Source organism: Klebsiella sp. C360 (assembly GCF_048822415.1).
Lineage (GTDB): Bacteria > Pseudomonadota > Gammaproteobacteria > Enterobacterales > Enterobacteriaceae > Klebsiella > Klebsiella quasipneumoniae.
Genome location: NZ_JBMEZZ010000013.1, coordinates 1 through 57,671, shown reverse-complemented (window position 1 = coordinate 57,671; position 57,671 = coordinate 1). Strand labels below are relative to the sequence as shown.

General features: G+C 60.7%; 40 protein-coding genes and 2 pseudogenes (1 of these 42 running past the window's edge). 13 read left to right on the top strand and 29 right to left on the bottom strand.

All coding sequences use genetic code 11. The features are described from left to right. From rsmJ to ACOI7D_RS23645, 3 genes are all read right to left on the bottom strand, one after another. Positions 1-105, bottom strand: partial view of a 16S rRNA (guanine(1516)-N(2))-methyltransferase RsmJ gene (gene rsmJ, locus ACOI7D_RS23655; protein ID WP_032429010.1) — the 5' end (the start) only. It extends 648 nt beyond the left edge of the window; the window shows 105 of its 753 coding nt (coding positions 1-105); the start codon lies at positions 103-105; its stop codon lies beyond the left edge, outside the window. Between the two features lie 7 nt (positions 106-112). After that, positions 113-2,155, bottom strand: a complete 2,043-nt coding sequence (gene prlC, locus ACOI7D_RS23650) for an oligopeptidase A (RefSeq protein ID WP_044524999.1) — start codon at positions 2,153-2,155, stop codon at positions 113-115. 182 nt (positions 2,156-2,337) lie between these two features. After that, positions 2,338-3,609: an acid phosphatase gene (locus tag ACOI7D_RS23645; protein WP_109546836.1), complete on the bottom strand. Its 1,272-nt coding sequence runs from the start codon at positions 3,607-3,609 to the stop codon at positions 2,338-2,340. A gap of 193 nt (positions 3,610-3,802) precedes the next feature. On the opposite strand from ACOI7D_RS23645, the gene ACOI7D_RS23640 reads away from it, so the two are divergent. Together ACOI7D_RS23640 and gorA are read left to right on the top strand one after the other, a co-directional pair. Further along, the gene (locus ACOI7D_RS23640) at positions 3,803-4,645 is read left to right on the top strand and encodes a 23S rRNA (adenine(2030)-N(6))-methyltransferase RlmJ (protein ID WP_004204945.1); all 843 of its coding nucleotides are present in this window, start codon (positions 3,803-3,805) and stop codon (positions 4,643-4,645) included. A 72-nt stretch (positions 4,646-4,717) separates the two neighbouring features. After that, on the top strand, positions 4,718-6,070 hold the full coding sequence (gene gorA, locus ACOI7D_RS23635) for a glutathione-disulfide reductase (protein WP_032454297.1): 1,353 nt from the start codon (positions 4,718-4,720) through the stop codon (positions 6,068-6,070). Positions 6,071-6,102: 32 nt separating this feature from the next. Here the strand turns inward: gorA and ACOI7D_RS23630 are convergent, their stop codons facing one another. Next, entirely contained in the window at positions 6,103-7,194 is a 1,092-nt protein-coding gene (locus tag ACOI7D_RS23630) for a serine hydrolase domain-containing protein (RefSeq protein WP_064158034.1), read from the bottom strand. Positions 7,195-7,389: 195 nt separating this feature from the next. After that, positions 7,390-8,013 (bottom strand): glutathione S-transferase family protein, encoded by a 624-nt coding sequence (locus ACOI7D_RS23625; protein WP_023291280.1) that lies wholly within the window; start codon positions 8,011-8,013, stop codon positions 7,390-7,392. Between the two features lie 126 nt (positions 8,014-8,139). Between ACOI7D_RS23625 and ACOI7D_RS23620 the strand changes: the two genes are divergently transcribed. The 3 genes from ACOI7D_RS23620 to ACOI7D_RS23610 all read left to right on the top strand — a co-directional run bounded on the left by ACOI7D_RS23620 (position 8,140) and on the right by ACOI7D_RS23610 (position 11,780). After that, positions 8,140-9,288: an iron-containing alcohol dehydrogenase gene (locus tag ACOI7D_RS23620; RefSeq protein ID WP_044525004.1), complete on the top strand. Its 1,149-nt coding sequence runs from the start codon at positions 8,140-8,142 to the stop codon at positions 9,286-9,288. Between the two features lie 239 nt (positions 9,289-9,527). After that, positions 9,528-11,180: an alpha,alpha-trehalase gene (locus ACOI7D_RS23615; RefSeq protein ID WP_023291282.1), complete on the top strand. Its 1,653-nt coding sequence runs from the start codon at positions 9,528-9,530 to the stop codon at positions 11,178-11,180. A 66-nt stretch (positions 11,181-11,246) separates the two neighbouring features. After that, a complete protein-coding gene (locus ACOI7D_RS23610) occupies positions 11,247-11,780 on the top strand; it encodes a GNAT family N-acetyltransferase (RefSeq protein ID WP_023291283.1) in 534 nt (177 codons plus the stop codon). A gap of 34 nt (positions 11,781-11,814) precedes the next feature. On the opposite strand, the gene ACOI7D_RS23605 is transcribed toward ACOI7D_RS23610, so the two are convergent. Further along, positions 11,815-12,573 (bottom strand): SDR family NAD(P)-dependent oxidoreductase, encoded by a 759-nt coding sequence (locus ACOI7D_RS23605; RefSeq protein WP_109546835.1) that lies wholly within the window; start codon positions 12,571-12,573, stop codon positions 11,815-11,817. Between the two features lie 119 nt (positions 12,574-12,692). Here ACOI7D_RS23605 and ACOI7D_RS23600 point away from each other — a divergent pair, with 119 nt between their 5' ends. The 3 genes from ACOI7D_RS23600 to ACOI7D_RS23590 all read left to right on the top strand — a co-directional run bounded on the left by ACOI7D_RS23600 (position 12,693) and on the right by ACOI7D_RS23590 (position 16,324). Then, positions 12,693-13,592 carry a LysR family transcriptional regulator gene (locus ACOI7D_RS23600; RefSeq protein WP_109546834.1) on the top strand — a complete coding sequence of 300 codons (900 nt, stop codon included), beginning with the start codon at positions 12,693-12,695 and terminating at the stop codon, positions 13,590-13,592. Between the two features lie 106 nt (positions 13,593-13,698). Further along, the gene (gene yhjD, locus ACOI7D_RS23595; RefSeq protein ID WP_012967097.1) at positions 13,699-14,730 is read left to right on the top strand and encodes an inner membrane protein YhjD; all 1,032 of its coding nucleotides are present in this window, start codon (positions 13,699-13,701) and stop codon (positions 14,728-14,730) included. 271 nt (positions 14,731-15,001) lie between these two features. Next, on the top strand, positions 15,002-16,324 hold the full coding sequence (locus ACOI7D_RS23590) for an MFS transporter (RefSeq protein WP_017900001.1): 1,323 nt from the start codon (positions 15,002-15,004) through the stop codon (positions 16,322-16,324). 37 nt (positions 16,325-16,361) lie between these two features. Here ACOI7D_RS23590 and ACOI7D_RS23585 read toward each other — a convergent pair whose 3' ends face one another. Then, positions 16,362-18,413, bottom strand: a complete 2,052-nt coding sequence (locus ACOI7D_RS23585) for an AsmA family protein (RefSeq protein ID WP_050534345.1) — start codon at positions 18,411-18,413, stop codon at positions 16,362-16,364. A gap of 194 nt (positions 18,414-18,607) precedes the next feature. Between ACOI7D_RS23585 and ACOI7D_RS23580 the strand changes: the two genes are divergently transcribed. Continuing rightward, positions 18,608-19,537 carry a sugar kinase gene (locus ACOI7D_RS23580; protein WP_109546833.1) on the top strand — a complete coding sequence of 310 codons (930 nt, stop codon included), beginning with the start codon at positions 18,608-18,610 and terminating at the stop codon, positions 19,535-19,537. A 54-nt stretch (positions 19,538-19,591) separates the two neighbouring features. On the opposite strand, the gene ACOI7D_RS23575 is transcribed toward ACOI7D_RS23580, so the two are convergent. From ACOI7D_RS23575 to bcsR, 9 genes are all read right to left on the bottom strand, one after another. Continuing rightward, positions 19,592-21,094: a M16 family metallopeptidase gene (locus tag ACOI7D_RS23575; RefSeq protein ID WP_023291289.1), complete on the bottom strand. Its 1,503-nt coding sequence runs from the start codon at positions 21,092-21,094 to the stop codon at positions 19,592-19,594. A gap of 219 nt (positions 21,095-21,313) precedes the next feature. Next, the gene (locus tag ACOI7D_RS23570) at positions 21,314-22,600 is read right to left on the bottom strand and encodes a dicarboxylate/amino acid:cation symporter (protein WP_023291290.1); all 1,287 of its coding nucleotides are present in this window, start codon (positions 22,598-22,600) and stop codon (positions 21,314-21,316) included. Between the two features lie 156 nt (positions 22,601-22,756). After that, on the bottom strand, positions 22,757-24,763 hold the full coding sequence (hmsP, locus tag ACOI7D_RS23565) for a biofilm formation regulator HmsP (RefSeq protein ID WP_064154933.1): 2,007 nt from the start codon (positions 24,761-24,763) through the stop codon (positions 22,757-22,759). A gap of 243 nt (positions 24,764-25,006) precedes the next feature. Beyond that, entirely contained in the window at positions 25,007-28,486 is a 3,480-nt protein-coding gene (gene bcsC, locus ACOI7D_RS23560) for a cellulose synthase complex outer membrane protein BcsC (RefSeq protein ID WP_109546832.1), read from the bottom strand. Then, positions 28,468-29,577, bottom strand: a complete 1,110-nt coding sequence (gene bcsZ / locus ACOI7D_RS23555; protein WP_109546831.1) for a cellulose synthase complex periplasmic endoglucanase BcsZ — start codon at positions 29,575-29,577, stop codon at positions 28,468-28,470. The genes bcsC and bcsZ overlap by 19 nt, the downstream gene beginning before the upstream one ends. A 3-nt stretch (positions 29,578-29,580) precedes the next feature. Beyond that, the gene (bcsB, locus tag ACOI7D_RS23550) at positions 29,581-31,926 is read right to left on the bottom strand and encodes a cellulose biosynthesis cyclic di-GMP-binding regulatory protein BcsB (protein ID WP_032429225.1); all 2,346 of its coding nucleotides are present in this window, start codon (positions 31,924-31,926) and stop codon (positions 29,581-29,583) included. 10 nt (positions 31,927-31,936) lie between these two features. Continuing rightward, complete coding sequence (gene bcsA, locus ACOI7D_RS23545; protein WP_109546830.1) at positions 31,937-34,555, bottom strand: UDP-forming cellulose synthase catalytic subunit; 2,619 nt, start codon at positions 34,553-34,555, stop codon at positions 31,937-31,939. Further along, positions 34,552-35,283 (bottom strand): cellulose biosynthesis protein BcsQ, encoded by a 732-nt coding sequence (gene bcsQ / locus ACOI7D_RS23540; RefSeq protein WP_109546829.1) that lies wholly within the window; start codon positions 35,281-35,283, stop codon positions 34,552-34,554. Before bcsQ ends, bcsA (ACOI7D_RS23545) begins: the two co-directional genes overlap by 4 nt. A gap of 11 nt (positions 35,284-35,294) precedes the next feature. Continuing rightward, positions 35,295-35,483: a cellulose biosynthesis protein BcsR gene (bcsR, locus tag ACOI7D_RS23535; protein ID WP_023291297.1), complete on the bottom strand. Its 189-nt coding sequence runs from the start codon at positions 35,481-35,483 to the stop codon at positions 35,295-35,297. A gap of 169 nt (positions 35,484-35,652) precedes the next feature. On the opposite strand from bcsR, the gene bcsE reads away from it, so the two are divergent. The 3 genes from bcsE to bcsG are packed head-to-tail and all read left to right on the top strand — an operon-like array spanning position 35,653 to position 39,085. Beyond that, positions 35,653-37,206, top strand: a complete 1,554-nt coding sequence (gene bcsE / locus ACOI7D_RS23530) for a cellulose biosynthesis protein BcsE (RefSeq protein WP_023291298.1) — start codon at positions 35,653-35,655, stop codon at positions 37,204-37,206. Further along, positions 37,206-37,403 carry a cellulose biosynthesis protein BcsF gene (bcsF, locus tag ACOI7D_RS23525; RefSeq protein ID WP_004204976.1) on the top strand — a complete coding sequence of 66 codons (198 nt, stop codon included), beginning with the start codon at positions 37,206-37,208 and terminating at the stop codon, positions 37,401-37,403. Before bcsE ends, bcsF begins: the two co-directional genes overlap by 1 nt. After that, positions 37,400-39,085, top strand: coding sequence for a cellulose biosynthesis protein BcsG (gene bcsG, locus ACOI7D_RS23520; protein WP_048298548.1), 1,686 nt, complete (start codon positions 37,400-37,402; stop codon positions 39,083-39,085). Before bcsF ends, bcsG begins: the two co-directional genes overlap by 4 nt. Positions 39,086-39,191: 106 nt before the next feature. On the opposite strand, the gene ACOI7D_RS23515 is transcribed toward bcsG, so the two are convergent. The 13 genes and pseudogenes from ACOI7D_RS23515 to dppA form a co-directional block, all read right to left on the bottom strand. Next, positions 39,192-40,193: a glycosyl hydrolase family 8 gene (locus ACOI7D_RS23515; protein WP_023291300.1), complete on the bottom strand. Its 1,002-nt coding sequence runs from the start codon at positions 40,191-40,193 to the stop codon at positions 39,192-39,194. 11 nt (positions 40,194-40,204) lie between these two features. Continuing rightward, entirely contained in the window at positions 40,205-40,681 is a 477-nt protein-coding gene (bcsD, locus tag ACOI7D_RS23510; RefSeq protein ID WP_004204979.1) for a cellulose biosynthesis protein BcsD, read from the bottom strand. Next, positions 40,681-44,733, bottom strand: coding sequence for a cellulose biosynthesis protein BcsC (locus ACOI7D_RS23505; RefSeq protein ID WP_072422194.1), 4,053 nt, complete (start codon positions 44,731-44,733; stop codon positions 40,681-40,683). Before ACOI7D_RS23505 ends, bcsD begins: the two co-directional genes overlap by 1 nt. Next, a complete protein-coding gene (gene bcsB, locus ACOI7D_RS23500) occupies positions 44,730-47,159 on the bottom strand; it encodes a cellulose biosynthesis cyclic di-GMP-binding regulatory protein BcsB (protein ID WP_023291303.1) in 2,430 nt (809 codons plus the stop codon). Before bcsB (ACOI7D_RS23500) ends, ACOI7D_RS23505 begins: the two co-directional genes overlap by 4 nt. Continuing rightward, entirely contained in the window at positions 47,156-49,267 is a 2,112-nt protein-coding gene (bcsA, locus tag ACOI7D_RS23495) for a UDP-forming cellulose synthase catalytic subunit (protein ID WP_023291304.1), read from the bottom strand. The genes bcsB (ACOI7D_RS23500) and bcsA (ACOI7D_RS23495) overlap by 4 nt, the downstream gene beginning before the upstream one ends. A gap of 19 nt (positions 49,268-49,286) precedes the next feature. Next, positions 49,287-50,079: pseudogene (locus tag ACOI7D_RS23490) on the bottom strand (cellulose synthase operon protein YhjQ/BcsQ). A gap of 1 nt (position 50,080) precedes the next feature. Further along, positions 50,081-50,611 carry a cellulose biosynthesis protein BcsO gene (locus ACOI7D_RS23485; protein ID WP_048298551.1) on the bottom strand — a complete coding sequence of 177 codons (531 nt, stop codon included), beginning with the start codon at positions 50,609-50,611 and terminating at the stop codon, positions 50,081-50,083. A gap of 316 nt (positions 50,612-50,927) precedes the next feature. After that, a pseudogene (locus ACOI7D_RS23480) lies at positions 50,928-51,107 on the bottom strand (hypothetical protein). 18 nt (positions 51,108-51,125) lie between these two features. Then, positions 51,126-52,139 (bottom strand): dipeptide ABC transporter ATP-binding subunit DppF, encoded by a 1,014-nt coding sequence (gene dppF / locus ACOI7D_RS23475; RefSeq protein ID WP_023291307.1) that lies wholly within the window; start codon positions 52,137-52,139, stop codon positions 51,126-51,128. Continuing rightward, entirely contained in the window at positions 52,136-53,119 is a 984-nt protein-coding gene (gene dppD / locus ACOI7D_RS23470; RefSeq protein ID WP_023291308.1) for a dipeptide ABC transporter ATP-binding protein, read from the bottom strand. The genes dppF and dppD overlap by 4 nt, the downstream gene beginning before the upstream one ends. Before the next feature lie 10 nt (positions 53,120-53,129). After that, the gene (dppC, locus tag ACOI7D_RS23465) at positions 53,130-54,032 is read right to left on the bottom strand and encodes a dipeptide ABC transporter permease DppC (protein ID WP_044525015.1); all 903 of its coding nucleotides are present in this window, start codon (positions 54,030-54,032) and stop codon (positions 53,130-53,132) included. 9 nt (positions 54,033-54,041) lie between these two features. After that, positions 54,042-55,061, bottom strand: coding sequence for a dipeptide ABC transporter permease DppB (gene dppB, locus ACOI7D_RS23460; protein ID WP_002921786.1), 1,020 nt, complete (start codon positions 55,059-55,061; stop codon positions 54,042-54,044). Between the two features lie 134 nt (positions 55,062-55,195). Next, positions 55,196-56,803: a dipeptide ABC transporter periplasmic-binding protein DppA gene (gene dppA, locus ACOI7D_RS23455; protein WP_032454329.1), complete on the bottom strand. Its 1,608-nt coding sequence runs from the start codon at positions 56,801-56,803 to the stop codon at positions 55,196-55,198. Between the two features lie 555 nt (positions 56,804-57,358). On the opposite strand from dppA, the gene ACOI7D_RS23450 reads away from it, so the two are divergent. Beyond that, positions 57,359-57,637, top strand: a complete 279-nt coding sequence (locus tag ACOI7D_RS23450) for a hypothetical protein (protein ID WP_109546827.1) — start codon at positions 57,359-57,361, stop codon at positions 57,635-57,637. The last annotated feature ends 34 nt before the right edge of the window (positions 57,638-57,671 follow it).

Sequence of the window (57,671 nt, the reverse complement as noted above, 5' to 3'; positions counted from 1 at the left end):
CAGCGCCATCAGGTTATCGTCATCCTGCTCCAGCCCCCAGCGGGCGGCTAAAACAGATAAGGCGCCGTCTCCGGCGCCCGTTTCATCAATTAAGCAGATCTTCACCGCAGACTTAACCCTTGATCCCGTAATGCTCCAGCATCGCATCCAGCTGCGGCTCGCGCCCGCGGAAGCGTTTGAACAGCACCATCGGCTCTTCAGAACCGCCGCGACTCAGGATGTTATCGAGGAACGACTGACCGGTTTCACGGTTGAAGATCCCCTCTTCTTCGAAGCGTGAGAAGGCGTCTGCCGCCAGCACGTCAGCCCACAGGTAGCTGTAGTAACCCGCCGCGTAACCGCCGGCGAAGATATGGCTGAAGGCGTGCGGGAAGCGGCCCCAGGTTGGGCCCGGCACCACGGCGACCTGCTTTTTAATCTCCGCGAGGGTCTCAAGGATTTTCGCCCCCTGCTCCGGCTTATACTCCGCGTGCAGGCGGAAATCGAACAGGCCGAACTCCAGCTGGCGCAGAATAAACATCGCCGCCTGGTAGTTTTTCGCCGCCAGCATTTTCTCCAGCAGCGCCTGCGGCAGCGGTTCACCGGTTTCATAATGACCGGAGATAAAGGCCAGCGCTTCCGGCTCCCAGCACCAGTTTTCCATAAACTGGCTCGGCAGCTCGACCGCGTCCCACGGCACCCCGCTGATGCCGGAAACCCCGGCGGTATCGATGCGGGTCAGCATGTGGTGCAGACCGTGGCCGAACTCGTGGAACAGGGTGATCACTTCGTCGTGGGTGAACAGCGCCGGTTTGCCGTTGACCGGACGGTTGAAGTTACAGGTCAGGTAGGCGACCGGCTTCTGCAGGGAACCATCCAGCTTACGCATCTGGCCGACGCAGTCGTCCATCCACGCCCCGCCGCGTTTGTGCTCGCGGGCATACAGGTCGAGATAGAAGCTGCCGCGCAGCTCGTTGTGTTCGTCATACAGCTCGAAGAAGCGCACTTCCGGATGCCACACGTCGACATCGGTACGCTCTTTGGCGGTAATGCCGTAAATGCGCTTCACCACTTCGAACAGACCGTTAACGGCTCTGTTTTCCGGGAAATAGGGGCGCAGCTGCTCATCGCTGATGCTGTAGAGATGCTGTTTCTGTTTTTCGCTGTAGTAAGCGATGTCCCACGGCTGCAGCTCTTCGACGCCGAACTCGGCTTTAGCGAAAGCGCGCAGCTGGGCCAGCTCTTTTTCGCCCTGCGGACGGGCGCGTTTTGCCAGGTCGGTGAGGAAGTCGAGCACCTGCTGCGGATCCTCCGCCATTTTGGTGGCGAGGGATTTAAAGGCGTAGCTGTCAAAGCCCAGCAGCTGCGCCAGCTCGTGGCGCAGGGCGAGGATCTCCGCCATCACCGGGCTGTTATCCCATTTACCGGCGTTTGGCCCCTGGTCGGAGGCGCGCGTGGAGTAGGCGCGGTACATCTCTTCGCGCAGCGCCTGATTGTCGCAGTAGGTCATCACCGGCAGGTAGCTCGGGATATCCAGGGTCAGCAGATACCCTTCCTGCTCTTTGGCCTGGGCCTGCGCCTGAGCGGCGGCCAGCGCGCTTTCCGGCATACCGGCCAGATCGGCGACGTCGGTCACCAGCTTGTTCCAGCCCATGGTGGCGTCAAGGACGTTGTTGCTGTACTGGTTGCCCAGCTCAGAGAGGCGCGCGGCGATTTCACCGTAGCGTTTCTGCGCCTCCGGCGGCAGGCCAATACCGGATAATTCGAAATCGCGCAGCGCGTTATCCACCGCTTTTTTCTGCGCGGTATTCAGCGTGGCGTAGTTATCGCCATCGCGCAGATCGCGGTAGGCTTTATACAGGCCTTCATGCTGGCCGACCCAGGTGCTGTACTCGGAGAGCAGCGGCAGCGTCTGTTCGTAGGCCTCGCGCAGTTCCGGGCTGTTTTTTACCGAATTGAGATGGCTGACAGGCGAGAAGATGCGTCCCAGCACATCGTCCACTTCCGCCAGCGGCTGGCAAAGATTTTCCCAGCTATACGGCGCGCCATGCGCCACTGCGCTTTCCACCGCGGCCCGGCAATCCTCCAGCGCTTTGGTGACCGCTGGGACCACGTGCTCTGGTTTGATCGCAGAAAAAGGCGGCAGGGAAAAAGGCGTCAGTAATGGATTGGTCATATGCGCTGTCCTGTTGAAAAGGGTGAGTGAAGCGCGCGTCCGGCGCTTATGCATGAGATCTAGAATGGGGGATAGTTGGGGGAATTTCAATGACGGGCGGTGCGTCAGCCTGGGTATTGCTGCGATAAGTCCGCCCGTTGCCGGAAAAGCGCGACACGCGGCGCAGCGTGCCGGAAACCGCATTAATGCCTTTTTTGCGCCATCTCCCAGGCCGCCGACAGATTCAGCCGCTGCCAGAACTGCTGTTCGGGGGTGGCGCCGGACAGCGGGTAGCCCGCCGGCAGCGCGGTGTTGACCATCAGCGCCCGGCGCTGGGCCGCAGACAGCTGCGGCAGGGCAGCCTCCAGCAGCACTTCCGCCCCCTCCGGCGCCTGCAGGCGCGGCTGCGGCCCCTTCTGCCGCGGCAGGTCGTAGGTCATGGTGAAACGAGTGAAATCACGCATCGCCGGATCGCGCCAGGGATCGTCTTTCACGCTGCTCTTCGCGCACTCGGCAAGCGACGTACCGCAGGCTTTCGCCAGCGCGGCGCGCAGCTGATCGCGGGCTTCGTTAAATAATACCCGGTAGCGCGGATCGTTAAGATAATGGGCCACGTTGCGCTCGGCCACCATCCGCGAGCCGATCACGTCCAGCGGATAGTGGACGCCCAGCACAATGCGCGAGTAGCCATAGCGGGCGCCGCGCGCCACCAGCGCGTCGTAGCGCTCCGGGATCATCGCCGCCAGCAGCAGCGCATCGGTATAGCCAGTATTGGTGTGGCCGCTGGGGAACGAGCCGCCGTCGGCGGTATAGGGCTGGTTATCCTTCACCACCACGTCGTCCGGCACCAGGTGAATGGTGTTGCCCTGGACCAGGAACGGCCGCGGATTGTGGAAGTGCTTTTTCGCCTCGCCGGTGCTGACTTCCGAGGCTTTGATCAGCGCCGCCGCTTTCCCCAGCGCGCCCTGGTCATAGGCGGTCAGAAACGCGTTGCCCAGACGAGGCCCCAGCGCGTCGCTGAGGAAATAGAGGTAGCTAATCCCTTGCGCATCGGCCAGCGCCTGACGGCGGGTGGTCTGCACGGCGTCGCGGTTGATGGCGGTCACCGTCGCCAGATTCTGCTTCACGACGGTCTCCGGCAGACTGCTGAACGCCGACAATAGCGCAATATCCGCCTGCTGGTTTGCCCGGGTCTGGAAGTCGTAGCCGCTGGCCTTCAGCCAGGCGGTATCGGCCTGGGTTTTGTTTTGTTTCGTGTGCGCCAACCGATCGCGGGTCAGCGTCGCGGCATCCCCTTGCAGCGCGTGGCGCAACTGCGCCAGCGCCTGTTGCTCAAGATCGTCATACGCCTGGCTGGAGGCAGCCGGCGTCACGCTATTGGCGACGGCCGCCGCCCTGTTCAGCGGGATGTCTTTAGCCAGAACCGGTTGCGCCAGCAGCAGCGCGACGGCCAGCAGCGAGAGTTGCTTTTTCATTATTTTTCCTTTTATTCAAACAATTACCTTGCCTGTATCCGACGCTAGCGCGGCCGTTTGACGCTTTTATGACAGCGTTATGTTTTGCAACGCTTTTGGCAGAAATGAAACAGCGCGGCGGCGCAGCGGTAATCTCGGCCGATCTGCGGTAAACTATCGGTTAACTTGTTTATTTCCCGGAATCTCTGCATCCATGCTCAGTTATCGCCACAGCTTTCACGCAGGCAACCACGCCGACGTCCTCAAACACACCGTTCAGAGCCTGATCATTGAAGCGCTGAAAGAGAAAGAAAAACCGTTTCTCTACCTGGACACCCACGCCGGCGCGGGCCGCTATCAGCTGAGCGGCGAGCACGCCGAGCGTACCGGCGAGTATCTCGAAGGCATCGCCCGCATCTGGCAGCAGGACGACCTGCCGGCAGAGCTTGAGCCCTATATTTCGGTGGTCGAACACTTCAACCGTAACGGCCAACTGCGCTACTACCCGGGTTCTCCGCTGATCGCCCGCCAGCTGCTGCGCGAGCAGGACAGCCTGCAGATGACCGAGCTGCACCCGAGCGACTTCCCGCTGCTGCGCGCCGAGTTTCAGAAAGACAGCCGCGCGCGCGTCGATAAAGCCGATGGCTACCAGCAGCTGAAAGCCAAACTGCCGCCGGTCTCGCGCCGCGGTCTGATTCTGATCGACCCGCCGTACGAAATTAAAACCGACTATCAGGCGGTGGTGACCGGAATTAACGAAGGCTACAAACGCTTCGCCACCGGCACCTACGCGCTGTGGTACCCGGTGGTGCTGCGCGCGCAAATCAAACGCATGATCAAAGACTTAGAAGCCACTGGCATTCGCAAGATTCTGCAGATTGAGCTGGCGGTACGTCCTGACAGCGACCAGCGCGGCATGACCGCCTCCGGGATGATCGTCATCAACCCGCCGTGGAAGCTGGAGCAGCAGATGAACAATGTGCTGCCGTGGCTGCACAGCAAGCTGGTGCCGGCCGGTACCGGTCACACGACCGTCAGCTGGATCGTGCCGGAGTAATCGCAACCATCGGTGGAACCTTTTACGCCTCGCGTTACAATCGCGGCAATCAACGATTAAGGACATATGGGCATGAGCAAACATTATGATTACCTCGCCATCGGCGGCGGTAGCGGCGGTATCGCCTCGATTAACCGTGCGGCCATGTACGGCCAGAAGTGCGCGCTGATTGAAGCCAAAGCGCTGGGCGGCACCTGCGTCAACGTCGGCTGTGTGCCGAAAAAAGTGATGTGGCATGCGGCGCAGATCCGCGAAGCGATTCATCTTTACGGCCCGGACTACGGTTTCGATACCACCATCAACCATTTCGACTGGGAGAAGCTGGTCGCCAGCCGCAGCGCCTATATCGACCGCATTCATACCTCCTACGACAACGTGCTGGGTAAGAACAACGTCGACGTGATCAAAGGCTTTGCGCGCTTTGTCGATGCCCACACCGTGGAAGTGAACGGCGAGACCATTACGGCCGATCATATCCTGATCGCCACCGGCGGCCGTCCGAGCCACCCGACCATTCCGGGCGTGGAATACGGTATTGATTCCGACGGTTTCTTCGAACTGCCGGCGCTGCCGAAGCGCGTGGCGGTGGTCGGCGCGGGCTACATCGCCGTTGAGCTGGCGGGGGTGATTAACGGCCTCGGCGCTGAAACCCACCTGTTCGTGCGCAAGCATGCGCCGCTGCGCAGCTTCGATCCGCTGATCGTCGAAACACTGGTGGAAGTGATGAACGCCGAAGGCCCGCAGCTGCATACCAACGCCATCCCGAAAGCGGTGGTGAAGCATGCCGACGGCAGCCTGACCCTTGAGCTGGAAGATGGCCGCAGCCAGACCGTTGACTGCCTGATCTGGGCGATTGGCCGCGAACCGGCGACCGATAACTTCAACCTGGCGGCTACCGGCGTGAAAACTGACGATAAAGGCTACATCGTCGTCGATAAGTTCCAGAACACCAGCGTGCCGGGCATCTACGCCGTGGGCGATAACACCGGCGCCGTTGAGCTGACCCCGGTGGCCGTGGCCGCAGGCCGTCGTCTCTCCGAACGCCTGTTTAACAACAAACCGGAAGAGCATCTGGACTACAACAACATTCCGACCGTGGTCTTCAGCCACCCGCCTATCGGCACCGTCGGCTTAACCGAGCCGCAGGCGCGCGAGCAGTATGGCGACGACGCCGTGAAGGTCTACAAATCCTCCTTCACCGCGATGTACACCGCCGTCACCTCGCACCGCCAGCCGTGCCGCATGAAGCTGGTGTGCGTCGGCCCGGAAGAGAAGATTGTCGGTATCCATGGCATCGGCTTCGGGATGGATGAGATGCTGCAGGGCTTTGCGGTGGCGTTGAAGATGGGCGCCACCAAAAAAGACTTCGACAACACCGTCGCTATTCACCCAACGGCGGCAGAAGAGTTTGTCACCATGCGCTAAGGCGCGCAGCCCCGTCTCCGGACGGGGCTTTTTTATTGCGCCGCCAGGTGACGCAGGATCTGGTGGCCGATATAGTTGCTCCAGTTAAAGCTGTTTTGCAGCACCACCACCGCATTCTGATTCGCTTTATCAAAACCGATATAGCTCGAATAGCCGCCGATGTACCCCACCTGATAGGTTAATTGCTGCTCGCCGAACGTGTCTGTTACCCAGGCGATATTCGCCGCTTCAATCCGTCGCGGATAATAGTCGACGCTAACGTCGCGGAACGCCTGGTCCAGCGCCGCCTGACCGGTGGGCGCGAAGTGGGCGCGGGCATAGTGAATCAGATCCCCGGCGTCGCTGTACAAACTCGCCGCGCCGACCATGTTATGACGGAACTGCCAGTCCGGCGTCAGCGCGCCGCGGGGTTTAAACTTCGGCTGATCGCCAGCATGGCCCAGCGCCCGCCACGGATAATCACGCAGCGTTTGCGGCAGGAAGCTGGTGTTCCCCATCGCCAGCGGGCGGAAGATCATCCGCGAGGCCAGCGTCTCAATCGATTCGCCAGTCTGGTACTGGAGAAGATAGCCGAGGATCGCGTAGCCGAGGTTGGAGTAACTCGGCGCCGGTTCCGCCGGGGCCTGGAAATTCTGCAGATAACTCAGTACGCCATCGGCATCGAGCTCATGGTAGAAGTTCTCGCCATCGTTGAGATAGGCCAGCAGGTGCTCAAGCGACAGCATATTCATCGGTTGCCGCGGCAGCCCTGAGGTATGCGTCACCAGCTGCAGCAAGGTTATCTTACGGGCATCCTCACTCAGCGCGGTACCCGGCGGCAGCAGGGTCTGCAGCGTGTCGTGCCAGTGGAAACGGCCTTCGTTCACCAGCATCGTGACCACTTCGGCGGTAACCCCTTTGCTCAGCGAGCCGAGGGCAAACAGCGTATGCGGGGTTATCGGGTAGCGATGTTGGTCATCGGTCACGCCGAAGCAGTGAAACTCCGCCGGGCCGTTATGATGAATAATTGCCACCACCATGCCGCTGACCTGCTTCTCGCGCATGTAATGCCTGACATAATCATCGACGGAAAGCCGCTGACCGTTGCGCCCTGTCAGACTGGTTTCATTGCTGGGCGGGCTCATTTGCGACAGCGTGCCGGAACAGCCTGAAATCAACAGTAATGCCAGTAGCACAAGGCCTAACCGTTTTTTCAAACTGCACCTGCCTGCCACACGTTATTTGGGATGGGATAAAAAACAGACGCGGGATCGTAGCGGCATTACCCCGCCAGTGCAAAGCGAATACGCTGAAAAATCGATAAGGCCCTGGCCCGTTCGCTACGCCACGCCGTTATTTCCATGGCGCATAAACGCCGGGCGCTGATTGAGCGCCATATACCAGCGCTCCACGGCCGGCATTTCCGGATGGGCAAAGGGCGTCATCTTCCAGCGATGCACCGACAGGCCCAGCACAATATCAGCCAGGGTGAAGCGCTCGCCGGCGACCCACGCCCCGGTCCGCTGCAGCTGCGCTTCGACAATGCGCACGCAGTGGGTCCAGGCGGCAATGCTCTCTTTAATCGCCGCCGGATCCTGAAAGCGGGGATCTTTACGCACCAGCCCCATAAAAGCATGGCGCCAGGCATTATTGAACTCGGTCGCCTGCCAGTCCATCCAGTGCTCCACCTCGGCGGCGGGCTGCGGCCCGGCGGGCAGCAGATCCCAGCGCTCCGCTTTTCGCGCCAGATAGCGGCAGATACTGTTCGACTCCCAGAGCACAAAGTCATCGTCCAGCAGCACCGGCACCAGGCTGTTAGGATTCAGGCGCTGAAATTCGGGGGTGTCCAGGGGCTTAAACCCGCTGCCGTAATCCTCCTGCTGGTACGCCAGCCCGATCTCCTCGCAGGTCCACAGCACTTTCCGTACATTGATTGAAGAGCGTTTGCCCAGAATTGTTAGCATCGTCAGCGATTCCTCAGCCATAAAAGAGAGTTCATTCACTCTACTCTATTGCCAGCCAGCAACAAGGCAGAGCGCTGGATAATGTGTATAGTTGATTCCAGCCTGTTTGCCGAAAAGGAACCCGACATGTTGACCCCTTTTACCGTTTTGATGCCTGAAAATATTCGTTTTGGCCGCGGTCAGGCCCAGAGCGCCGCCCCCTGGCTGGCGCAGCAGGGCGGTCCTGTTCTGCTGGTGCATGGCGCCAGCCCGCAGCGGGCGGCGTTTCTCCGCCATCAGCTGGAGGCGCTGCAGCTGGCGGTCACGACGCTGGCGATAAGCCGCGAACCCTGGCTTATCGATATTGAGCAGGGCGTCCAGCTGGCGCGCGAGAAAGGGATCAGGGCGGTGGTCAGCCTCGGCGGCGGCGCGGTGATTGACGCCGGTAAAGCGATTGCGGCGCTGGCGCCCGCCACCGGCCCGCTGGTCGACTATCTGGAAGTCGTGGGAACCGGCCGTCAGCTGGAAGCCAGCCCGCTGCCGTTCGTGGCGATCCCCACCACCGCGGGCACAGGCGCGGAAGTCACTAAAAACGCGGTGATCAACGTCGTGGAACAGCAGCGGAAAGTGAGCCTGCGCGACGACCGGATGCTGCCTGACCTGGCCATTGTCGACCCGGCGCTAACCGACAACGCGCCGCGCAGCATCACCCTGAGTTCCGGCCTCGACGCCCTGACCCAGGTGATCGAGCCCTGGCTCTGCAGCCGGGCCACCCCTTTCACCGACGCCCTCTGTCAGCAGGCGATCCCGCGCGGCATCCGCGCGCTGAAGGTTCTGATGGAAAAAGAGTGCCCGGCCAGCCGCGACGAGATGGCCTGGGTCAGCCTGTGCGGCGGAGTGGCGCTGGCGAACGCCGGGCTGGGGGTGATCCACGGCCTCGCCGGCCCGCTGGGCGGCCTGAGCCGCGCCTCGCACGGCGCCTTATGCGGCAGCCTGCTGCCGTTTGGGCTGGCGCTGAATGAGTCGCAGATAAACGACCCCGCCCTGCGCCAGCGCTTCAACGACGTTCGCCGCTGGCTGGCCGAGGGGCTGGAGGTCCCGGCGGATCGGGTCTGGGACAGCCTGCGGGAATGGAGCCATCGCGCCGGTCTCGGCACCCTGCGCGACCTCGGCGTGGCGCGCGACGCCCTGGAGCCGGCGGCGCTGGCCGCCAGCACCTCCTCGTCGATGAAGGCCAATCCGGTCAGCCTGAGCAGCGAACAGCTGCTGGAGATGCTGGAGGCAGCGTGGGAGTGAGCGCGCCGGGATAAAATTTTGTTGCATAATGAATGCTCCGAATTTTATCTTCACCTAATCGCGGACTTATTTATTATTTATCAACGTGTTAATTAGAAATCACGGCGTCCCCTGCCGGCGGAAAAGCGTGATCTAACGCACAGTTTACTTCACACTCACCGAAGCGACTGTCTACGCTTAAAAGACAAGGCCGGGTACGCCCGGCCGCGAACTCACGCTATCCGGAGGTCCGTATCGCTATGTTCAGCCAGAAATTACGCCACGTTGAAGACGACGAGTTAAGGATCGACATCGATCCCTGCTACGAAGCCGATCCGTACGAATTAAAGCTGGATGAGATGATTGACGCTGAACCGGAGCCTGAGGTGATCGAGGGGCTTCCGGCCTCCGATGCCCTCACCCCGGCGGATCGCTATCTTGAGCTGTTTACCAACGTGCAAAAATCACGCATTTTTGCCGACAGCAAAACTTTTCCCGACTGCGCGCCGAAACACGACCCGCTGGACATCCTGCGGAACTACCGGAAGGTCAAACGCCAGCCCGATTTCGACCTGCGGCAGTTCGTTGAGGATAATTTCTGGCTGCCGGAGAGCCATACCGACGTCTACACCTCCGACCCCAGCCTGACGCTGAAAGAGCATATCGATAAACTATGGCCGGTGTTGACCCGCGAGCCTCAGGATCATATCCCCTGGTCATCGCTGCTGGCGCTGCCGCAGGCCTATATCGTGCCCGGCGGTCGCTTTAGCGAAACCTATTACTGGGACTCTTATTTCACCATGCTGGGGCTGGCGGAGAGCGGCCGGGAAGATCTGCTGAAATGCATGGCCGATAACTTCGCCTGGCTGATTGAAACCTACGGTCACATTCCGAACGGCAACCGCACCTACTACCTCAGCCGCTCGCAGCCCCCGGTGTTCGCCCTGATGGTCGAACTCTTTGAAGAGGACGGCGTGCGCGGCGCGAAGCGCTATCTGGATCATCTGAAGATGGAGCATGCCTTCTGGATGGACGGCGCCGAGTCGCTGATCCCGCATCAGGCGTATCGGCACGTGGTGCGCATGCCGGATGGCTCCCTGCTCAATCGCTACTGGGACGACCGGGACACGCCGCGGGATGAATCGTGGCGCGAGGACGTGGAGACCGCCCGACACTCCGGACGGCCGGCCAATGAAGTCTACCGCGACCTGCGGGCGGGCGCCGCGTCCGGCTGGGACTACTCCAGCCGCTGGCTGCGGGATATCACGCGACTGGCCAGTATCCGCACCACGCAGTTTATCCCCATCGACCTGAACGCCTTCCTGTTCAAGCTGGAGACGACCATCGCCAACCTCTCCGGCCTGAAGGGCGATCGCGAGACGGAAGCGGCCTTTCGCCAGAAGGCTCAGGATCGGCGGGCGGCGGTTAACCGCTATCTGTGGGACGATGAGAACGGCTGTTTTCGCGATTATGACTGGCGCCGCGAACAGCTGGCGCTGTTTTCCGCCGCCAGCATTGTCACCCTTTACGTCGGCCTGGCGACCCACGAACAGGCGGAACGCCTTGCCGATGCGGTGCGGGCCCGCCTGCTCACCCCCGGCGGGATCATGGCCACCGAATACGAGAGCGGCGAGCAGTGGGATAAACCCAACGGCTGGGCGCCGCTGCAGTGGATGGCGGTGCAGGGATTTAAACGCTACGGCCAGGATCCGCTGGGCGATGAGATCGCCTGGAGCTGGCTGCAGACGGTCAACCACTTCTACAAGCAGCACCACAAGCTGATTGAGAAATACCACATCGCCACCGGCGTTCCGCATGAGGGCGGCGGCGGGGAGTATCCCCTGCAGGATGGCTTCGGCTGGACCAACGGCGTCGTGCGCCGGCTGATTGGCCTCTACGGCGAGCCAACCTAGTCGGGCTGTTCCCGGCGGCCTTCTCCTGCTATGTTCAGAGGATTCGCCCTGCCCGGAATGACGCTTATGCCTGAACTTCTGACGCCGCGCCTGCGCTGCTCACCGCTGCAGCTGGACGACTGGTCGTTTTTTCTTTCCCTGCAGCAGGATCCGCAGGTCATGCTTTACGTGGCCGACCCCAGGCCGCAGGCGGCCATCCGCGAGGCGTTCGATTCGCGGCTGCCGCCGTGGACGCCCGGGGATGAACACTGGCTGTGCCTGGTGGTGCGCGACAGGCTGACCCATACCCCGCTCGGCCTCACCGGTTACCAACATCATCAGCGCGACATTGCCGAGGTCGGCTTTCTCTTCGCCCCGGCGGCGCAGGGTCGTGGCTACGGCTACGAATCGCTGCGCGCGCTGTGCGACTACGCCTTCACCACCGGCGGCGTCCGCCGCCTGACCGCCAGCGTCACCGCCGGCAACGAGGCGTCCAAGCAGTTACTGCTCAAAGCCGGGTTCCGGCTGGAGGGGGAGCTGCGGGAGAACTACTGGCTCAACGGGCGCTGGCACAACGACTGGCTGTTCGGTCGGCTGCGCGCGGAGGGCGATGCGCCCTAGCGCACCGCCGCTCACGGTCTGACGACAGCGGGGTTCAGAGGAACATCCCTCCCGAGACTTCCACGCGCTGCGCGTTCATCCACGCCAGCTCATCGCTGAGCAGGGCGGCGATGGCGTCGCCGATATCATCCGGTAGCCCGACGCGCCCCAGCGCGGTCTGGGCGGCGATATGCCGATTCACCTCGGCGTTATCGCGCACCACCCCGCCGCCAAAGTCGGTCTCAATGGCCCCCGGCGCGATGATGTTCACCGATATCCCCCGTCCGCCCAGCTCTTTCGCCTGATAGCGGGTCAGAACCTCCATCGCCCCCTTCATCGCGGCGTAGGCCGCATAGCCCGGCAGGGCAAAGCGCGCCAGGCCGCTGGAAACGTTGAGGATGCGCCCCCCGTCCTGCAGGAGGGGCAGCAGCCGCTGGGTCAGGAAAAACGGGCCTTTGAACTGGATGTTCATCAGCTCGTCAAACTGCGCTTCGCTGGTCTCGGCGAAGGGGACGTTGAGGCCGATCCCGGCGTTGTTCAGTAAATAATCAAAGGTGGTGCGTCCCCACTTCTGCGCCAGCACCTGCGTCACCTCGCTGGCGAAAGCGTCGAATGTTGAAGGATCGCCGACGTTCAGCGCCAATGCTGCCGCCTTCACCCCTTTTTGCTCAATCTCCGCCACCACCTCGAGCGCAGCCTGGCGGTTGCTGTGATAGGTCAGAAGAATGTCGGTTCCCTTCGCCGCCAGCTTCAACGCGGCGTTTTTACCCAGACCGCGGCTGCCGCCGGTCACTAAAGCGATACGTTGTGTCATCAGAAGACCCCTTTCAGGTTGCGTTGTGATTGTGTTCCAGCTTATTAACTGCCAGTGAAACAATAAATACGCTACATTACGTTTTACTGTTTCATTCACAACAACAATAGGCCATCGGCATGGATAAAATTCATGCAATGCAGCTATTCATTCGCGTAGCGGATCTGGAGAGTTTCTCCCGCGCCGCCGAGACCCTGGCGCTGCCGAAAGGCAGCGTCTCGCGGCAGATTCAGGCTCTGGAAAGCCATCTTGGCGTGCGCCTCCTGCACCGCACCACCCGCCGGGTTCAGCTCACCCAGGATGGAATGGTCTACTACGAGCGGGCGAAGGATCTGCTGAGCAACCTCGACGAACTGGACGGTATGTTCCAGCACGATCCGGCGAGCATCAGCGGCCGGCTGCGGGTGGATATGCCGGTCGGTTTTGCCAAAAAGCTGGTGATCCCGCACCTGCCGGCTTTTTTGCAGCAGTATCCGGGCATCGAACTGGAGCTGAGCAGCAGCGACCGGCTGGTGGACGTAATCCGCGAGGGGTTTGACTGCGTGGTGCGCGTCGGCGCGCTCAAAGACTCCGGGCTTATCGCCCGCCCGCTGGGCAAGCTGACGCAAATTAACTGCGCCAGCCCGGACTACCTGACCCGTTTTGGCTACCCGCAATCCCTGGAGGATCTGGCGGATCATGCCCTGATCCACTACGCCAGCACCCTCGGGGTCCGTCCTTCCGGCTTCGAGGTGGTGATCGACGGCGCCGTGCGCTGGGTAAAAAGCGGCGGCATATTGACGGTCAACAGCACGGAAACCTATCAGGCGGCCTGTATCGCCGGGCTGGGAATTATTCAGGTGCCACGCACCGGCGTGCGCGAGGCGTTACGCGCCGGCGAACTGATTGAGATCCTGCCCCAGTACCGCGCTGAGCCGCTGCCGGTCTCGCTTATCTACCCGCACCGGCGCAATCTCTCCCGCCGCGTGCATCTGTTTATGGAGTGGCTGGGCGGGCTGATGAAAGGTTACGTCGATTGATCCGCGCGGAGGGTGAACGGGGGGCGGGCAGATGCGTTCCTGCAGGATACGGCATTTAAGGTATACTTTTTGCTGAATCTCGCGGTAAAAAAGGAAGAAATCACGTATGACGCCGGAAAACGACGATCGACGCCCCCCACAGGAACCGGACACGCAGCCGGAGAAAAACAAAAGCCCCCTCGACGCTCTCAATGACACGGCCGTCGGGCAAAAAGCCAGCCAGGCGCTGAAGACCGTCACCGGAACGGCGGCCAAAGTGCAGCGCAACCCGGTGATCGCCCACCTGATACGCGCCGCAGAGCGCTTCAACGACCGGCTGGGCAATCAGTTCGGCGCGGCCATCACCTACTTCTCGTTCCTGTCGATGATCCCGATCCTGATGGTCTCGTTTGCCGCCGCCGGCTTCGTGCTGGCCTGGCATCCGACCCTGCTGCAGGACATTTTCGACAAAATTCTGCAAAACGTCAGCGACCCGACGCTGGCGGCGACGCTGAAAAACACCATCAACACCGCGGTGCAGCAGCGCACCGCCGTCGGCCTCGTCGGCCTGCTGGTGGCGCTCTATTCCGGTATTAACTGGATGGGCAACCTGCGCGAAGCGATCCGCGCTCAGTCGCGCGACGTCTGGGAGCGCCGGCCGCAGGACGAGGAGAAAATCTGGATAAAATACTTCCGCGATCTTATCTCGCTGATCGGTCTGCTGGTGGCGCTGATTATTACGCTGTCGATCACCTCTGTCGCCGGTTCCGCCCAGCAGTTGATTATCTCCGCGCTGTATCTGGACAATATTGAATGGCTGAAACCCGCCTGGCGGCTGATCGGTCTCGCCATCTCGATTTTTGCCAACTATCTGCTCTTTTTCTGGATCTTCTGGCGGCTGCCGCGCCACCGTCCGCGGCGCAAAGCCCTGTTTCGCGGCACGCTTATCGCGGCGATTGGCTTTGAAATCATCAAAATCGTCATGACCTGGACGCTGCCGGCGCTGGTGAAATCCCCTTCCGGGGCGGCGTTCGGATCGGTGCTGGGGCTGATGGCCTTTTTCTATTTCTTTGCCCGCCTGACGCTGTTCTGCGCCGCGTGGATCGCCACCGCGGAGTATAAAGACGACCGGCGGATGCCGGGCAAAACCCACCGCTGAGGTATTGCGAGGATGAATAAAAGAGGCAAAATTCATCCTCGCGCTTGATTTCAGCAGATAAATCCAGGACGTAACTTTTATTTAACGAAAAACTGGTTTTATTCTCTATCTTTTTAATTGTGTGAAGCATTTCATAGAACTATTTTTTCTGGCGTAAAAATTATCCGCTTTTTGCCTCTTTTTTGCTCATTTTCCGCGTTTGTTACAGATTGAAATGTCCCGATGGCTGTGGCTATATGGCTTTTCGTTCGCGCAAAAATAAGAAAGATCTATGCAAGCCACAGCCACCACACTCGAAAACACGCAGGAAACCGCCCCGGTCAACTCACGCAATAAAGTCGTTGTCGCCTCGCTCATTGGCACCGCCATTGAGTTTTTCGACTTCTACATCTATGCCACTGCCGCGGTCATCGTCTTCCCGCATATCTTCTTCCCGCAGGGCGATGCCGCCGCGGCCACCCTGCAGTCGCTGGCCACCTTCGCCATCGCCTTCGTCGCCCGGCCAATCGGCTCCGCGCTGTTTGGCCACTTCGGCGATCGCGTCGGCCGGAAGGTCACCCTGGTGGCCTCGCTGTTAACCATGGGGATCTCCACTGTGGTGATCGGCCTGCTGCCCGGCTATGAAAGCATTGGCATTGTCGCGCCGATGCTGCTGGCGCTGGCGCGCTTCGGTCAGGGACTTGGCCTCGGAGGGGAGTGGGGCGGCGCAGCGCTGCTGGCAACGGAAAACGCCCCGGCGCGCAAGCGCGCCCTGTATGGCTCCTTCCCGCAGCTGGGCGCGCCGATCGGCTTCTTCTTCGCCAACGGCACCTTCCTGCTGCTCTCCTGGCTGTTAACCGATCAGCAGTTTATGGAGTGGGGCTGGCGCGTGCCGTTTATCTTCTCCGCGGTGCTGGTGATCATCGGTCTGTATGTTCGCGTTTCGCTGCATGAGACCCCGGTCTTCGCCAAAGTGGCGGCGGCGAAAAAACAGGTCAAAATCCCGCTGGGTACCCTGTTGACCAAACACGTCCGCGTGACGGTGCTGGGCACCTTCATCATGCTGGCAACCTATACCCTGTTCTACATCATGACCGTCTACTCGATGACCTTCAGCACCGGCGCGGCGCCGAATGGCCTGGGCCTGCCGCGTAACGAAGTGCTGTGGATGCTGATGATGGCGGTGATTGGCTTTGGCGTGATGGTGCCGATCGCCGGCCTGCTGGCGGACGCCTTTGGTCGTCGTAAGAGCATGATTATCATCACCACGATGATTATTTTGTTCGCCCTGTTCGCCTTTAAACCGCTGCTGGGTTCCGGTAACCCGCTGCTGGTCTTTGCCTTCCTGCTGCTGGGCTTAAGCCTGATGGGACTGACCTTTGGCCCGATGGGCGCGCTGCTGCCGGAGCTGTTCCCGACGGAAGTGCGCTACACCGGGGCGTCGTTCTCCTATAACGTGTCGTCGATCCTCGGCGCCTCGGTCGCGCCGTACATTGCCGCCTGGCTGCAGGGCAACTATGGCCTCGCGGCGGTCGGCACCTATCTGGCGGCGATGGCGGCGCTGACGCTGATCGCCCTGCTGCTGACCCACGAGACCCGCCACCAGTCGTTGTGATCCTTCGCCCTGACGCCGCTGGCGTCAGGGCTCTCCCCTACTTTTTCATCTGCGACAATATGGTCCGGCACTGGTTGCTATCGCCCTCCGCCGGGGAGATCAGCGCCAGCAGCGCGGCAGCCGGCGTCACCAGAGTAGCCAGCGCCGCCGCTACCGCGCCGCGGACAATCAGCGGCCCGGCCTTCACCCCCGCCTGCGGCGATTTAAAGGTGCCGCGAACATACAGCGGGGAACGCAGAGTGATCACCCGAAAGCCTTTGCTTTCCGGATCGATGGTCAGGTCCAGCTGCTCGGAGGCGAAGCTGGCGGTCCCGGTCACATTGATCAGCGCGTTTTCCGTATCGAAGGCAAAAATCTGCGGCCGGGCGACGCCGTTGGTCACGTCGATATTGGCCGCCGCGCAGTTCACCCGAACCTCCTCATCGCCAAAAATCTGACCGATCAGGTAGTTGCCAACGTTAAGGCCGAGAATTTCCATCAGGTTGCGACTGATCAGGCCGTCATTCATCAGCAGCTTCAGGTTGCCGTTGCTGTTGCCGAGCAGGGCCGCCACCGAGTTGCCGCTGCCGCGCAGCTGAACGTCGCCATTCATCTCGCCGAGGGTTTTCTGCATCATCTCGACGTTCGGCATCAGCGCCTTCAGCTTCAGGCGCCGCGCCTGCAGATTGGCCTCACCCTGCAGCGGCTTTTTATCGCCCTGCAGGTGCACGCTGCCGGCAATCGACCCGTTGGCCAGGCCAAAGCGCACCGGCTGCAGGCGCAGGTCGCCATCCTCCAGGATCACGTGGGTCGCCAGATCGCTGATCGGCAGCGTACCGCCGTGCTCAATTCTCCGGCCCTTAAAGCGTACATCGGCATCCATCACCTGCCATTTATCGGTTTCAAAGCGGTCCGCCGGCAGCACTTTACCCGCCGGCTGCGGCCGATCGCCCGCCTGGCGCGCAGCGCTTTTCTTCGTCCCTTTGCCGGAGTCGACGCCGATTAACGGCCCGAGATCCGCCAGCCGCAGCTGCTTCGACTCCATGTCGCCGCTGAGCTTCGGCCGCGGTTTGCCAGTGGTATAGGTCAGGGAACCATGAATGTCGCTATCGCCGATCCGGCCGTTAAAATTCTGATAGTCAAAGCGCATGCTGTTTTTCTGCTTAAAGTCGGCGCGCAGACGGCCGTCGGTGGAGAACGACGGCGTCTCCGGCAGCAGCACGCCGGTCAGGTCGTAGAGATCGCGCAGCGAATCGCCGGCGAATTTCAGCCGCAGGTCAATGCCGCCGACGTTGAGCGGATCGCTGACCGTGCCGCTGAACGCCACCCGCGTATTGCCGGAGCGGAAGTCGCCCTGCAGCGGGAAAGGCGTGCTTGCGCTGCGCAGAGCCAGCATGCCGCCGATTTTACCGTTGCCGGTGACCGGCTGGTCCTTATAGCGGCCCTTCAGCGACAGGCCAAAGACGTAGTCGCCTGGTTTCGCCGCGCTATGCCGATCCTTCGTGCCAGTGACTTCGCTGAACGGCAGCGGTTTGCCGAGGGGATCGACGAGGATGGTGATATCGCTGCGGGTGATCTTGTCATCAATGGCGATAGTCCCGCGATCGAAGAGAATGTTATCGAGGCGGAAAGACCAGCTGGAGGGGGCGCTGTCCCCCGCGGCACGCTGATCGCCAGCCAGCTGAAAGGTCCAGTTATTGTTGTCTTCCGCCAGGCGGATCAGCCGCACGTCGGGCTGTTCCAGCTTGATCCACGGCAGATACACCGTTTTGCTCAGCAGCGCCAGCGGGGCGAGGGTCGCCTCCACCCGCGGCAGGTGGATCATGGTCACCTGGGGAATGGCCGGCGGGTTGCCCAGCACGATATTTTCCGCGTGCACATGGGGCCACGGGATCCAGCTGCGCCAGCCGCGCTCCTCCGGCTGCCGCTCCCAGACCACGCCGAGATCGCCGCGGATGGCGAACGGGCGGTTCAGCTCGGCAGACACTTTCTGATTAATCGTCGGCTTCAGCCGGTTCCAGTCGAAGGTGGCCAACACGATAAAAAAGAGAACGATCAGCAACAGTATCGTTCCTGTGATGATAACCAACGTTTTACGGGTTCTGCTCATCCCTACTCCGCTCCTTTTGCATCACGTCAGTCCTGAATATAGTCAAAAAGCGGCGTTTCTCCTGGAAATGCGCTTTTCGTCACATTACGCGCGTCAGGTCAAAAAAATAATGGAACGATGTTTTAATATGATTGACCAGCAAAACAGCGCAGCGCACACTAGCGCTTATATCGATTCCATTGCAGGTTCTGGCTATGTCTAAAAAAATTGCCGTCATTGGCGAATGCATGATTGAGCTGTCAGAGAATAACGGGGCCGTTAACCGCGGCTTTGGCGGCGATACCTTAAACACCTCGGTCTACATCGCGCGGCAGACGGATGCCAGCGCGCTGAGCGTCCACTACGTCACCGCGCTGGGAACCGATGCGTTCAGCCAGCAGATGCTCGACAGTTGGCAGCAGGAAAACGTCAACACCAGCCTGATCCAGCGGATGGCCGACCGCCTGCCGGGGCTGTATTACATTGAAACCGATGACGCCGGCGAGCGCACCTTCTACTACTGGCGCAACGAGGCGGCGGCAAAATTCTGGCTGGAGAGCGATCGCGCGGCGGCGATTTGCGAAGAGCTGGCCACGTTCGACTATCTCTACCTGAGCGGCATCAGCCTCGCCATTCTCAGCCCGGCCAGTCGTGCCAGGCTGTTCACGCTGCTGCGTGAGTGCCGCGGCAACGGCGGCAAGGTGATCTTCGACAACAACTATCGCCCGCGCCTGTGGGCCAGCCAGGCGGAGACGCAGCAGGTCTATCAGGAGATGCTCGCCTGCACCGATATCGCGTTTCTGACCCTCGATGATGAAGACGCGCTGTGGGGGGAAAAACCGGTCGCCGAGGTGATCGCCCGCACCCACGCCGCCGGCGTGGAAGAGGTGGTGGTGAAGCGCGGAGCGGATGCCTGCCTGGTCTCGGTGAGCGGGCAACCGCTGCGGGAAGTGCCGGCCGTCAAACTGGCCAAAGAGAAAGTGGTGGATACCACCGCCGCCGGCGACTCCTTCAGCGCCGGCTATCTGGCCGTGCGCCTGACCGGCGGCGATGCTGAATCCGCCGCCAGACGCGGACATCTGACCGCCAGCACGGTGATCCAGTATCGCGGGGCGATTATCCCCCGGGAAGCAATGCCGCAATAATCCTCACCTGTAAGCGCTCTCCGGCCGCCGCTGGCGCGCCGGAGAGGCGTCAGGTTACTGCCCCGACGGGATGTCGCTGGCCTCGCTGTGGGCGTCAACCGTATCGGCGCTGCCGCTGGTCGCTGCGGTCGCCGGACTCGGCGCCATCAGTTTTTCCCACGTGGCCTGCAGCTCCTTCATGTTGTATTCCGGTTCGCCTTTCGGCTGCTGCAACACCAGCGCCATATCCTGAGACAGTTGCTGACGCAGGTACTGGTTCAGCATGTCCACCGTCAGGGAGTTGAGGAACTCCTGACGCAGCTTCTGGTACTGCTCCGGCGCGATATCCACCACCTGATTTTGCAGGGAGCGCATGCGCTGGCTCATCAGAATGTCGGTATCGGTGCGCGCATAGGTGGCAAACAGCTTCTGCAGCTCGAGGCTTTTCTGAGCGATAAGCGCGTCAAACTCCTCCTGCGGCAGGCCGTTGTCGCGCACTTTCGCCAGCTCGCGCGAGACCACGCTCAGGTTGTTATTCAGGCGCTCGCCCGGCGATTCGATGTTGATGGCGCACTGCGCGCGCTGATAGAGCACCCGGCAGTCAAAACCAAGACCAATATCCTTGACGTTATTTTTACTCAGGCTCTGCTGCACGTGCCAGAACAGCGCTTCGCGGGCGAGGTCGTCACGCCAGTAGCGCTGCAGCGCCGCGGAGTCGCGGATCGGCTGCCAGGGGGCGTCCCACATGATGGACAGTTTGTCCTGGCGCACGGCGCTGGTCATGATGCTGACCGGCACGGTGGGCAGCGGCGATAAGGTCGGCACCGCCGCGGGCGTTTCCCGCTTGCCCTTCAGATCGCCAAAGGTTTTGCTGATTTGCTCAGCGACGCTGCGGCTGTCGACGTTACCCACCACGATCAGCGTCATGGCGTCGGGGGTGTACCATTTTTGATAAAAGTCTTTCAGATGCGCCACGTCGATCGGCTGCTTCAGCGGCGCGGCGGGATCGTGGCCCAGCATGGTGGAGCCCTTAAGGCGATAGCGCCACCAGCCCTCTTTGGTATCCAGCGGCCAGGTCGCCACCATGTCGTTGCCCTGCAGCGCGTGATTGATCGATTCAGGCGTAATGGTCAGTTTACCGCTGGCGTCCGCCAGCCAGCTCAGCGCCTCTTTCAGCAGATCGTTGCGGTTATTCGGCAGGCTGAGATTAAACATCGTGTAATCGTAGGAGACGATGGCCGGCGGCAGAGGACGCTTCGGGTCAATACTCTGCTGCCACAGCGAGCGCGCCTGCATCGTCGGCAGGCTGCCGCTTTGCGTCAACGCCAGACGGGGAATAAAACGGCTGAAACCGCTCTGCTGAGTGCTTTCGCTCAGCGAGCCAATATTCACGGACAGACGGACTTCGATACGGTCGCTGGGACGCTGCGGCGTGGCCAGCACCTGCCACGACAACCCATTCGCTAAGGTCCCTTGTTGCCAGGCCGGATCAGGCTGGAGCGCTTCTGCCTGCACATAACCGGCCGCCGCTACCATCAGCAAACCGCCCGTTAAGAGTTTAATTGTTGTGCCCTGCATGTGAACCCCTGATGAACATTCCTGGTTACAACAGCATCCCACTGACGGGCTGCCGAAAAAAGTGAGAGTGAAATACGTCGGTTAGACCACACGGAGACGAAAATGTCGCATGACAACGTAAAATAATCATTTCGTGTCATTCCCGCCGGGCGGAAATGACCTCTAATTATGCGCAGGAGCCCGTACTCCAGCAAGGGAGTACGGGCCTAAGAGGAGGATTTAAGAGGATAATTCGTGCGTTTTGTTCGCGGGAACACGGTTATTCAGCACATCATCCATCTGTTTGGCATCGAGTTCTTTAACCCATTTCGCGACCACCACCGTGGCGACGCCGTTACCCACCAGGTTAGTCAGCGCACGGGCTTCGGACATAAAGCGGTCAATACCGAGGATCAGCGCCAGGCCAGCCACCGGCAAATGCCCGACGGCCGAGATGGTCGCCGCCAGCACGATGAAGCCGCTGCCGGTCACTCCCGCCGCCCCTTTCGAGGAGAGCAGCAGCACCACCAGCAGGGTGATTTGATGGAAAATATCCATATGGCTGTTGGTCGCCTGGGCGATAAAGACCGCCGCCATCGTCAGATAGATAGAGGTGCCGTCGAGGTTGAACGAATAGCCGGTCGGGATCACCAGGCCCACCACCGATTTACGACAGCCGAGCTTCTCCATCTTGTCGAGCATGCGCGGCAGCGCCGATTCGGATGAAGAGGTCCCCAGCACGATCAGCAGCTCTTCGCGGATATAGCGGATAAATTTAAAGATGCTGAAGCCGGTGGCTTTGGCGATTGACCCCAGCACCACCACCACGAACAGGATACAAGTGATATAGAAGCAGATGATCAGCTGGCCCAGCTGCACCAGGGTGCCGACGCCATATTTACCGATGGTGAAGGCCATGGCCCCGAAGGCGCCGATCGGCGCCAGGCGCATGATCATATTGATGATGCCGAAGATGACCTGCGAGAAACTTTCAATGACGTTGAAAATCAGCTGGCCCTTGCTGCCCAGACGATGCAGGGCAAAGCCAAACAGAACGGCGAACAGCAGAACCTGAAGGATGTTGCCGCTGGCGAAGGCGCCAATGACGCTGCCCGGGATCACATCCAGTAAAAAGGCCACTACCCCCTGGTCTTTCGCCTGCTCAGCGTACACCGCCACCGCTTTCGCATCGAGCGTCGACGGGTCGACGTTCATCCCGGCCCCCGGCTGCACCACGTTGACAATAACCAGACCGATAATCAGCGCGATGGTGCTGACCACTTCGAAATAGAGCAACGCCACCGCCCCGGTACGGCCAACGGCTTTCATGCTCTCCATTCCGGCGATCCCCGTCACGACGGTACAGAAGATAACCGGAGCAATCACCATTTTAATCAGCTTAACGAAGGCGTCGCCGAAGGGTTTCATTTGCGCGCCCAGTTCCGGGTAAAAATGGCCCAGCAGAATACCGATCGCTATGGCCGTCAGAACCTGGACATAGAGGCTTTTAAAGATAGAGGTTTTCATAGGGTGTCCTTTGGGAATAACCACAGAGCAAGAAGGGATATTTGACGTCTGTGGCTTAAAAATAACACCCTGGAAACATTTCAGAAATAACTAACGCCGAAAGTGCAACGCGATTGTTAAAATCTTTGAGCTGACTCGCACAAGTCAACAAAACATTTACAAATTTGCATCTTCCCGGACCGGGGATAAATAGCGGGCGCTGAACGCCTCCTGCGGTAAAGCGCAACCGAACAGGTGGCCCTGGAGCACCTCGACGCCGGCGGCTTGCAACCAGCGAGACTGGTCTTCCGTTTCCACCCCTTCCGCCACAATGCGCAGCGACAGGCCGCGCGCGAGCTGGATGATCGCCGGCACCATGCTGACATCCTCCGGCAGCATATCGATGAATACCTTATCAATTTTCAGAATATCCACCGGCAGAGCCTTCATCTGCTGCAGCTGGTGCAACCCGGCATAACCCATGCCAAAATCATCCAGCGCAATCCGCACGCCGGCCTCGCGCAGAGGCCGCAACCGCGCCATCACATCCTGCGGATCGTCCATCCGGCAGCTCTCCGTCACCTCAAGGATGAGGGTGCCCGGCGCAATGCGGTAGCGGGCGATCAGCTTCAGCATCTCCTCGCCACGGTCGTGCTCCAGCAGCTGGAGCAGAGAAACATTGACCGACAGCGGCAGCATAATGCCCTGGCTTTGCCAGGCGGCCAGCTGGCGGCAGGCCTCTTCCATCACCCAGTAGCCGACCGGGATAATCAGCCCGCAGGACTCAATGCGCTCAATCAGCGCCGGCGGTAGCGACCAGCTGCCATCCGCCTGCCGCTGGCGCAGCAGCACCTCGGCGCCGCAGAGCTCGCCGCTGGCGCAGGCCACCTGCGGCTGCAGCCAGATCGCGAACTGCTGGTTGTCGAGGGCGGTCATAATTTCGTGCTCTTCCATCAGGCGGCGCTGAGCCTTTTCCATCTGCTCGGGATCGAAGAACTCAATCTGATTTTTACCTTTGCGTCTTGCGGTGACCGCGGCCGAGACCGCGCGCCGGTAAAACTGTTCGGCGCTGAGACCGGGGTGGAACATGGCGATCCCGACGCTGGCGTAGGGCCGCAGCTGCAGACCATGCAGCGGTAAACGTTCATTAATAATAGTGAGCACTTGCTTACTTATCGTCACCGCCTGCCAGGATTCGGCGAGGCCATCGGCGAGAATGGCGAAGTCATAGCCGCTTACCTGGGCCAGCACCATCTGCGGCGGGATCGCGGCGCGCAGCTTCTCCACCAGCGTCAGGAGCAGCATTTCGCGCTGGCTCTCCTTGAGCACGCCGGCGGCGTCCTGCAGGGTTTCACAGGCGACGACGATCAGCGCGGCGCTCTGCGGGCGGGCCACCGTCTGCTCCAGCATCGCCAGCAAAAAGGCTTTATTCGGCAGCTCGGAGACCGGGAAGCGGGTCGACTGGATGGACAGCTCATCATGCTGGCGCACCAGGCTCTGCTGGTTGCGGTTATAGCTGCGCACCAGCATGCCGATCTCGTCGTCATGGTGCAGGCGCGGGAGGGTCAGCTGATGGCCAAGACGCTCCTGCTGGGAGAGATCGTTCAGCTCGCGGGCGATACGCCGCAGGGGGCGAACCATCAGCCGGTTGATGCACCAGGTGAGCGCCACCGTTAGCATCAGCACCAGAAGTAAGTAAGCAGTCACTAACGTAGCAAGGGCGCTCATGACGAATTTATACATGCGATAGGAGTCAGCCTGCAGCACCAGATAGGCCAGCGGCTGCGGGTTGGCCGGCCGCTCCAGCGAATAAATGGGCAGCGAAATCTGCACCGGCAGCTCAAACAGCCGGGTGATGGTCACCGGCACCGACCGCTCAGGGATAAACCGCATCCGCAGCGCCTGGAACTGGTTGGGCAAGACGACATCCGCCCGGCTGACGATGCCAGCAGGCTGGATACGGCTTAAAATGGCTTCCGCTTCCGGAATATCGGCTTTCAGAATAGCCGCAGACAGCGGTTCGCGAACGGATCGCGCGATACTTTCTAACTGCGTGGCCGTGGTAAAGCGACTCTGTTGCACAAAGTGAAACAGCAAAATAGTGCAAAAAACCAATACAAAGGCCATGGACACGCTCGCGACCATCGCCATCTGTTTGATTGTAAGTGAACGGCTGACGCGCAACGGTGTTCTCCACTGATACTGAATGCATACCCGGCATTAATCCTTCAATCCCGGTCGTTTCAGGCTGATTATATACTTAAATCCTTCGCCCACGCCCGCGAGGGATGAAGTGACGGGATAGCTCCGCGCGGTGGCGCAGACGCCGGAGAGACCTCCCCGGCGGCCGACGGTGGGCAACGCCACACGAGTATACGCGAAGCGCGCCGTGGAGTGGTGCTCTGTGACGTAATTCAGCCTATTCTGCTACCAGTCGGCGTAAGGCACCAGCGGCTGGGGCGGCATATCCAGATCCCCCTGCCAGCCGGCCGCCGAATAGCGCACGTAAAGCAGCGCATGGCTCGGGGTGTAGTCCTTCGCCTGCTGAATATCGACCGCGGCGCCAACGAACCAGTTGCTGGTCACCCGCCGCTCCACCAGCGCTCTGGCGGTGTAACCGAATCCCTGGCTGCTGCCGCCCTCCTCCGTCAGTTCGCTGGCGCGCTGCCGGTAGTCGGACGGGATCAGGTTCAGCAGCGGATAGCGGGCTTGCGTCTGGGTACGCGAATGGGACCATGAGACCGATCCGCCGAGTTCCCAGGACCAGTTCTCCGTGCGCTGACGCCAGGTCACCGGCACAGCGAACGAGAGATACTCCTGCGGGCTGTAATAGCCACCCTGGCCGAGGGTGTAGCCGCTGAGATCTTTGTCGTAGTGCCAGATCATATTGTTGAGGCCGACGGTGACGCGACGATTATTCTCGTTAATCACCTTATAGTAGTAGCCGGTCATCCAGCGCACGCGCCAGTTATCCGCCACGTTTTTACCGGTCAGCGAGTCGGCCCCCAGCGAGGACCAGATACCGTGCGCTTCGCCCCGGTCATAGCTGAGGCTCACACCGCCGCCGTCGGCGCGAACGCCGCCCCAGGTGGTGCCGGTATGGCTGTTGCTGTCTTTCTGCCCGCTAAAGGAGAGCAGCGAGCTGGAGATGGGCCGCCGGTGCACGTTGACCGTGTATCCCACCGGCCCGACGTCGCTGCTGTAGCTCAGGCCGCCGACCACATCGACGACATTGAAGCCCATCGGCGTGGTGCCGATATCGCCGCTCCAGGTGTCATTCTTCCAGCCGACCGCCACGCTGGCCCCGCTGTCGGTCTGATTTTTACTGCCGCTGGTACAGGCGATCTCCCCGCAGGTGCCCCAGCTGGGCGAGTAGCTCCCGTCGCTGTGGGTGGAAAAGCTGCCGGCATCCATATTGACCAGGTCGGTGCGGAAGAACATCCGGCCATCCGCCAGCGGGGCATCCACCTGCAGCATGGTGGTATGCGCCTTGAGGTCGGAATAGCCGCCGGTGCCGCTGGATCCCCAAAAGTCGTGTTCCAGGGTGACGTTCAGATCCTGCTGGCGATAAAGGTCGGCGGCATCGCTGCGGATCCCGCGCTTCAGCCAGTCATCCCGGCTGTCGTTGCGCGTCAGCCGGGTAAAGGTATCGTTATCCTGCGGCGGCGCGGGGGTGATGCCGGAGGCCACCATCGCCTCCCGGTAGTGGGTCAGCGCCTGCTGCGGCTCCCCGTTCCGGGTGGCAAAACGCGCGGCATCGCGCAGCACCAGCGCGCTCTCCATCGAGGGCGGCTGCGCCTTCGCCTGCGGCACAATCTGGTTAAAAATCTGTTGGGCGTCAGCGGTATCGCCAAGGCCGGCTCGCGCCAGGGCGACCCGCCGCTGCATATTCATGGATTCGGCCTCTGCGCCTTTCAGCTGCATGACCTGCGCCCGGGCGGCCTGTTTATCGCCCTCGGCCAGATAGACTTCCGCAAGGCCGAGGCGCGCATCGCCGTTGTCGGCTTCCTGACGCAGCACCCGCTGATAGTCGGCAATCGCCGTCTGGTTGTCCCCGCGCTGCTGGGCCCAGTCGGCCAGCGTCAGGTCATAGCGCACCGAGGCCGGCTGCTGTTTGATGAGGGCGATCGCCTGCGCTTCCTCGCCGCTGTCGCGCAGCTGGTTCGCCTGGCGCAGCACCCGGTCGCTTTGCAAACGCGCCTCAAGTTCACGAATGTTATCCGTCCACGCGCTGCGCGGCAGAGCGGCGATTTGCGCCAGCGCCAGATCGTCCTGGTCGTTCCCCGACAGGTAGAGCCCCGAGGCGTAGACCCGTTCGGCATCCTGCGGCTGGCGGTTGACCATCGTCCGCATCAGTGCGTCGGCCTCCTGGCGCTCACCGGCGCTGACCAGATCCCGCGCCAGACGGTAGGTTATCCACACGCTGTCCGGCTCGAGCGCCAGGCGCCGACGCTGAACTTCCGCCGCCTGCGCCCAGTTGCCCTGGCTCTCCAGGGCCTGCGCTTGTTTCTCCAGCCGGTCGTTGGTCAGGCTGCGCTCAATATCATCGATGCTGCGCCGCTGGGCGGGAGGAAGACCAGCGATCCAGGCGCTGGCTTTCTCGGGCGATTCAGCGCGATAGAGGTTGGCCAGGCCGCGCACCGCCAGATTATTCCCGCGATCCAGGCGCAACGCCTGCTGGTAATAGCGCTCCGCCGCCGCCGCCTCTTTGCGCGCCGCCGCGACGTCGCCCAGCCCCAGCACGGCATAGCTGTCGGTCCGATCGACCCGCTGCGCCTGGGCATAATAATTCTGCGCCTGTGAAAGCTGACCGGCCTTCAGGGCGTTATCCCCCTGCTTGATCAGCAGCCAGTAGCGGTTGGTTTGCAGCAGGCTGTCCCATTTGCCGCGATTTGGGCTGTCGGGATCCATGGCAATCGCTTTATTGAGCTGGGCCACCGCGCGCGCGCGGTCGCCGCGCTGGGAATAGGCCTGGCCGAGGGCGCCCACCGCATCGCTGTCGCGGCTGTCGGCCTGAACGGCTTTCTGCAGATCCGCCACCGCCTGCGAGGTATTTCCGGATTTGACCGCCGCCAGCCCTTCCGAGCGGGCGCGGAACGTCGGATCCTGCAGCTGCGCCTGCTGCTGGTCAAGCAGGACGCGGGCGTTCGCCGCCACCGAGCCGGTAGGAAACTGCAGCAGGAATTGCTGCAACGCCTGCACGCTGCCCTTGCTCACCGGCATGCTTTTCACCTCGCTGAACCACATATCGGCGGCGATACCGCGTCCTGAGGCTGAGCGGGCCATTTCCGCCAGATAGGCGAACCCTTCCTGCGGTTTGTTATCGGCAAACATCTGCTTCGCCAGCGCCGTCAGCAGGCTGACGTTGCCCGGCGCGCTGGCGTTCAGTTTTTTCAGCTGGCTGAGGCCTTCGCTATGACGGGCCGGCAGGCGCGCCACCAGCGTCCAGTATTCAATAGCGGCATCAACATCATCCGGCACGCCGCCGAACAGTTTTTCATAGGCGGCGATGGCTTCATCGACCTTCCCGGCCACGCCCAGCAGGCGCGCCTGCTGCAGCGCCTGACGGCCCTCGCCGGTGTTGCTTTTCATCTCATTGCGCGACGCCTTCAGCTCAGGGGAATCCGGCGCCAGCTTCGTCAGTCGCTCCAGCTCTTTTTGCGCCCCGGCGGTATCCCCCTGGCGCAGCAGGTAGCGCATCCGCGCGGCAATCAGGTCCGGGTTGTTGGGGTCGATCAGCTCCAGACGGTATAGCGACTGACGCACCAGGTCTTCACGATTGCTGGCCTCGCCGAGGCGCACCTGCTCCAGCAGATGTTCCTGGGCGGGCGTCGTCGCCGCCTGCGCTAACGGCAGCAGCGCAACGCCGAGGGACAGCGTGAGTAAACTTAGTGAGAGCTTGCGCATTCCTGGTTCCAGTCAGGTTGTAATTCGCCACCCGCAGTGAAACGAAAACGGTGTTGATCCCAACCCTGACCGAACAGCGTCAGGACCGCGCTGTAGTAGGCATCCGCGCCGGGATAGTTATCGGCGACGCGCTGTCGTTGCACCGACCGGGCCTCGTCGTTCTGTAAAAACGGCAGCATCACCGCGGAGAAGCCCACCGGCCCCTGGCCGCTGGTTTTACCGGTGGCGATATTCACTTTCTCCGGCGGTACCCCCTGCTCCGTGGTCTGCGCCGCCATCGGCGCAAAGCGGGCCAGCAGACGCGCTTTTTGCTTATCGCCATCATGAAGCATGCCCACCCACAGGTAGACGCGAATCGCGTCATAGCTGCCGATCAGCGGCTTCTCCGTTTTCAGCTGCCAGCCTTTCCCTTTCTCATAGCGCACCCAGTCCGGGGTAAAGCCTTTCGGCGCGGTCTCCAGCAGCAGACGCAGGTTCGTGTCGCGCAGGGTGGGCCACGGCGCGCCAAAACGCACAAAATAGGTGGCCAGCTGCGGCGGAAGATAGCTGGGGTTAAACCGCCAGCCGCTGTCGTCGGCAAAACCGACTTTTCCCGGCAGCAGCATCGTACCAAGGCCCGGCACCGCCACCGTCTCTTCGTCAACAATCCGCGCCAGCAGCGCTTTCCCGGTCTCGATGTACTGCGGCTGCTGCCACAGGCGCCCCGCCTCCAGCAGCGCCCAGGCTATCCACAGATCCGAGTCGGATGCCGAATTGCTGTCCAGCAGCGTCCACTGTTCGTCGTCCTTTTTCCCCCACAGCCAGCCCGGCAGATGCTGCCGCAGGTCGCCCTCCGCCAGGTTGTTCTGCGTCCAGGTCAGCAGCTTGTCGAACCCCGCGCGATCGTTGGCCGCCAGGGCAAAGAACAGGCCATAGCTCTGTCCTTCGGAAGTGGAAATTTTGCGCGCATCGCTGGGGTCGATCACCCGCCCCTCGGGGCTGACGTACGCTTTCTTAAACTGCTCCCAGGCGGGCCACTGGCAAGCGGCGCTCGCCTGGCCCGCCGCCAGTACCAGCGCGGAGAGCACCGCGCTGCAAAGTACTTTCATCATCGTTTATTCATCATCCAGGCTAAGGCGGCGGCGGCTGATAATGCGCAGCATGCGCCACAGCACCCACGCCAGCAGCACGATACTGACCGCGGCGAAGATCGCCAGCAGTATCGGGTGGTTAGAGAGCGCGAACCAGATGCGCTCGAACCAGGGCAGATGGCCGACATAGTAAACATCGCCCACCCGCAGGCTGTTGACGCCGGATTCGCGGATCACCGCCACCGAGCCAAACATCGCCGCCCGCTTACCGCTGTCGTTGAGGGCGTTGGTCAGCAATTCATTACCGCGCGGGCTGTCGGCCAGCAGGGCCACCACGCTACGCTGATCGTTGTAGGGCGACTGGAAGCCAATCACCGCCGCCATCGGTCCGGAAGAGGTGATGTCGGTGCGGGTGTTGGGCGTGCGGGCCTCGTCATCGGGATAAATGCTCGCCAGGTCATAGTGGCGCATCGGCATTTTCACCCAGCTTTTGGTCGCCTCGACCAGCAGGTTGATTTTGGTATCGTCCTTGAGAGACGAGGGGATCGCGCCGATCAGCAGCAGATCCGCATCTTTATTCTTGATCTGGTTGCCATCGTCGGTCATTTGCAGATTAATCGCCGCCAGGCCGGTCTGCGAACCGATGCCGCCCAGCGCCTGCAGCAGCGTCGCCACCTGGCCCTGGGTCGGCGCCTTCGGCACCACCACCAGGGTGTCGGCGAGGTCAGCCATTCGGCTGTAAGGGAAGCCCGCATTGGCGAAGACGCGCAGGTCCGGCAGCGCAATAAAGTGATAATACTTCGAGAAGTCGATGGTCGAATCGTCGCCGATCACCACATGGTTCTGCACCGGCTGGAAGGTAATACAGTTGTCGATGGAGCCGCCGGGCATCGGGTTCATGTACTGGAAGTCAAAGCGCAGCTGGTTCACCGCCCCAAGACGCAGCGCGGGGATGGTGACCTCCGATTTGCCGTCCAGCAGCCCCTGCAGCACCGGCAGGCGCAGGATCAGTTTGTTCACGTCCTGGGAGCTGTTAAGGCTGAACGACTGCAGGAACTGGTCGTTGAGGCTGATATCCATCCGCGAGCTGTCCTTCACCGGCGGCATGGTGTAGCGATATTTCAGATCCATATCGATGCCGTTGGCCCGCAGCAGATAGAGATCCGGCGGCAGGTTAAGCGCCACGGTGATGGCATCCGGCACCAGCCCGCTGGACTGCAGCTGTTGCTCATAGGTTTTCAGCTCAGCAAAGGTGACCGAGCGGTCGGTGCGCACCCAGTTTGGCGCATCGTATGGCTGCCGCGGCTGCAGGGTTTTGATGCCGTCCACGGTGACGCTGCTGCCGCGGAACAGAATATTGCCCTGGGCAATCCCCTTCGCCGCCAGCAGCAGGTCTTTATCATCGCGGCCGAAAATCACCAGCAGCTTGACGTAAGGATCGTTCGGGTTGTCGATCATTTCGATGGTCGGCGCGTTGACCGGCGGATGATCGCGCAGGAAATCCGGACGCTTGTCGTTGGTGGCGAAGACGATGGCGTTACGATCCGGCAGTTCGTTGAAATAGACCGGGAACTGCTGGCCGCGCCAGCCGGCCTTGCTGCCGAACCATGAGGCGATAATCGCCGCCGCCTGCTGCTGGGCCACCGCCGGCGAACCCGGGAAAATCATCGGCAGCGTCAGCGGGCGGTTGTCGCGCGGATCGTAGAACGGCACCGGGAAGTGCGACAGATCGTTATGCACCTTCAGCGACTGGTAGGTGAGATCCAGATAGCTTTCGCGCCCGACGTCCAGCCACAGCGTGCTGCTGGCCGGGTTTTCGCAGACATCGCGATAGTGGCCGACAAACTCCAGCCGTATGCGGTTGAAGTCGGTGATATACAGCGGGTCAATCGGCAGCTGCGCGCGGATCTTTTTCCCCAGCTGCTCTTTGGTGACGGGCAGAACGCCCATCAGCTCATCGTTGAGATAGACTTTCAGCTGCGACTGCACGGGCAACAGCGAGGGCGACGGGGTATATTCCAGATTGAGCAGCGCGTTGGCGACCAGCTCATCGCTGCGCATGCCGAATTCGACCGAGGCGTCAGGCCGAGAGCCGCGCAGCACAATGCTGCCCGGAGGCGGCGCGATGGTGGCAAAGGTCAGCTTCACCTCCCGCTGCGGGATATTCTCGGCGACCACCGCCGGAGCGGTCGGTTCGGCGAGGGTCGCCGTCGGCTCGCCAATCGTCACCGGCGCGGGCGGGGTGGCCGCCTGCGGCTGAACGCCAGGAGCCGGGTTCACCACGGCGGCCGGCGCCGCGTAAGAGGCCAGCGGATACCAGCTGCACATGCCCACCGCTACTGCACACATCCAGGAAAGTTTTCTTTTCATCGCATTATCATCATTGTTGAGCCATTGCCGGGTCTGCGGAGAGCGTCGGCGCGGCGCGTTCAGGGCGTCGGGGTACAAACGACACTATCCATGCCACCAGCGAGGTGAGCGCGCGGAAAATGACCTTCACCGACGGCGGCGAAAACTCCGCCAGGTGACGGTAACCACGGAATCCCAGCTTGAGGATATCCAGCAGGCTTTCCATCGGCTTATCTTCCGGGAAGCTATCCTGCCAAAGCGCCCACGTATCGGCGCGGGCAAACGTACACTGCACAAAATCGATATGCTGCTGGTTGGTCAACGGCAGCAGCTGCAATCCCACTTCGTTGCCGTTTACCCGCGCGACCCGCACCGGGAAGACATACTCCTGCTGTCCCCGTTTGAGCAGCAGCCTGGCGTTCTGCCCCTCCAGCACCTGCGCGTCGCTGTGAATTTTGATCCCCAGACCGCCGTCGGAATAGTCGTGAACGGTGCAGGAGAACAGATGGCCATCATCGCGGGCGATGGCCGCCGGCATGCTCATTTCGACACGATGCGACCGGCGGACCTGCTTGCTTTCGACCGAGACCGCCACCGCGCCGCCAAGAATAATCAGGTTGTAGAACACCCAGACAATACTCACCCAGACGGTGAGAATTTCGTTTTCCGGGCCGTACATAAAGCGCCAGATCCCCACCGCGACGCCGACCAGGTTGAGCAGCACGAGGTAGATATAGGGCCGGGAGATCACCCAGTCGACATACTCCTCTTCCACCAGCCCACCCTTCGCGGTGACGTTGAATTTGCCTTTATGCGGGTTAATCAACGCCACAAAGGTGGGCGGCGCGATATACCAGGCGAGCACCGTCTCGTAGATTTCACTCCAGAACGAATGGCGGTATTTGCCCTGAATCTTCGAGTTGGTCAGGCTGGCGTGGATCATATGCGGCAGCACGAACAGCGCGATCATCAGCGCCGGCGCATAAATGATATAGGCATGGAGCAGCAAAAAGGCCAGCGGCGCCGTGAGGAAGATGAGGCGCGGAATACCGGAGAGGAAGTGGAGCATGGCGTTGGCGTAGCAGACGCGCTGCGCCAGCTTCAGCCCCTTGCCAAACAGCGGGTTATCGAGACGGAAAATCTGCACCATGCCGCGCGCCCAGCGGATGCGCTGGCCAATGTGCGCCGACAAACTCTCCGTCGCCAGCCCCGCCGCCTGCGGAATACGCATATAGGCGGAGGTGTAGCCGCGCCGGTGCAGGCGCAGCGAGGTGTGAGCATCTTCGGTCACCGTTTCGACGGCAATGCCGCCAATCTCGTCCAGCGGGCCGCGGCGGATCACGGCGCAGGAGCCGCAGAAGAAGGTGGCGTCCCACATATCGTTCCCGTCCTGCACCAGGCCGTAGAACAGGGTGCCTTCGTTCGGCGTTTTGCGAAAGCGGCCAAGGTTGCGCTCAAAGGGGTCAGGCGAGAAGAAATGGTGCGGGGTCTGCATCATCGCCAGCTCTTTCTCTTTCAGGAACCAGCCCATGGTCATCTGCAGAAACGAGCGCGTCGGCACGTGGTCGCAGTCAAAGATCGAGACAAACTCCCCTTTGGCGTATTTCAGCGCATTGTTGATGTTACCGGCCTTGGCGTGCTCATGGCTGGTACGGGCGATGTAGTGCACCCCGACATCTTTGGCAAACTGGCGAAACGCTTCCCGTCCGCCGTCGTCGAGGATCCAGATGTTGAGCTTGTCCTTCGGCCAGTCGATGCCCTGCGAGGCATAGATGGTGTTTTTCACCACGTTGAGATCTTCGTTGTAGGTGGGGACGAAGATATCCACCGTCGGCCACAGATCCATGTCCTCCGGCAGCGGCACCGGTTGGCGGTTCAACGGCCAGACCACCTGGAAGTAGCCCAGCACCAGCACCACCCAGGCGTAGGTTTCGGCGAACAGCAAAATAATCCCGCACACCAGGCTTACCGGGTCGTTCCAGTTCAGCGTCGAGGTGTAGCGCCACCAGATATAGCGGCACGAGACCGTCAGCGACAGCACGATCAGCATCAGCGCCGAGAAGCGGCCGGGGATGCGCCGCACCAGCAGCGCCACGCCCCACAGCAGCATCAGGAAGATAAATTGCGACAGCGGGTTAAAGGGCTGCGTAATACACATCAGCGCCAGCACCAGCGAGCAGCAGGTCACCACTCCGAGGATTGCCCGGCGCAGTTTAGGATTGAGGTGCGCCAGCTCTTTCTGTTTATCCAGATGGCGGGTGCGGGAGTTAACCTGCTCAGGCAGTTTCTCCATCCATTGCGCGTAGCGACCATGCACCCCTTCCAGCGCCGCCAGCGAACGCCAGTTGACCTTTTTCTCCGGCTCCGGCACGCGGGTCGCCAGCAGCCACAGGGATTGCAACAGATAGCGCAGCGGATCCAGGAGCCGTGGCCGGTGCGGATTAATATGGGGGAAATAGGTGTCATGGTGCGCCAGAATCGCCTGCCAGCGCGGCGTCTCCAGCGGCATGAGCGCCCAGACCAGCGATGCCCACAGGCAGCCAAGCGACGCCGACAGCCAGGAGGCGCCATGCTGCCGGTAGTCGTCATAGCGCGCGCGCAGCCGTTCCCCCACCGGCGGGGCCAACAGCAGCGTGCTGAGGCGGATCATACCGGCCTCCCGCCGGTATAGTGGATCAGGCACCAGTTCGCCAGCGTCAGCACCTCTTCCGCCGCCAGAGAGTCCTGGCGATACTCCCCAAGGGGCTGTTTCGCCGCCAGGCACTCGGCCATCGCCTCGTCGCGGTGAATGGTCACCGGCAGGATCCGCGGCTGGCTCTCGAGCCACAGCTGGTAGAGATCTTCCTGCAGCTGGCTGCCGACCCGCAGATCGTTAATCAGAATATCGCTGTTGGCCGGAAAGGGCTGCTGGTGCAAACGGATATGGCTGTTGGCGTCGGGATGGACCACCACCAGCGAGCGGTCGCAGAGCGTCAGCAGCTCGCGGGTCAACGGCGAATAGCCCGCCGGCAGATCCAGCAGCAGCCAGCGGTACTGGCCCTGCAGCTGCTGTACCGCTTCCGTCATCGCGCCCAGGGTGGGCAGCAGCTGGTCGACGTTTTCTCTTTCGCCCGCGCTGAGCTGGCCAAACGGCAGCAGATCGATATGTTGCGTATAGCGCAGACCCGCGTCGCGCCAGTCACGGCCGTCAAGCAGCGACCGGGCCCAGCCGTCCTGATGATGGATATCGGTGTTGAAAAAAAAGCGCAGCATATTATCCGGGCTGGCGTCGATCGCCAGCACGCTTTCACCGAGCAATTGCAGCGCCCAGGCGAGTGCAGCCGTAATGGACGTGACGCCAGTTCCCCCGCGCACGCCCTGTAACCCCAGAATAGCCATCTCCGGCTTCCTTATTTTTTCTCTGCAAACTCTGCCAGCAGCGGCCAGCGCTTCAGCGCTGCGTTCAGCTGTTCACGCCTCGAAATATCATGATAATCAATATCCGGCAGGGAAAATGCCCGGCTTAGCGCCAAAAAATCATTTTGAAAGGTGTACCCCAGCGTGGCGTCCGTGGGTACGACAGGATCTTTTGCTGGCATATCTCTGTCCGTTCGAAATTTATTATTAAACCAGAGGACGTATACAGCGCTTCCTTAAAAAGCAGGTGTACATGCTAAAACTGATGACCTTTAATTTCAATGTTAGGTTTACTCTGTCAGTTTCGCTAGTAAACTTATCCAGTGTGAATCAGGGCGCACGAGGGATGCCGTGGATAGTGTATTTACTTTGGGTATTTCATCATTATGGGATGAAGTGTGCCATATGCCGGTCGGCGGGGTATGGTGGCTCAACGTTGACCGTTATGCCGATGCCGTCAGTCTGGTTAATCAGACGCTGGCCGCGCAGGCGAAAAACAGCAAAGTTGCCGCGCTGGTCATGGGTGATAAACCTGATGATATCATTTCATTAGATAGCATTCATGGCCCGAATAATATCGCGCTGTTTACCCTGCCGAATCGCCCGGAGGCGCTGGAAGAAATACATCGTGATTTAGTCTGCTCCCTCGAGCCTGGCAATTATTTGTTTATTCTGCTATGCGCTGAAAATGCCTGGCAAAATATAAATAATGAAAAGTTATGCGCCTGGGTGGAAAAAACCAGTCGCTGGGCGCAATATCATCGCTGCACGTTCTTAGCGATCAATCCCGCCCAGGATATCGATCGGCAGCTCACCCCGTTATTACGCGCGTACCGATCCCTTTCCGGTCTGGCAAGTATTCGCTACCAGGGCGACCGCCATCTTTTTGATATTGCCTGGTGGGGAAGCGATAAAGGCATCAGCGCCCAGCAGCAGCTGATGGTGCAACACGACGACGCCGGCTGGCGATTAGCGCAGGATGCTGAAACCAGCGTGCAGCCGCGTAGCGACGAAAAAGCGATCCTCAGCCATGTGCGCGTCCTCGAAGGCGCCCCGCCGCTCTCGGAATACTGGACCCTGTTCGATACCAATGACGAGGTCTTCAACGCCGGGCGCACTGCGCAGGCGGCGACGATCCTCTTCTCCATTACCCAGAATACGCAAATTGAACAGCTGGGGCGCTATATTCATACCCTGCGTCGTCAGCGCGGCACCGCGCTGAAAATTATTGTCCGCGAACAAACCCCCAGCCTGCGCGCGACCGATGAGCGGCTGCTGCTCAGCAGCGGCGCCAGCCTGGTGATCCCCAACAGCGCGTCGCTTTCCCGCTGCCTGACGCTGATTGAAAGCGTACAGAACCAAAAGTTCTCCCGGCGTATCCCGGAAGATTTTGCCACCCTGCTCACCTGGAGCCAGCCGTTAAAGCTGCGGGGCTATCAGAAATGGGACGCCTTTTGCGAAGCGGTGCACAACGTGATGACCAATACCCTGCTGCCGGCCGACAGCAAAGGCGTGATGGTGGCCCTGCGCCCGGCGCCGGGGCTGCGCGTCGAGCAGGCGCTGACGTTATGCAAACCCAACCGGATGGGCGACATCATGACCATCGGCAATAACCGGCTGGTGCTGTTCTTATCATTTTGCCGAATCAATGACCTCGACACCGCGCTAAATCATATTTTCCCGCTGCCGACCGGCGATATTTTTTCTAACCGTATGGTGTGGTTTGAAGACAAACAGATCCTCTCGGAAATCGTGATCATGCGCGGCGTCGAGCCGGCGCGCTGGAACACGCCGCTGCCCCTCTCGGTCGGTAAAAACGAAACCATCAACGCCACCCATGATGGACGCCACTGGCGACGCTATCCCGAACCACACCGGTTAACCACCCGTGAGGAGCAAGCCTGATGATGTCTATCGCCGATATTCTGCAACTGGTGGTGCTCTGCGCCCTGCTGTTTTTTCCGCTGGGCTACCTGACGCGCCACTATCAGCGCCGGATCCGCACGACGTTAAGATTGATGTTCTTTAAACCCCGTTACGTGAAACCGGCAGGGGTATTACGCCGGGGAACAACGGTTAAGCAAGGCAAAGCGAATAAATGACAAATAAAAAAACGACCGCGGCACCGCTTCCGCTCTGGCAGTACTGGCGCGGCCTTGGCGGCTGGAACTTATACTTTCTGGTCAAGTTTGCCCTGCTGTGGGCCGGGTATCTCAATTTCCACCCGATGCTGAACCTGGTGTTTCTCGCCTTTCTGCTGGTGCCGATCCCGCGTGAAAAGCTGCACCGCATCCGCCACTGGATCGCCATTCCGCTCGGCTTCGCGCTGTTCTGGCATGATACCTGGCTGCCCGGGCCGGAGACGCTGCTTAGCCAGGGCTCGCAAATCGCCGGCTTTAGCGCCAGCTATATCTGGGATCTGATAGTCCGCTTTATCAACTGGAGCATGGTCGGCGCCTTCTTTGTTTTACTGGTGCTATGGCTGTTTATCAGCCAGTGGCTGCGCGTTACCGTGTTTGTCTCCGCGATGGTCGTCTGGCAGGCGGTCAGCCCGTTGCTGCCGGCCTTTACCATTTGGCCTGCCGGTCAGCCCACCACCGCCGCCGCCACCGCGCCGGCCAACGTCGGGACCAACGCCGCCGCTGGCGCCGCGTCCAGCCCGGCCAGCCCGGCCAGCAGCGATATTCCGCCGCAGACCGAGCCGCCGACCTCGGCCAACCTCACCAACTGGCTGAACGGTTTCTATGCCGCCGAGCAGAAGCGCAAGACGCCGTTCCCGGACCAGCTGCCGGCGGATGCGCAGCCGTTTGACCTGCTGGTGATCAATATCTGCTCGCTCTCCTGGTCGGATATTGAAGCCGCCGGGCTGATGGACCACCCGCTGTGGAAGCATTTCGATATCGTCTTCAAAAACTTTAACTCCGCAACCTCCTACAGCGGACCGGCGGCGGTGCGCCTGCTGCGCGCCAGCTGCGGCCAGCTGTCGCATACCAACCTGTATCAGCCGTCCGGCGCCGATTGCTACCTGTTTGAAAACCTGGCGAAACTCGGCTTCAACCAGCAGCTGATGCTCGGCCACAACGGCCTGTTCGGCGACTTCCTGAAAGAGCTGCGTTCGCTGGGCGGCATGCAGAGCCCGCTGATGGACCAGAGCGGTCTGCCGGTCAGCCTGCAGGCGTTTGACGGCTCGCCGGTGTACGAGGATCTGGCGGTCCTCAACCGCTGGCTGAAGACCGAAGAGGCCAGCAGCAATCCGCGGAGCGCCACCTTCTATAACACCCTGCCGCTGCATGACGGCAACCACTTCCCGGGACAAAGCAAAACCGCGGACTACAAAGTGCGCGCGCAAAAGCTGTTTGACGACCTGGATAACTTCTTCACCGAGCTGGAAAAATCGGGGCGGAAGGTGATGGTGGTGGTGGTGCCGGAACACGGCGGCGCGCTGAAGGGCGATAAGATGCAGGTGTCTGGCCTGCGGGATATCCCGAGCCCGTCGATCACTAACGTCCCGACGGCGGTGAAATTCTTCGGCATGAAGGCGCCGCATGAAGGCGCGCCGATTATCATCGATCAGCCCAGCAGCTACCTGGCGGTGTCGGAGCTGGTGGTGCGCGCCCTCGACGGCAAAATGTTCAGCGAAGAGAGCGTCAACTGGCAGCAGTATGTCGCCAACCTGCCGCAGAGCGCGGCGGTGTCCGAAAACGCCAACGCCATCGTTATCCAGTATCAGGGCAAGCCGTATGTCCAGCTGAATGGCGGAAGCTGGGTGCCTTATCCGCAATAAGCGACAAGGCCGCCCATGCTGGCGGCCTGACATCGTGAGACGTTCCTGCTCTTCCCTCTCAGCCCGCAGGCATACGGGCTGAGAGGCCTGCAAAGCCATCACCGCGCTAGCGCTGATCCTGTTTCGCCAGCCAGACCAGCAGCTTGAGGCTGGCGGAGTAATAATCATCCTTGTCGTCAATCTGCGGCGCTTCCTGCGGTTCGCCAAGCGTTAAATCACGCACCGCCAACAGGCCGCCGGCCATATTCCACGGGGCGACCTCGTTAGTGCTAACGTTGATCCACGCCGGGGTTTGCAGACGCGGGTAACTCTGCATCCAGGCTTTCCACGGCGCGAGCAAGGCGCTATGCGGATCGACCCACGAGATATACAGCGGGATACGGATCGCATCGAAACTCATCCGCGGCGGCCACTCTTTGGCCGGCAGCATCTTGCCATCCGCCCGCAGCGCCACCCAGTCGCTGGGCAGGTGCGATTTCCCCCAGCCCATCTGCCCCAGCAGCGCCTGCCCGTCACTCTGCAATGTCCGCCAGGCGGTCAGGTGCGTCCGCTCCGCAAAGGCGCGCCAGGCCGGGAAGATGAAATAGGAGGGGTTAAGGTTCAGGTGGTCGTTGCGGTTGAACCCCTTCACCCCCGGGAGCATCACCTGGCGACCGGCGAAAGTCACCACCGTATATTTCAGCAGGGAGGCGGTGATGGCATCGGAGGCCGTCGCGTAGCGCTTGTCCTGCCACTGCTTTTGCGCGCGCAGCAGCGCCCAGGCGATCAGGGTATCGCCATCGGTGGCGTTGTTTTTATCGGCGATCGGGTCCGGCGCCACCGGGTTATAGCGCCAGTAAAACAGCCCGTTAGACTTGTCGCGCAGGGTGCTGTCCGTCCACTGCCACAGTTTGTCGAACGCCGGGCGATCGTTATTCGCCACCGCCAGGAGCATGGCGAAGCCCTGGCCTTCCGTATGCGACACATTGCCATTGGCGGTATCAATGATACGACCGTCCGGCATCATAAAACGGGCCTTATAGCGCTCCCATGCCGTATCCGCCCACGCCCGGGGCACCAGCATCACTGCCGTTGTCACTATCACCGCCACTAAAGCACGCAGGGGCATAAATTCACTCTTTATGGATGGTAGTAAAGAAACTGAACGTCAGAGACGGAGAACACCCGCTCACGCTGCAATATCACGTGAGCACTGCCTCCCTGACTCTGCAGCCAGCGAGAATATAACCCCTCGAGTATGGCACAGAACGCGTTGCACCAGCGCACGCGCCCCGCGTCGTCGCGGCTGACCGGCAACGCCTGATGGCGCAGGCGCAGGCCGTCCTCGCCGACGTCGATGGTCACCACCCCCCAGTGGAAATGGGTCAGCAGCCGGTTGATATTCGCCTCCAGCTCCCCCACGGTCTCCGACGCTGGCAGCGGATGGGTCTCCGCCAGCGAAGCGCCCATCTGACGCAGGAACGGCTGGCTCTCCAGCTCGCCGGCATTATTGAGCATACCTTCGACCATAATAATCAACAGATCGAACCATCCGGCAGGCGTCTGCTGCTGCTGAAACCAGGTCATCACCACCGGGTTATTGTTCTCCGTCATCATCAATGATCTCCTAACATATAGCGAATATAGAGCCCGGCGGTGCTTTCGTTATAATCCCCGAAGGTGTCATAGCCAATCTGGCCCCCCAGCGTCATCTGTTTGTTGACCTTGTAATCCGCCCCGGCGCGCAGGGTATAGCCGATGCCGCTCTTCGAGGTCGCGGAATAGTAGGCTTCCTTGGCAAACCCGTTGCTTACCGCCGTCTCCAGGGTTTGCTGCCACTCCGAATTGGTCGGGAAATAGGCGCTCTTATCCTGGCTGTAAGACTGGTAGCCCACCGAGCCGCCGAGCTTCATGGTCCAGTTATCATATTTCTCCGTCAGACTGACCGGCAGCGACACGCTGACGTAGTTTTGCGGACTAAAGTAGCCCCCCTGGCCATAGGTGAAGTAGCTGAGGTTTTTGGAGTAATCCATATAGCTCATGCTCAACCCGGCCTGCAGCTGGCGGTATTCGTCATGATAGGGCCGCAGATAGACCCCGGCATTGGCATTGATGCTGGTGTTGCTGGCGACGTTCTGTCCGAGATAGCTGTATCCGCCGCCGCCAACGTAGAAGCCCGCATCGCCGTCGTCATAGCTCAGCTGCAGGGTGCCGCCGTTTTTCGTCACCTGCCCCCAGTTTTTCCCGGAATAGGCATCCTTCAGACCGACATAAGAAAGCAGGCTGTCGGTCAGCGAGCGGCGTTCGCCGGTGAGGATCAGCGACAGATAATTGGTCAGCTTGGGCGACCATTTCACCCCGCCGACAACGGTATTAAGATCCTGGCCCAGCGGCGTGCTGCCGATATCGACCCGGTAATCGTCGCCGCTTAGCGCCAGCGCCAGTTCGACGCCGTTGGCCTTCTGCGAATCGGTCGAGCCGCTGGTCTGGTCAACGTTCGGCTTGCGGCTGGACGAGGAGAGATAGCTGGCCACCTGCCCCGAATCATAGCTCCCGAGCTTGGCCAGGTTTTCCATCCCGCTGCTGGTGGTCGGATTGAAATCCGCCGCGTTCAGGGTGCCGAGGCCGCTTAACGCCTCAGCGCCCGGATTGCTGGCAAAATAGGCCGTCCGCTCCGCCTCGGTCATCGCGGCGATCGCCGCCTGCTCGCTGGTGGCGGTACTCACCATATTGGAGACCGCATTGGCCAGCGGGTTGGCGCCGTAGCGACGCCAGGCGTCGCCGCTGGCGGTCCCAGCGTTTAACGACACCGGGGTGACGGTAAAGTCAAAGCGCGAGTCGCCAAACGGCGAGGAGGACCAGGTCAGCGGCGTTCTGAGCTCCGTCAGCTTGCTGGTGCCCGATTCGCCGTCGCGTCCGCGCACGTCCATTCCCCCCTGCAGCCAGCTGCCGGTTTTCTCCTGCAGCGACTCCATCATGGTGTCCACCTGACGCAGCATCCGCGTCTGGGCGGTGTCCACCGGCAGGTCGGTGCGCTGGATCCCCGGCAGCGAGGAGCCGGGCGCGGCGGCCGACTGGGCGACCTGCCACGGCATATACTGGCCGTAGGCGGAGGCCGTCCGCGTCGGCGCCGACGTTTGCGACACGCCGATAAAGGGGTTATCCGCCGCCAGCACCCCGCCGACGGTCGGCGTTTCGCTGCTGTTGGTGCTTTGCATGCCCAGCAGTTTGCCGCGGGCGCTGCGCAGGTAGGTCATCGCCTGCTGATGATGACCCTGGGCCTCCGCCACTCTCGCCAGCAGCAGCAGGCGATCCGGGGAGTTATCCTGACGCAAGCCGCCGGCCAGCTGTTCAGCGCGATCGTTGTTCCCCGCCGACAGCGCCACGTCGATGGCCCCGGCGCGCGCATCCTGGTTCGGCGTATCGCGCGTCATCAGGTAGTCATAGACCACCCCGGCCTCTTTGTTCATTTTGCCGCTCTGGTACAGCCGCGCCATGGCGAACATTAGATCGGTGTTTTGCGGATCGCTTTGCATGGCGCGGATCAGCTTGTCATACGCCGCGGCGTAATTGCCCTGCTCGCGCAGGCGATCGGCCTCGTTGATCACATAGCCATTGCGAATGCTCGCCAGCTGCGTCGGCGTACTGCTGGCCTGCAGCTGCGGATTGCTGATCAGGTTCTGCGCCTCGCCGGTCAGCCCGGCCTGGTTCAGGACGGCGATCTGATCGGCGTAATCGCCGGCGTTGCCGGACACCCCGCCGCTGATATTGTTGCGCACCAGCGATACCGCGGTGGTCAGGTCGCCGCTCTCGGCCAGCAGCCGCGCCAGCTTGCCGGCGTCCGCCGGGGCTTTCGGCGGCGTAGAGGCCATCGCCCGCAGGGTATTGCTGGCGGCGATGGTATTGCCCTGCGCCAGGTAGTTTTCGGCCGTCACCAGCTGCAGGTTGTAGTTCACCCGCTGACGTAAATCGCGCATGTCGCTGGTCTGGCTGCCGCCGGGAATGCGCGACAGCAGCGTCTGCGCCTGCTGCCAGGCGCCGTTTTCGCTGGCGAACAGCGCGGCGGCATACAGCGCGCTGTTGCTGGCGCCGGGGCGATAGGCCGCCGACATCAGCGAAGAGGCCTCGCTGGCGTTACCCGATTTTTGCAGCAGTCGGGCCAGATCGAGACGCAGCCAGGGATCGTCCGGATAGCGGGCGACGCCCTGGCGCAGGGTGGCAATGGCGCCGGCTGGGTTACCGCTGCTGACCTGCGCCTGGGCCTGACGGCGCAGGGCGTCGCCCGGGACGCCGGCCACCACTCGCGGCTGCAGTTTTTGCTGCAGACTCTGCGGCAGCGTCTGCAGCATCGCCTGCGCCTCGGCGGATTTATTCTGCTCGCGCAGCACGTAGTAGAGGTTTTCCCGCGCCGCCGCATTCTGCGGATCGTCGTTTAACAGTGAGCGCAGCGTTTGCTCGGCCTGGGGTAAATCTTTGTTATGCCGCAGCACATCGGCGCGAAACAGCTTCGCCGAGGCGCCCCGCGCCCCGCTCTGCTGCGCCAGCGGCGCGGAGAGCGCCAGCGCCTGGCTGATATTGCCCTGCTTATAGGCCTGCTGGGCCTGCGCCAGCTGGCCGTAGAACAGGGCATCGGCCGCCTGCTGACGGCGGGTCGCCGAGGCGTCGCCGCCGAGATCGGCCGCCCGGCTCAGATATTGTGACGCGGCCTGGTAGTCGCCGCTGCGCTGGGCGATATAGCCCATGCCCGCCAGCGCATCGGCATCCTGCGGGTTGGTCTGCAATACCTCTTCAAACTGCTGTTTCGCGGCAGCGGTATTGCCGCTGTTGAGATTGGCGTAGCCCTGGCCGCGCGCCTGACCGCTGCGCCGTTCACGAAAGTAATTCTGAACTTCGCTATCCTGCGGATGCCGCTGCATCCAGGTATCGTAATACTGCTCATCCCCGGCCTGCGGGCCCAGCCAGAGCAAGGCCTGACGCAAGCCGCTGTCCGCCTCTTTATTGCCGCTGGCCATCGGTTCGAGCAGGGCGATCCCTTCCCGACGGGTCTCTTCCCGCCAGGTTAACGCTTTGCCCAGCGCCACCCGCGGGGCGTTCTCCTGCGGATGCTGCGCCACGTACTGCCGCAGTTCGCTGATGGCCTGCGGATAAAGCGATTTGTCGCTGGCCATGGTCAGGTAATATTCCGCCGCCAGCCCGGCAGGCGGCGTATTGCCATTGAACATGCTGCGCCAGGTCGCCAGCGCCCCGGGGATATTGCCGCCGCGCGCCTGCTGGCGGGCCAGGCTGAGCTGGCCCTGCGGCACCTGCGACATCTTTTTGGCGTTGTCCAGATCCTGCAGGCCCGGGCTATCCGGCGCCGCTTTCGCCAGCCGCGCGCGCCACTGCGCCGCCGCCTGCATATCGCCGCCCTGCTGCGACCAGAGCGCCATCAGATACAGCGCCTGGGTGTTGTTGGCATCCACCGAGAGCACCTTCTGCAGGGACTCCATCGCCAGCTCGTCGTGGGATTTCTCATGCCAATAGTTGGCCTGGGCGAATAGCGCCTGCAGCGCCGCGTCGTTACCCGCCGCCAGCGCGCCGCCAGAGGCGCCGAGAGCCAGGGCGCCGGTGAGGCAGAATGTGGTGAGCCGCCGGGAGCTTTTCATCGTTATCGTTATCTTTCTTTTCATTGGTTATCCCCCGAACCCAGACGCTTACGGGCGTGACGTTTAAACATCGCGGTCAGCGCCAGTCCCATTATCGAGGTGGCAATCAGCCCCAGCAGGGCGAGGAAACCGGAGTGCTGGCTGGCATACCAGACCGCCATCATGTACCACGGCATCTGACCGCTGGGGAACGGCGTACTCACCTGGAAACTGCGCACCCCGTTATCGCTGGTGATCACCGCGGTATCGCCACGGATCCCGGCGTTGATGCGCGGTGAGTCCAGATCGTTTTTCAGTCGCGCCAGCTGATCATCATTGCTGGCCATCGCCACCACCACCAGCCGGGCGGGGTTCCACGGCGAACGATAGCTGATAAACCCGCGCCAGGCGCTGCTGGACGAGAAGTAGCGATCGGCGTCGAGGCTGGCGGAGGTCCAGTCGCCGGTGAGCCGGCGCTGCGCTTTTTGCCACAGATCGGGCTCGCGGACGCTCAGCACATTATCCACCGGACGGTAGGGTGAATCGGCCAGCAGGCTCTGGTTGAAGGCCTGCTGATCGAGAGCGGTGACCGCCAGCACGTCACGCTCGCGCAGCGACTGCAAATCCCCGCCGCCGGTGGGCATCCCGAGAACGACGCGGTTATTCGCCAGCGCGGTGCCGGTCGCGTTCCCGGAGCGCGCGGCCAGATTCAGCAGGGTCGCCACCTGGGTCTCAGACGGTTCCGCCGGCAGCAGGAGCGTCGTTTGCGAATAGTCCGCCAGCCGCGAGAAGGGGAACGAGGCGCCGACGAAATAGGAGAGGTTTGGCAGCAGCGAGAAGTGTCGCGTCTTGCTCAAATCAATCCAGGAGTCGTCAGTGATGCGGCTCTTGATATTGTTATTCAGCAGCACCTGGCACGGAACATCGTCCTTCGGTACCACATTGAAGTACATCGACAGCTGGTTATCGCCGTAGATCAGGTAGGGGGCCAGCGGGATGGTAAAGCGCTCCTGGCGCGCATCCCCGCCGAGGTGGCGCCAGACTTTCTCCAGCGGCCCCTGCTTGTTCATCGGCAGGTTGTTGAGGAAGGTGCCATTGAGCGTGACGCTCAGCAGGGACTTATCCTCATTGATCCAGTTTTCCGACGGGAAGCGGTAGCCAACCTGCAGCGGGATCGTCTCGCCATCCCACAGATAGAGGTCCGGGGCGGCGCGGAAGGCGATACGTAAAGGTTCATGCCAGACGCCGCTGACGGTCGGGCTTTGATCCTTACGCAGCAGTTCGCTGAGCCTGACCGGACGATCGGTGGGGATCCAGCGCGGGGCATCATACGCTTTGCCAACCGGGATGGTCTGCGGCTCGACATCCAGCGTCGCGGTTTGCGGCGCAAAGTTGCCGCGGGTTAACCGCCAGGCTGCCATGCGCAGCGCGGTATCGTTTTTGCCGACGATCAACAGCAGCTTATAGGCCGGATTGGCGGGATTGGCGATGATGCGCAGCAGCGGCTTATCGGTTTCCGGCAGCGTCATACCGCCCACCTGCTCGCCCGGATGGCCAATCACGATGCCATGGCGTTCCGGCAGGCGGTCGCGCAGCGCGCTGAAGGCGATGCCGCGATAGTCCGCCTGGATACCCAGCCAGGAGGAGACCAGCGCCGCGGCGCTGAAGACGTCGGCCGACGGCTTCGCTCCATAGGAAACGGCGATGTCCGCCGGCGTCATCTGCATGCTGTCGAAGAAGGGACGCGGGAAGTGGCTCAGGTCGTCGCTGATGTTCAACTGCTGGCTTTCCCAGCTGAAATGCGACGTGGGCAGCACCGTGACCCGCGACGAATCATGAATGTCACGCTGGCACTGCAGGGTATCGCCATCGTTGATCTTCACGCTCAGGTTATTGCTGGAGACCATCAGCGCGGGCGGGATATCCAGCTGATAATGGGAGACATCCTCGCCATCGGCGCCCAGCGGCAGGGTGCCGAGCGGTTGACCGTTGAGCATCAGCTGCAGGGTGGCGTTGCGGCTCGCCATTTCCGGCGATACGCGAACGGCAAGGCTGAGCTGCGAATGGATCACCACCTGATCGGAAGGCAGGGTAAAGCTGACGCCCCCCTGCCGCTGACCGCCGCTGAGGATAATGCCGTCCGGCATCCCCATCTGCGCCAGATTCAGGTCGCCTCCCCAGACCGGGGCGACAGGAATGACCTCCGGCGCGGCCGTACCGCTCACCGGCGGGGGTAAGTCCGGCATCTCCGGCGCAGGGGCCGTCGCCGCCGCATCGCCGTCGGTGGCGGGGGCTGCCGGAGAGGCGCCCTCCTCCGGCGAGGCAGCCGGGGGTTCGTCGCCTGGCTCGCTGTCCGCCGCGCCGTTGAGCTGCGGGAAGCTCAGCGGGGCGGCGGCGCCCGGTTCTTCACTGTGCAGCGCAGGCGCAGAGAGCATCCCTGCCAGCAGCGCCAGCGTCGTTAATCGCTTCATAACGTGCCATCCTCCTGCGCCGTTTTCGCCACTGTTGCCCGATTGCGCTGGCTGCGACGGGTTTTCCACGTCAGCCAGAACAGTTCGAACACGCAGCGTAAAATGGTGAAGAAGGAGCGGAACGGGTTATCCTGCGGGCGCGGCGGATTAATCCAGGCATCCGCGCGGGCCAGCACCACGCGCACCAGTTCACGGCGGCGCGAAAGCGGAATATCTTCATCAAACTTGAGGCGCAGGAAGCGCTCGTCAGAGGTGACCAGCTGCGCCGGGATCGAAATAGCCCCGGACTGCAGGATCAGCTCAATCTCTTCGATATCATCCTCCAGATGGCGTGTATCCGGCGCCACCACGCGGCAGCCGCCCATCGACAGATCCTCGGTATGGCTGCGGGAAACGATGCCGCTGGCGTAATGGATCACCACCGGAATATCGACATCGATACGAATGGTTTTGCGCACCTGCCGCGTTTCGCGCGCTACGGCAATCGCCGCCAGCAGGAAGATCAGACTGTAGATCCCCCATCCGACGTTGAGGGCGATAACGTTGGGGTCCGAGCCAAAGTAGTCATGGCCAATCGCCCGGACGATGCCGACGATCACCCCCAGCGCCAGCAGGCAGGCCACCACCAGATGCGGGCGCACCACGGTGAAATCGAAGTAGCCGACGTCCAGCAGGCCGCCCTTATCGGTGACGTTGAATTTGCCGCGCTTGGGGAAAATCATCGTCACCAGGGTCGGCAGCACCAGGTGGAAAGCCAGCACAATATCGTAGATTTCCCCCCAGAAGCTGTAGCGATAGCGGCCGTTCATTCGCGAACCGACGTAGATGGCGAGAAACAGGTGCGGCAGCGCATAAGAGACGATCAGGCTCGCTGATGAGTAAATAATATTGAGGTTAAACAGCAGGTAAGCCAGCGGGGCGGTGACAAACACCACCCTCGGAAGCGCGAACTGGTAGTAGAGCATGGCGCTGAGATAGCACAAGCGCTGCTGGAAGGTCAGCCCGCGGCCAAACAGCGGGTTATCGACGCGAAAAATCTGCGTCATCCCGCGCGCCCAGCGGGTACGCTGGATAACGTGCACCACCAGGCGCTCGGTGGCGAGGCCAGCCGCCAGCGGAATATCGAGAAAGGCCGATTTCCACCCAAGGCGCTGGAACTTGAGCGCCGTATGGGCGTCCTCGGTGACCGTTTCGACGGCGAAACCGCCGATCTGCGCCAGCGCCTCGCGGCGGATCACCGCGCAGGAGCCGCAGAAAAAGGTGGCGTTCCAGTTATCGTTACCCTGCTGAATCGGGCCATAGAACAGCATCCCTTCGTTCGGGATATTGCGCCCGACGGAGAGGTTGCGCTCGAACGGATCCGGGGAATAGAAGTAGTGCGGCGTCTGCACCAGCGCCAGCATCGGATCTTTCAGAAAGCCGCCGACGGTGGCCTGCAGAAACACGCGCGTGGCGACGTGGTCGCAGTCGAAGACGCAGATAAGCTCTCCCTGGGTCAGGGTCAGCGCGTGGTTAAGGTTCCCCGCTTTGGCGTGCTTGTTGTCGTTGCGGGTGATATAGCCCACCCCGACGTCGGCGGCGAACACGGCAAACTCGCTGCGCTTACCGTCATCCAGAAGATAGATTTTCATTTTATCTTTTGGATAATCAATACATTGCGCCGCGAGGACGGTGTCACGCACCACCTCCAGCGGTTCGTTATAGCTCGGAATATAGATATCGACCGTCGGCCACTTGCTCATATCATCCGGCAGCGGAACAATGCCGCGCTTCAGCGGCCAGACCGTCTGCAGATAGTTAAGCAGCAGCATCACCCAGATATAGACTTCCGCCAGAAAGAGCCCCATGCCGAGAATGGTTTCAATGGCTGAGTTGAAGTGCAGGGTCTGCGTGAGGCGAAAATACATGTAACGGGTGGACATCAGCAGCGAAGTGACGACCATAATCACCGAGATGCTGCGCCGTTTGCTGAAACCCATCAGAAACAGAATACCAATGCTCAGCAGACCAAAGATGTACTGCTTCTGGCTGTCCATCGGCGTGATCACTACCAGCACGGCGACCGGAGAGAGCACCAGCGCCAGCAACCAAAAAAGAGATTTTTTCATTCAGCAGCCCTGCAATAAGTTAAAGCCCTGACATGCGTGGCTGGCTGTGCACCGTGCCATCGCCAATATGGATACCCAACAGCGAAGATATTTTTTTAGCAATAATTTCAATATCGAAGGCCGCTGCCGAGGAGGCGTTAAAGTCCAGAATCGACTTCTGCGACGCATTGGCCTCCACCACGCTTTCATCACGATGGACAATGCCAAGCAGTCGTTCGCCCAGTTTTTCTTCCATCAGGCTGGTGACGTCCCGGCTGACCTGGCGACGGCTATCGCTTTGGTTAATGACGAAATAGTGCCCATGCTTGTGATTCAGCGCCGCGCCGGTCAGGCGCTGTTTTTCCACGTGCGCCAGGGTCGACATCGAGGCGGTATCCGCCAGCAGCGGGATCAGATGCAGGTCCGCCAGACCCGTCAGCGCCTTTAGCGCCGGCGAAGGCCCTGGCGGCATATCGGCGATGGTGATCAGCCCGGGATAATTCAGCAGCGCGGAGAGACCGCGCTGGAGAAAATGGTCGTTGTGAGTCAGTTGCTCATCAAACGCCTGACGCTGCGCTTCGCTCACTTCGCCATACGGCAGGACGAAAATATTGCTGCCGGCGCTCAGCACGCACTGGCTCCAGTCGTGCATTTCCAGCGCCTTCGCCACGTAGCCGCGCTCATCGTTCAGCGGCACGCCAAAATGCAAACGCAGGGCGTTCTGGACGTCAAAATCCAGCGCCAGAACTTTGCTGCCGGTCCGCGCCAGCGCATAGGCTAAATTGGCCGCCAGGGTCGTTTTCCCTACGCCACCTTTCGGTGAACAGACGCAAATCAACGGCATGTTGCGATCCTTTCCAGAAGTGATTTCAAAGGCTGGTCTTTATTTTTCGTCACCGGCTCTGCGCTTTTCGCCGCGAACAGATGGGCATAGTTCTCGGCGGCGGGCGCGGGTCGGGGGGCCATTCTCGGCGGCGGAGCCATTGCCGGTTCAGGCGCCGGGATGGGAGGCGCAGGGGCCACCGCAGGCTCCTGCCTGACCGGCTCCGGCGCGGCTGCGGCGGTCTCCACGACCGGCTGCGGGGCCGCTGGCGCGGCAGACGCAACAGGATCAGAGGCTGGCGCCGCTGCGACGGCCGCCTCTACCTGGCGGAACAGATCCGCAGGCACCGACTGCGGCAACGGCGCGGAGACCGAGCCTCCCAGCGCCAGGGAAGAGGGTTTCTCTGCGCCGGGATTCAGCTGATTGAGGATCGCCCAGTCTCCATGCTCCCGCGTGGCGGCTTGCGATGAAAGATCCTGAAATTTGAGGTTTTGCGTCCGCGTTTTTTCCTGAAAGCGCTGCAGATCATCATAATGGTTCATTGATAACCTCATGATTTTAAAAATTTCATATTAAGTTTGTTGTTATTTTCTGGGTATATTTAAAATATCGTGACGTCTCTGGTATGGCAGAAAAAGCGCCGTTGGAGACGTACCAATACACACGATTGACAGGGTTATAATAGTTTAGATTTTGATTTTCGGTGTGATTCCACGGCAGAAGTATCGCTACACTAACATTTCCCTTTGAGAAGAATAGCCCCATTTTTTAGGTATGCGTACATCCTCAAGCCCCGCAACCACCGCGCTTCCCATTCGTTTTTATATAAAGGTATTTCGCGATGATAGAATCATAGCGTCAGATAAGCGAAAGAATAAACCTGAACCATTTTAATTTCTCTTTAATTCTATAAAAATGGACTGAAAGTCTTATTTTTTCGGATAATCGACGAAGAATGCTCCGAGCGCGTGGCATTCACTGCGATAAAAGGCGATATCGTCGGATTTCATCTCCGGCGGGAGAGAAGCTCCCGGTCATCGGACCGGGAGCGTGCCATCAGGCGTGGGGCTTTTGCGGATTCTCATCCTGGTCGACGGCAAAGCAGGCCACCAGCTGGCCGCCGTAATCCTTCAGCTGCGGCTGAAGCTGGGTGCAAGGGCCGAAGCGCCGGCGGCAGCGCGCGTTGAAGGCGCAGCCCGGCGGCGGATTCAGCGGGCTCGGCAGCTCGCCGGTCAGCTTAATCCGCTCGCGACGGTCGTCCGGGTTCAGACGCGGCGTCGCCGACAACAGCGCCTGGGTGTATGGATGACGCGGATTGTTAAAGATCTGCTCCTTGGTGCCCTTCTCCACGCAGCGGCCGAGATACATCACCATCACTTCATCAGCGATATGCTCGACGACCGACAGGTCGTGGGAGATAAACACGTAGGACAGTCCTAAATCCTGCTGCAGATCCATCATCAGGTTCAGCACCTGAGCGCGTACCGAAACGTCCAGCGCGGAGACCGGCTCATCGGCAATCACCACGTCCGGATCGAGCATCAGCCCGCGGGCAATGGCGATACGCTGGCGCTGACCGCCGGAGAACATATGCGGATAGCGATCGTAATGCTCTGTTTTCAGGCCCACTTTCGCCATCATCGCCAGCGCTTTTTCGCGGCGCTGCTCTTTGCTCAGGCTGCTGTTAATCAGCAGCGGCTCTTCCAGAATCTGCCCCACTTTTTTACGCGGGTTCAGAGAACCGTAGGGGTTCTGGAACACAATCTGGATTTTTTGCCGCCGCAGCTTCTGCGCCTGCGGGTCGTGCTTAAGCAGATCCTGCCCCTGATAATAGAGCTCGCCGCCGGTGGGAATTTCAATCATCGTCAGCAGACGACCGAGGGTCGATTTACCGCAGCCCGACTCCCCCACCACCGCCAGCGTTTTACCGCGCTCAAGGGTAAAGGAGACGCCGTCCAGCGCCTTCACCAGCCGTTCCGGGGCGAATAACCCCTTCTTCACCGGGTAGTGTTTTTTCAGATCAATGGCCTGCAACAGCGGTTGTGGCGTGGCGGCCTTTTGCGTACTCATAATCCAGGCCTCCCGGCATCATCGAGTGGGTAGTGACATTTAGACTGGCGGCCGCCAGTGAGATCTGCGAGCGCCGGCTCTTCGCTACGACATTTATCCGTAGCATAGGGGCAGCGCGGGTTCAGCAGGCAGCCGTTGGGACGGTCATATTTCCCCGGCACCACGCCCGGCAGCGACGCCAGACGCGCTTTATCCTGGGCGAACTCCGGCAGCGCGCGCAGCAGCGCCTGGGTGTATGGATGGCGCGGCGCGCGGAAAATATCCTTCGCATCGCCAGTCTCCACCACCTGACCGGCATACATAACGATAATTTTATGCGCGGCCTCGGCCACCAGCGCCAGGTCGTGGGTGATCAGCACCAGCGCCATATTCTCCTGCTGCTGCAGATCCAGCAGCAGCTCGATGATCTGCGCCTGAATGGTCACGTCCAGCGCGGTGGTCGGTTCATCGGCAATCAGCAGTTTTGGCCGACAGGCGATGGCCATCGCGATCATCACGCGCTGGCTCATCCCGCCGGAAAGCTGATGCGGATAGACGTCCAGCCGCGACGCCGGATCGGGAATGCCCACCAGGTTCAGCAGGTCGATGGCCCGCTGGCGGCGGGTTTGCTTGTTGCCGCCCTGATGGACTTTAATCGCTTCCATAATCTGGTAGCCGACGGTATAGCACGGATTGAGGCTGGTCATCGGATCCTGGAAGATCATCGCCACCTCCGCCCCCACCAGCTGGCGCCGCTCTTTTTCAGAGATGCGCTGCAGATCGCGGCCGTTAAACTCCAGTTTGTCCGCCATCACCCGGCCGGGGTAATCAATCAGGCCCATAATCGCCAGCGAGCTGACGGATTTACCGGATCCAGACTCCCCGACGATGCCGACCACTTCGCCCTGCTTCACGCTATAGCTGATGCGGTCCACGGCGCGGAACGGCGCGTTTTCATCGCCGAAATGCACCGATAATTTATCTACATTCAATAACGCCATCTCGAACCTCTTACTGCTTCAGTTTGGGATCGAGCGCGTCACGCAGACCGTCACCCATCAGGTTAAATGCCAGCACCGTCAGCAGGATCGCCACGCCCGGGAAGGTCACCACCCACCAGGCGCTCTGTGCGAACTGCAATACGTCGGAGAGCATGGTGCCCCACTCCGGCGTCGGCGGCTGCGCGCCCATGCCGAGGAACCCCAGCGCGGCCATGTCGAGAATGGCGTTAGAGAAGCCCAGCGACGCCTGAACGATCAGCGGCGCGAGACAGTTAGGCAGAATATTGACGAACATCTGGCGCATCGCCCCGGCGCCCGCCACGCGGGAGGCGGTCACGTAGTCGCGGTTGACCTCCACCAGCACCGCCGCGCGCGTCAGACGCACATAGTGCGGGAGCGCCACGAAGGTGAGCGCCAGCGAGGCGTTGACGATGGAGGGCCCGAAGATAGCCACCAGCACCAGCGCCAGCAGCAGACTCGGCAGCGCCAGCATAATATCGACGACGCGCATGATGATCGAGTCCACCACCCCGCCGAAATAGCCCGCCACCAGACCGAGCACCACGCCGAGGATCAGCGACAGGACCACCACCAGGCAGCCCACCAGCAGCGACAGGCGCGCGCCATACATCAGGCGAGACAGAATATCGCGGCCCACGTCGTCAGTGCCGAGCAGATGCGCCAGGCTGCCGCCCTCCTGCCAGAACGGGGGCGCCAGCAGCGAATCACGGAACTGATCCGCCGGGTTATACGGGGCGAGGAAGTTGGCGAACACGGCGATAATGATCATCACCGCCACGTACACCAGACCAACCACCGCCCCTTTATTGCGCTTGAAATAGTGCCAGAACTCCTGCAGCGGGGTCATGGGCACCGGCGCAGTGATAACTTTATTTTCAGTAACTTGTGACATGATGGCCCCTTACTTCTTATGCCGGATACGCGGGTTCACCACGCCGTACAGCAGGTCGACCAGCAGGTTGACGAGGATAATCATCGTCGCCACCAGCAGCACCCCGCCCTGCACCACCGGATAATCGCGACGCTGCAGCGCGTCGATCAGCCAGCGGCCTAAACCAGGCCATGAGAAAATGGTTTCCGTCAGGATGGCGCCCGCCAGCAGCGTGCCCACCTGCAGGCCAATCACCGTGACCACCGGCAGCATCGCGTTACGCAGCGCGTGGATCACAATCACCCGCATCCGGGTCAGGCCTTTGGCGCGCGCGGTACGGATGTAGTCTTCGCCGAGCACTTCCAGCATCGACGACCGGGTCATACGCACGATCACCGCCAGCGGAATGGTGCCCAGCACGATGGCGGGCAGGATCATATGCATTAAGGCGTCAATAAAGTCGCCCTGCTCGCCCCAGATGGCGGTGTCGATCAGCATAAAGCCGGTCAGCGGCAGGGTATCGTCAAGGAACACCGTATCGCTGATGCGCCCGGAGACCGGCGTCAGGTTTAGCTGTACCGAAACCAGCATAATCAACATCATGCCCCACCAGAAGATAGGCATCGAGTAGCCGGTCAGCGCCAGGCCCACCGCGGTGTGGTCAAAGATGGAGCCGCGTTTTACCGCAGCCAGCACGCCCACCGGAATGCCGACGGCGACGGCGAAGATCATCGCGCAGACGCCCAGCTCAAGGGTGGCTTTAAAGCGTGGGACAAACTCCTGCCACACGGGAATGCGGCTTTTCAGCGAGATGCCTAAATCACCGTGCAGCACGCCCCAGATATAGTGGGCATATTGCTGCCACAGCGGCTTATCAAGGCCCATTTCGGCCAGCAGCTGCGCGTGACGTTCGGGGGAAATACCACGTTCGCCCGCCATAATCATCACCGGATCGCCGGGGATCATATGGACGAAGGCAAAGGTGAGAAGGGTGATACCGATAAATGTCGGGATGACAAGTCCCAGACGTCGGAGAATAAACTGCAACATAACCCGGATTCTCTCTAGTGACGCCCCGCCTGGCGACAGGGCGTCTGTATTGCTCACAAAAGCATTCCCCGGAATAGCGGGAATACGCCCCCCACCTCTCCCACGCGGGGAGAGGGGGTCAGGCATCGTGCTTATTATTCGACAGAGACGTTATCGAAGTGGTGTTTACCCAGCGGATCCACCACATAGCCTTTGACTTCTTTACGCACTGGCTCGTAAACGGTGGAGTGAGCGATGATCAGCGCCGGAGCCTGGTCATGCATCACTACCTGAGCCTGTTTGTACAGTTCAATACGCTTGTTGTGGTCGTCGGTGGCGCGGGCCGGCTGAATCAGATCTTCAAACGGCTTATAGCACCAGCGCGAGTAGTTGGAGCCGTCTTTCGCCGCGGCGCAGCTGAACAGGGTCGCGAAGAAGTTATCCGGATCCCCGTTGTCGCCGGTCCAGCCCATCATGACGGTCTGATGCTCGCCCGCTTTCGCGCGTTTCAGATACTCGCCCCACTCGTAGGTGACGATCTTGGCCTGGACGCCAATCTTGGCCCAGTCGGCCTGGATCATCTCCGCCATACGGCGGGCGTTCGGGTTATACGGACGCTGTACCGGCATCGCCCACAGGTCGATAGTGAAGCCTTTTTCCAGGCCCGCTTCTTTCAGCAGCTGCTTCGCCTTCTCCGGATCGTAGGTGTAGTCTTTGACGTCGTCGTTATAGCCCCACATGGTCGGCGGGATCAGGTTCTTCGCCGCCTGGCCTGCGCCCTGGTAAACCGCTTTGATGATCGCTTCTTTGTTAACCGCGTAGGTCAGCGCCTGACGAACTTTCACATCGTCCAGCGGTTTCTTCTCGGTGTTGAAGGAGAGATAACCGACGTTCAGACCCGGCTGTTCCAGCAGGGTAATGTTTTTATCTTCCTTCATGCGCGCGATGTCCGCCGGGTTAGGATACGGCATCACCTGGCACTCATTTTTCTGCAGCTTGGCGTAGCGCACGGAGGCATCCGGGGTGATGGAGAAGACCAGACGATCGATCTTCGGCTTGGTGCCCCAGTAGCCCGGGAAGGCTTTATACAGAATGCGGGAATCTTTCTGGTACTGCAGCAGCTGGAATGGACCGGTACCGATAGGATTGAGGTCTACTTTTTCCGGCGTGCCGGCTTTCAGCATGTTGTCGGCATACTCTTTAGAGAGAATGGAAGCGAAATCCATGGCCAGGTCAGCGAGGAACGGCGCTTCCGGGCGGGTCAGGACGAACTGGACGGTTTTATCGTCCACTTTCTTCACTTCGCTAATCAGGTCTGGTAACCCCATCCCTTCAAAGTATTCATAGCTGCCGCCAGAAACTTTATGGTACGGGTTATTGGTATTCTTCTGACGATCGAAGGAGAACACCACGTCATCGGCGTTCAGGTCACGGGTTGGTTTAAAGTCTTTATTATCCTGCCACTTCACGCCCTGACGCAGGTGGAAAGTATAGGTTTTTCCGTCCGCACTAACTTCCCATTTCTCAGCCAGTCCCGGAATAACTTCCGTCGTACCGGTTTTGAATTCGACCAGGCGGTTGTAGATGGGTACGGAACTGGCGTCATAGGTGGTGCCAGAGGTGAAGAGCTGTGGGTTAAAGCCTTCCGGCGAGCCTTCTGAACAATAAACCAGGGTTTTCGCTTGCACGCTGGCGGCGACGGTCATGGCGACCAGGCTCAGACCAAGCTTCAGCATCCCTGATTTCTTCAAGGAAATACTCATTATTCTGCTCCAAAACTGTGATGTTGTTTGCATATATCCGCCAGACCTTTATTTATTTTTATTCGTCATATTTCGAACCACGGATGCGTTGGCTGCGCTCGATTATCCCAGTCACATCGTTATCTATGTTCCTGGGGATTCGCAAACTTGCCGCCTTCCCGCAGCGCGAACTATTTAGAATATACCCGGTCCGGTCGGTGGTGCCCGAAGGCGTAGAGAGAGATGGGGATTCCTTTCGCAAAAACGACTGAGTTGCAGTACGGATTCTCCATGAAATGCCCCTCATGCCCTACAATCTGTCAACAGAATGGGGAAACGTCAATACAGCCAGCCGGGTTTTACATCCAGCGTGAGAAACGGCAGGCAAAGATTAAAAAAACTTCAAGACGCTATTTTCAGCAGAGAAATTTATGCTACAGGCAAATATGCAGAATAAAGACCTTATTAAGGTGCGACACCCAGTGGGAAACAATGCCAGCAAATGAGAAAAATTTCTTACTATGTGACCAATATGTGAGCGATTAATAGCGTGAACGTTAAAACGCACAGCGGAAAATGCTGCATTTAGCCATAAGCTTCGCGAAAAAAGATCTGTTCATCGATAAAAAAATGCAATGGAAGATGTCACAAAATAGCGAACAGCTGGCTGGAAATGGGGATAAAGACGTTTTTTGTGATTTTGATGGGGTTTTGGCCAGTAGCGTACTGATGATGCCCGGCGGCGCTGCGCTTGCGCGGGCCTACGGAACACAAGTCGAACCTCCTGCCCCCGGAGGTTCTCATCCTCACAGGCTACAGATGCAAAAAAGCCTGCTCGTTGAGCAGGCTTTTTGAATTTGGTCAGTGATAGAGGATGACTCGCCACTTT

Coding starts and splice junctions, on each gene's coding strand:
- prlC (WP_044524999.1), bottom strand. CDS start 2,155: ATGACCAATCCATTACTGACGCCTTTTTCCCTGCCGCCTTTTTCTGCG.
- ACOI7D_RS23645 (WP_109546836.1), bottom strand. CDS start 3,609: ATGAAAAAGCAACTCTCGCTGCTGGCCGTCGCGCTGCTGCTGGCGCAA.
- ACOI7D_RS23640 (WP_004204945.1), top strand. CDS start 3,803: ATGCTCAGTTATCGCCACAGCTTTCACGCAGGCAACCACGCCGACGTC.
- gorA (WP_032454297.1), top strand. CDS start 4,718: ATGAGCAAACATTATGATTACCTCGCCATCGGCGGCGGTAGCGGCGGT.
- ACOI7D_RS23630 (WP_064158034.1), bottom strand. CDS start 7,194: ATGAGCCCGCCCAGCAATGAAACCAGTCTGACAGGGCGCAACGGTCAG.
- ACOI7D_RS23625 (WP_023291280.1), bottom strand. CDS start 8,013: ATGCTAACAATTCTGGGCAAACGCTCTTCAATCAATGTACGGAAAGTG.
- ACOI7D_RS23620 (WP_044525004.1), top strand. CDS start 8,140: ATGTTGACCCCTTTTACCGTTTTGATGCCTGAAAATATTCGTTTTGGC.
- ACOI7D_RS23615 (WP_023291282.1), top strand. CDS start 9,528: ATGTTCAGCCAGAAATTACGCCACGTTGAAGACGACGAGTTAAGGATC.
- ACOI7D_RS23610 (WP_023291283.1), top strand. CDS start 11,247: ATGCCTGAACTTCTGACGCCGCGCCTGCGCTGCTCACCGCTGCAGCTG.
- ACOI7D_RS23605 (WP_109546835.1), bottom strand. CDS start 12,573: ATGACACAACGTATCGCTTTAGTGACCGGCGGCAGCCGCGGTCTGGGT.
- ACOI7D_RS23600 (WP_109546834.1), top strand. CDS start 12,693: ATGGATAAAATTCATGCAATGCAGCTATTCATTCGCGTAGCGGATCTG.
- yhjD (WP_012967097.1), top strand. CDS start 13,699: ATGACGCCGGAAAACGACGATCGACGCCCCCCACAGGAACCGGACACG.
- ACOI7D_RS23590 (WP_017900001.1), top strand. CDS start 15,002: ATGCAAGCCACAGCCACCACACTCGAAAACACGCAGGAAACCGCCCCG.
- ACOI7D_RS23585 (WP_050534345.1), bottom strand. CDS start 18,413: ATGAGCAGAACCCGTAAAACGTTGGTTATCATCACAGGAACGATACTG.
- ACOI7D_RS23580 (WP_109546833.1), top strand. CDS start 18,608: ATGTCTAAAAAAATTGCCGTCATTGGCGAATGCATGATTGAGCTGTCA.
- ACOI7D_RS23575 (WP_023291289.1), bottom strand. CDS start 21,094: ATGCAGGGCACAACAATTAAACTCTTAACGGGCGGTTTGCTGATGGTA.
- ACOI7D_RS23570 (WP_023291290.1), bottom strand. CDS start 22,600: ATGAAAACCTCTATCTTTAAAAGCCTCTATGTCCAGGTTCTGACGGCC.
- bcsC (WP_109546832.1), bottom strand. CDS start 28,486: ATGCGCAAGCTCTCACTAAGTTTACTCACGCTGTCCCTCGGCGTTGCG.
- bcsZ (WP_109546831.1), bottom strand. CDS start 29,577: ATGATGAAAGTACTTTGCAGCGCGGTGCTCTCCGCGCTGGTACTGGCG.
- bcsB (WP_032429225.1), bottom strand. CDS start 31,926: ATGAAAAGAAAACTTTCCTGGATGTGTGCAGTAGCGGTGGGCATGTGC.
- bcsA (WP_109546830.1), bottom strand. CDS start 34,555: ATGATCCGCCTCAGCACGCTGCTGTTGGCCCCGCCGGTGGGGGAACGG.
- bcsQ (WP_109546829.1), bottom strand. CDS start 35,283: ATGGCTATTCTGGGGTTACAGGGCGTGCGCGGGGGAACTGGCGTCACG.
- bcsR (WP_023291297.1), bottom strand. CDS start 35,483: ATGCCAGCAAAAGATCCTGTCGTACCCACGGACGCCACGCTGGGGTAC.
- bcsF (WP_004204976.1), top strand. CDS start 37,206: ATGATGTCTATCGCCGATATTCTGCAACTGGTGGTGCTCTGCGCCCTG.
- bcsG (WP_048298548.1), top strand. CDS start 37,400: ATGACAAATAAAAAAACGACCGCGGCACCGCTTCCGCTCTGGCAGTAC.
- ACOI7D_RS23515 (WP_023291300.1), bottom strand. CDS start 40,193: ATGCCCCTGCGTGCTTTAGTGGCGGTGATAGTGACAACGGCAGTGATG.
- bcsD (WP_004204979.1), bottom strand. CDS start 40,681: ATGATGACGGAGAACAATAACCCGGTGGTGATGACCTGGTTTCAGCAG.
- ACOI7D_RS23505 (WP_072422194.1), bottom strand. CDS start 44,733: ATGAAAAGAAAGATAACGATAACGATGAAAAGCTCCCGGCGGCTCACC.
- bcsB (WP_023291303.1), bottom strand. CDS start 47,159: ATGAAGCGATTAACGACGCTGGCGCTGCTGGCAGGGATGCTCTCTGCG.
- bcsA (WP_023291304.1), bottom strand. CDS start 49,267: ATGAAAAAATCTCTTTTTTGGTTGCTGGCGCTGGTGCTCTCTCCGGTC.
- ACOI7D_RS23485 (WP_048298551.1), bottom strand. CDS start 50,611: ATGAACCATTATGATGATCTGCAGCGCTTTCAGGAAAAAACGCGGACG.
- dppF (WP_023291307.1), bottom strand. CDS start 52,139: ATGAGTACGCAAAAGGCCGCCACGCCACAACCGCTGTTGCAGGCCATT.
- dppD (WP_023291308.1), bottom strand. CDS start 53,119: ATGGCGTTATTGAATGTAGATAAATTATCGGTGCATTTCGGCGATGAA.
- dppC (WP_044525015.1), bottom strand. CDS start 54,032: ATGTCACAAGTTACTGAAAATAAAGTTATCACTGCGCCGGTGCCCATG.
- dppB (WP_002921786.1), bottom strand. CDS start 55,061: ATGTTGCAGTTTATTCTCCGACGTCTGGGACTTGTCATCCCGACATTT.
- dppA (WP_032454329.1), bottom strand. CDS start 56,803: ATGAGTATTTCCTTGAAGAAATCAGGGATGCTGAAGCTTGGTCTGAGC.
- ACOI7D_RS23450 (WP_109546827.1), top strand. CDS start 57,359: ATGCTGCATTTAGCCATAAGCTTCGCGAAAAAAGATCTGTTCATCGAT.